51 protein-coding genes and 1 pseudogene are annotated in these 46,341 nt (G+C 70.5%); 11 read left to right on the top strand and 41 right to left on the bottom strand.

The genetic code is table 11. The annotated features are described in order from the left end of the window. The 6 genes from paaE to VM306_RS20630 all read right to left on the bottom strand — a co-directional run. Positions 1 to 1,010, bottom strand: a 1,010-nt coding sequence (paaE, locus tag VM306_RS20655) for a 1,2-phenylacetyl-CoA epoxidase subunit PaaE (RefSeq protein WP_325517458.1), incomplete at its 3' end; no start/stop codon positions are given. Between the two features lies 1 nt (position 1,011). Further along, positions 1,012 to 1,503: a 1,2-phenylacetyl-CoA epoxidase subunit PaaD gene (gene paaD, locus VM306_RS20650; protein WP_325517456.1), complete on the bottom strand. Its 492-nt coding sequence runs from the start codon at positions 1,501 to 1,503 to the stop codon at positions 1,012 to 1,014. Beyond that, positions 1,500 to 2,384 carry a 1,2-phenylacetyl-CoA epoxidase subunit PaaC gene (paaC, locus tag VM306_RS20645; protein WP_325517454.1) on the bottom strand — a complete coding sequence of 295 codons (885 nt, stop codon included), beginning with the start codon at positions 2,382 to 2,384 and terminating at the stop codon, positions 1,500 to 1,502. Before paaC ends, paaD begins: the two co-directional genes overlap by 4 nt. Beyond that, positions 2,381 to 2,665 (bottom strand): 1,2-phenylacetyl-CoA epoxidase subunit PaaB, encoded by a 285-nt coding sequence (paaB, locus tag VM306_RS20640; RefSeq protein WP_089915556.1) that lies wholly within the window; start codon positions 2,663 to 2,665, stop codon positions 2,381 to 2,383. Before paaB ends, paaC begins: the two co-directional genes overlap by 4 nt. After that, entirely contained in the window at positions 2,662 to 3,603 is a 942-nt protein-coding gene (gene paaA, locus VM306_RS20635) for a 1,2-phenylacetyl-CoA epoxidase subunit PaaA (RefSeq protein ID WP_325517451.1), read from the bottom strand. The genes paaB and paaA overlap by 4 nt, the downstream gene beginning before the upstream one ends. 10 nt (positions 3,604 to 3,613) lie before the next feature. Continuing rightward, positions 3,614 to 3,958, bottom strand: coding sequence for a DUF3592 domain-containing protein (locus VM306_RS20630; RefSeq protein WP_422655552.1), 345 nt, complete (start codon positions 3,956 to 3,958; stop codon positions 3,614 to 3,616). Positions 3,959 to 4,124: 166 nt separating this feature from the next. Here VM306_RS20630 and VM306_RS20625 point away from each other — a divergent pair, with 166 nt between their 5' ends. Next, positions 4,125 to 5,357, top strand: a complete 1,233-nt coding sequence (locus tag VM306_RS20625; RefSeq protein WP_325517447.1) for an isochorismate synthase — start codon at positions 4,125 to 4,127, stop codon at positions 5,355 to 5,357. Between the two features lie 9 nt (positions 5,358 to 5,366). Here the strand turns inward: VM306_RS20625 and VM306_RS20620 are convergent, their stop codons facing one another. Genes VM306_RS20620 through menD form a run of 3 tightly spaced genes read right to left on the bottom strand, consistent with a single transcriptional unit; the run spans position 5,367 to position 9,288 of the window. Then, entirely contained in the window at positions 5,367 to 6,116 is a 750-nt protein-coding gene (locus tag VM306_RS20620) for a 3-oxoacyl-ACP reductase family protein (RefSeq protein ID WP_325517445.1), read from the bottom strand. A 40-nt stretch (positions 6,117 to 6,156) separates the two neighbouring features. Further along, entirely contained in the window at positions 6,157 to 7,659 is a 1,503-nt protein-coding gene (locus VM306_RS20615) for a M1 family metallopeptidase (protein ID WP_325517443.1), read from the bottom strand. 54 nt (positions 7,660 to 7,713) lie between these two features. Next, positions 7,714 to 9,288 (bottom strand): 2-succinyl-5-enolpyruvyl-6-hydroxy-3-cyclohexene-1-carboxylic-acid synthase, encoded by a 1,575-nt coding sequence (gene menD / locus VM306_RS20610; RefSeq protein WP_325517441.1) that lies wholly within the window; start codon positions 9,286 to 9,288, stop codon positions 7,714 to 7,716. 73 nt (positions 9,289 to 9,361) lie between these two features. Here menD and VM306_RS20605 point away from each other — a divergent pair, with 73 nt between their 5' ends. From VM306_RS20605 to VM306_RS20590, 4 genes are all read left to right on the top strand, one after another. Next, complete coding sequence (locus VM306_RS20605; protein WP_325517439.1) at positions 9,362 to 10,264, top strand: 1,4-dihydroxy-2-naphthoyl-CoA synthase; 903 nt, start codon at positions 9,362 to 9,364, stop codon at positions 10,262 to 10,264. A gap of 26 nt (positions 10,265 to 10,290) precedes the next feature. Further along, a complete protein-coding gene (menE, locus tag VM306_RS20600; RefSeq protein WP_325517437.1) occupies positions 10,291 to 11,322 on the top strand; it encodes an o-succinylbenzoate--CoA ligase in 1,032 nt (343 codons plus the stop codon). An 88-nt stretch (positions 11,323 to 11,410) separates the two neighbouring features. After that, entirely contained in the window at positions 11,411 to 12,517 is a 1,107-nt protein-coding gene (locus VM306_RS20595) for a hypothetical protein (protein WP_325517435.1), read from the top strand. Between the two features lie 47 nt (positions 12,518 to 12,564). Then, positions 12,565 to 13,437: a 1,4-dihydroxy-2-naphthoate polyprenyltransferase gene (locus VM306_RS20590; protein ID WP_325517433.1), complete on the top strand. Its 873-nt coding sequence runs from the start codon at positions 12,565 to 12,567 to the stop codon at positions 13,435 to 13,437. Positions 13,438 to 13,440: 3 nt separating this feature from the next. Here VM306_RS20590 and VM306_RS20585 read toward each other — a convergent pair whose 3' ends face one another. From VM306_RS20585 to VM306_RS20545, 9 genes are read right to left on the bottom strand one after another with little or no spacing between them, the layout of a single operon-like run. Beyond that, positions 13,441 to 13,842 carry a hypothetical protein gene (locus tag VM306_RS20585; RefSeq protein WP_325517431.1) on the bottom strand — a complete coding sequence of 134 codons (402 nt, stop codon included), beginning with the start codon at positions 13,840 to 13,842 and terminating at the stop codon, positions 13,441 to 13,443. After that, entirely contained in the window at positions 13,842 to 14,291 is a 450-nt protein-coding gene (locus tag VM306_RS20580) for a hypothetical protein (protein ID WP_325517429.1), read from the bottom strand. Before VM306_RS20580 ends, VM306_RS20585 begins: the two co-directional genes overlap by 1 nt. Next, entirely contained in the window at positions 14,291 to 15,274 is a 984-nt protein-coding gene (locus VM306_RS20575) for a hypothetical protein (protein WP_325517427.1), read from the bottom strand. Before VM306_RS20575 ends, VM306_RS20580 begins: the two co-directional genes overlap by 1 nt. Further along, positions 15,271 to 15,690: a hypothetical protein gene (locus tag VM306_RS20570; RefSeq protein ID WP_325517425.1), complete on the bottom strand. Its 420-nt coding sequence runs from the start codon at positions 15,688 to 15,690 to the stop codon at positions 15,271 to 15,273. The genes VM306_RS20575 and VM306_RS20570 overlap by 4 nt, the downstream gene beginning before the upstream one ends. Then, on the bottom strand, positions 15,690 to 18,827 hold the full coding sequence (locus VM306_RS20565; RefSeq protein WP_325517423.1) for a hypothetical protein: 3,138 nt from the start codon (positions 18,825 to 18,827) through the stop codon (positions 15,690 to 15,692). The genes VM306_RS20570 and VM306_RS20565 overlap by 1 nt, the downstream gene beginning before the upstream one ends. Further along, positions 18,824 to 19,129: a hypothetical protein gene (locus VM306_RS20560; protein ID WP_325517421.1), complete on the bottom strand. Its 306-nt coding sequence runs from the start codon at positions 19,127 to 19,129 to the stop codon at positions 18,824 to 18,826. The genes VM306_RS20565 and VM306_RS20560 overlap by 4 nt, the downstream gene beginning before the upstream one ends. Before the next feature lie 54 nt (positions 19,130 to 19,183). Continuing rightward, positions 19,184 to 20,272, bottom strand: a complete 1,089-nt coding sequence (locus tag VM306_RS20555; protein WP_325517419.1) for a PLP-dependent cysteine synthase family protein — start codon at positions 20,270 to 20,272, stop codon at positions 19,184 to 19,186. Positions 20,273 to 20,298: 26 nt separating this feature from the next. Next, positions 20,299 to 20,568 carry a DUF4229 domain-containing protein gene (locus VM306_RS20550; protein WP_325517417.1) on the bottom strand — a complete coding sequence of 90 codons (270 nt, stop codon included), beginning with the start codon at positions 20,566 to 20,568 and terminating at the stop codon, positions 20,299 to 20,301. Positions 20,569 to 20,572: 4 nt separating this feature from the next. Continuing rightward, positions 20,573 to 21,037, bottom strand: a complete 465-nt coding sequence (locus VM306_RS20545) for an Lrp/AsnC family transcriptional regulator (protein WP_325517415.1) — start codon at positions 21,035 to 21,037, stop codon at positions 20,573 to 20,575. Between the two features lie 213 nt (positions 21,038 to 21,250). Here VM306_RS20545 and VM306_RS20540 point away from each other — a divergent pair, with 213 nt between their 5' ends. Together VM306_RS20540 and VM306_RS20535 are read left to right on the top strand one after the other, a co-directional pair. Next, the gene (locus VM306_RS20540) at positions 21,251 to 21,457 is read left to right on the top strand and encodes a BldC family transcriptional regulator (protein ID WP_030473853.1); all 207 of its coding nucleotides are present in this window, start codon (positions 21,251 to 21,253) and stop codon (positions 21,455 to 21,457) included. Between the two features lie 57 nt (positions 21,458 to 21,514). Then, positions 21,515 to 21,682, top strand: coding sequence for a hypothetical protein (locus tag VM306_RS20535; RefSeq protein ID WP_325517412.1), 168 nt, complete (start codon positions 21,515 to 21,517; stop codon positions 21,680 to 21,682). A gap of 53 nt (positions 21,683 to 21,735) precedes the next feature. Here the strand turns inward: VM306_RS20535 and VM306_RS20530 are convergent, their stop codons facing one another. The 4 genes from VM306_RS20530 to VM306_RS20515 form a co-directional block, all read right to left on the bottom strand. Next, the gene (locus VM306_RS20530) at positions 21,736 to 23,118 is read right to left on the bottom strand and encodes a MinD/ParA family ATP-binding protein (RefSeq protein WP_414672421.1); all 1,383 of its coding nucleotides are present in this window, start codon (positions 23,116 to 23,118) and stop codon (positions 21,736 to 21,738) included. A 103-nt stretch (positions 23,119 to 23,221) separates the two neighbouring features. Beyond that, on the bottom strand, positions 23,222 to 24,136 hold the full coding sequence (gene ccsB, locus VM306_RS20525) for a c-type cytochrome biogenesis protein CcsB (protein WP_325517409.1): 915 nt from the start codon (positions 24,134 to 24,136) through the stop codon (positions 23,222 to 23,224). Next, on the bottom strand, positions 24,136 to 25,611 hold the full coding sequence (gene resB / locus VM306_RS20520; protein WP_325517462.1) for a cytochrome c biogenesis protein ResB: 1,476 nt from the start codon (positions 25,609 to 25,611) through the stop codon (positions 24,136 to 24,138). Before resB ends, ccsB begins: the two co-directional genes overlap by 1 nt. A 41-nt stretch (positions 25,612 to 25,652) precedes the next feature. Continuing rightward, positions 25,653 to 26,429, bottom strand: a complete 777-nt coding sequence (locus tag VM306_RS20515) for a cytochrome c biogenesis CcdA family protein (RefSeq protein WP_325517406.1) — start codon at positions 26,427 to 26,429, stop codon at positions 25,653 to 25,655. 132 nt (positions 26,430 to 26,561) lie between these two features. Here VM306_RS20515 and VM306_RS20510 point away from each other — a divergent pair, with 132 nt between their 5' ends. Further along, a complete protein-coding gene (locus VM306_RS20510) occupies positions 26,562 to 27,572 on the top strand; it encodes a M64 family metallopeptidase (RefSeq protein ID WP_325517402.1) in 1,011 nt (336 codons plus the stop codon). Between the two features lie 29 nt (positions 27,573 to 27,601). Here the strand turns inward: VM306_RS20510 and VM306_RS20505 are convergent, their stop codons facing one another. The 18 genes from VM306_RS20505 to VM306_RS20420 form a co-directional block, all read right to left on the bottom strand. Then, positions 27,602 to 28,159 carry a TlpA disulfide reductase family protein gene (locus VM306_RS20505; RefSeq protein WP_325517398.1) on the bottom strand — a complete coding sequence of 186 codons (558 nt, stop codon included), beginning with the start codon at positions 28,157 to 28,159 and terminating at the stop codon, positions 27,602 to 27,604. Next, a complete protein-coding gene (locus VM306_RS20500) occupies positions 28,156 to 28,785 on the bottom strand; it encodes a histidine phosphatase family protein (RefSeq protein WP_325517396.1) in 630 nt (209 codons plus the stop codon). The genes VM306_RS20505 and VM306_RS20500 overlap by 4 nt, the downstream gene beginning before the upstream one ends. Further along, positions 28,782 to 30,077, bottom strand: coding sequence for a glutamate-1-semialdehyde 2,1-aminomutase (hemL, locus tag VM306_RS20495; protein WP_325517391.1), 1,296 nt, complete (start codon positions 30,075 to 30,077; stop codon positions 28,782 to 28,784). The genes VM306_RS20500 and hemL overlap by 4 nt, the downstream gene beginning before the upstream one ends. A gap of 11 nt (positions 30,078 to 30,088) precedes the next feature. Beyond that, the gene (locus VM306_RS20490) at positions 30,089 to 30,439 is read right to left on the bottom strand and encodes a hypothetical protein (RefSeq protein ID WP_325517389.1); all 351 of its coding nucleotides are present in this window, start codon (positions 30,437 to 30,439) and stop codon (positions 30,089 to 30,091) included. 5 nt (positions 30,440 to 30,444) lie between these two features. Next, positions 30,445 to 30,864 (bottom strand): hypothetical protein, encoded by a 420-nt coding sequence (locus tag VM306_RS20485; protein ID WP_325517386.1) that lies wholly within the window; start codon positions 30,862 to 30,864, stop codon positions 30,445 to 30,447. Further along, positions 30,864 to 31,478 carry a hypothetical protein gene (locus VM306_RS20480; protein ID WP_325517383.1) on the bottom strand — a complete coding sequence of 205 codons (615 nt, stop codon included), beginning with the start codon at positions 31,476 to 31,478 and terminating at the stop codon, positions 30,864 to 30,866. Before VM306_RS20480 ends, VM306_RS20485 begins: the two co-directional genes overlap by 1 nt. Next, complete coding sequence (locus VM306_RS20475; RefSeq protein WP_325517381.1) at positions 31,475 to 31,873, bottom strand: hypothetical protein; 399 nt, start codon at positions 31,871 to 31,873, stop codon at positions 31,475 to 31,477. Before VM306_RS20475 ends, VM306_RS20480 begins: the two co-directional genes overlap by 4 nt. Further along, positions 31,870 to 32,310 carry a hypothetical protein gene (locus tag VM306_RS20470; protein WP_325517379.1) on the bottom strand — a complete coding sequence of 147 codons (441 nt, stop codon included), beginning with the start codon at positions 32,308 to 32,310 and terminating at the stop codon, positions 31,870 to 31,872. Before VM306_RS20470 ends, VM306_RS20475 begins: the two co-directional genes overlap by 4 nt. A gap of 9 nt (positions 32,311 to 32,319) precedes the next feature. Further along, on the bottom strand, positions 32,320 to 32,823 hold the full coding sequence (locus tag VM306_RS20465; RefSeq protein WP_325517377.1) for a hypothetical protein: 504 nt from the start codon (positions 32,821 to 32,823) through the stop codon (positions 32,320 to 32,322). After that, entirely contained in the window at positions 32,808 to 33,782 is a 975-nt protein-coding gene (hemB, locus tag VM306_RS20460) for a porphobilinogen synthase (RefSeq protein WP_325517375.1), read from the bottom strand. The genes VM306_RS20465 and hemB overlap by 16 nt, the downstream gene beginning before the upstream one ends. Positions 33,783 to 33,858: 76 nt before the next feature. Next, on the bottom strand, positions 33,859 to 35,391 hold the full coding sequence (locus VM306_RS20455) for a bifunctional uroporphyrinogen-III C-methyltransferase/uroporphyrinogen-III synthase (protein ID WP_325517373.1): 1,533 nt from the start codon (positions 35,389 to 35,391) through the stop codon (positions 33,859 to 33,861). Positions 35,392 to 35,409: 18 nt separating this feature from the next. Then, positions 35,410 to 36,345, bottom strand: a complete 936-nt coding sequence (gene hemC, locus VM306_RS20450) for a hydroxymethylbilane synthase (RefSeq protein WP_325517371.1) — start codon at positions 36,343 to 36,345, stop codon at positions 35,410 to 35,412. After that, the gene (locus tag VM306_RS20445) at positions 36,342 to 37,658 is read right to left on the bottom strand and encodes a glutamyl-tRNA reductase (RefSeq protein WP_325517369.1); all 1,317 of its coding nucleotides are present in this window, start codon (positions 37,656 to 37,658) and stop codon (positions 36,342 to 36,344) included. Before VM306_RS20445 ends, hemC begins: the two co-directional genes overlap by 4 nt. 37 nt (positions 37,659 to 37,695) lie before the next feature. Continuing rightward, entirely contained in the window at positions 37,696 to 38,409 is a 714-nt protein-coding gene (locus tag VM306_RS20440) for a redox-sensing transcriptional repressor Rex (RefSeq protein ID WP_325517460.1), read from the bottom strand. Positions 38,410 to 38,744: 335 nt separating this feature from the next. Then, the gene (locus tag VM306_RS20435; protein ID WP_325517366.1) at positions 38,745 to 40,217 is read right to left on the bottom strand and encodes a molybdopterin-dependent oxidoreductase; all 1,473 of its coding nucleotides are present in this window, start codon (positions 40,215 to 40,217) and stop codon (positions 38,745 to 38,747) included. A gap of 143 nt (positions 40,218 to 40,360) precedes the next feature. After that, positions 40,361 to 41,257 carry an HAD-IB family hydrolase gene (locus VM306_RS20430; protein WP_325517364.1) on the bottom strand — a complete coding sequence of 299 codons (897 nt, stop codon included), beginning with the start codon at positions 41,255 to 41,257 and terminating at the stop codon, positions 40,361 to 40,363. Between the two features lie 203 nt (positions 41,258 to 41,460). Next, complete coding sequence (locus VM306_RS20425) at positions 41,461 to 42,537, bottom strand: DUF5667 domain-containing protein (RefSeq protein WP_325517362.1); 1,077 nt, start codon at positions 42,535 to 42,537, stop codon at positions 41,461 to 41,463. A gap of 54 nt (positions 42,538 to 42,591) precedes the next feature. After that, positions 42,592 to 43,164, bottom strand: coding sequence for a sigma-70 family RNA polymerase sigma factor (locus VM306_RS20420; RefSeq protein WP_325517360.1), 573 nt, complete (start codon positions 43,162 to 43,164; stop codon positions 42,592 to 42,594). Positions 43,165 to 43,379: 215 nt separating this feature from the next. Here VM306_RS20420 and VM306_RS20415 point away from each other — a divergent pair, with 215 nt between their 5' ends. Both VM306_RS20415 and VM306_RS20410 read left to right on the top strand, forming a co-directional pair. Next, the gene (locus VM306_RS20415; protein ID WP_325517358.1) at positions 43,380 to 44,852 is read left to right on the top strand and encodes an AMP-binding protein; all 1,473 of its coding nucleotides are present in this window, start codon (positions 43,380 to 43,382) and stop codon (positions 44,850 to 44,852) included. A 2-nt stretch (positions 44,853 to 44,854) separates the two neighbouring features. Further along, positions 44,855 to 45,094, top strand: a complete 240-nt coding sequence (locus VM306_RS20410) for a glutaredoxin family protein (protein ID WP_325517355.1) — start codon at positions 44,855 to 44,857, stop codon at positions 45,092 to 45,094. Between the two features lie 48 nt (positions 45,095 to 45,142). Here the strand turns inward: VM306_RS20410 and VM306_RS20405 are convergent, their stop codons facing one another. Beyond that, positions 45,143 to 45,802 (bottom strand): winged helix-turn-helix domain-containing protein, encoded by a 660-nt coding sequence (locus VM306_RS20405; RefSeq protein ID WP_325517353.1) that lies wholly within the window; start codon positions 45,800 to 45,802, stop codon positions 45,143 to 45,145. Positions 45,803 to 45,859: 57 nt separating this feature from the next. Here VM306_RS20405 and VM306_RS20400 point away from each other — a divergent pair. Then, positions 45,860 to 46,341: pseudogene (locus tag VM306_RS20400) on the top strand (isocitrate lyase/phosphoenolpyruvate mutase family protein); the annotation flags it as partial.

Raw genomic sequence — 46,341 nt, 5'->3', positions numbered from 1 at the left:
CTGGTCGGCAGCGCCTGGCACGTCAGCACGAACCCGGCCGCCACCTCCGACTCGTCGAGCGCGTAGTTGCGCCTCATCTCGACGCTGCCCTCGGTCACCAACGCGCGGCACGTGCCGCACACCCCGCCCTTGCAGGCGAAGGGCAGGTCGGCGCGCACGCGCTGGGCCGCGTCCAGGATCGGTTCGTCCGCCGGGAGCGGCAGGGTGGTCGACTTGCCGTCCAGCACGACCGTCACGGTCGCGGCGGCGTCCACCACGGCCTCTGCGCGGCGCGGTGGGGGTGGTGGGGCGTCCACGTAGAAGAGTTCGTGGTGCACGCGGTCGGAAGCGACGCCGCGATCCCGCAGCACGGCCGTGGCGTCCTGGACCATCTCGTACGGGCCGCAGAGCCACCACTCGTCGATGGCGTCGAACGGCACGACGGAGCCGAACAGGGCCGTCAGCTTCGCGGCGGTCAGGCGGCCGGTGAACAGTTCCACGTCTCGTGGTTCGCGGGACAGGACGTGGATCAGCTGGAACGTCGCCGGGTAGCGGTCCTTCAGGTCGGCCAGCTCGTCGGCGAACATCACCGTGTTGGTGCTGCGGTTGCCGTACAGCAGGGTCACCCGTGCGCCGGTGGCCAGGACGGTCGCGGCGATCGACAGGGCCGGGGTGATGCCGGAGCCCGCGACGACCAGGCCGTGGTGGGTGCCGGTGCCGGTCGGGGTGAACTTGCCCAGTGGCGGCAGGACCTCGACCACGTCACCGGGGACCAGGCGGTCTACCAGCCACGTCGAGAACTGGCCGCCGTCGACTCGGCGCACGCCGATGCGCGGTGCGGCGCCCGCCGGGGCGCAGATCGAGTACGAGCGGCGTTCGTCGCCCCGGCGCAGGGTCAGGTACTGGCCCGCGGTGAAGGCGAACTCGTCCGCCAGGTCCGCCGGCACGTCGAACGTGACGGCCACGGCGTCGTCGCAGAGGCGGTCGACGCCGGCGACCGTCAGCTTGTGGAAGGCGGCTCTGCGCGACAACTCAGATCTCCTTGACGTGCTCGAACGGTTCGGCGCAGGCGTTGCAGCGGCGCAGGGCCTTGCACGCCGTCGAGCCGAACCGGGAAATCTCGGACGTGTTCGGCGAGCCGCACTGCGGGCAGGAGACCTGGCGCGACGGCGGCACGAGGTTCAGCGGGACCGGGCCGGCGACCGAGGGGCCGATGCGGGACGGCGGCGCGATGCCCGCGGCGGCCAGCTTCGAGCGGCCTTCCGAGCTGATCCAGTCCGTCGTCCAGGCCGGCGAGAGCGACAGGCGCACCTCGACGTCGGAGAAGCCCGCGCCCAGCAGCGAACGGCGCAGGTCGGCGCCCATCTCGTCGATCGCGGGGCAGCCGGAGTAGGTCGGGGTGATGGTGACGACGACGCGACCGTCCTCAACGGAGACCTCGCGGAGCACGCCGAGGTCCGCGAGCGTGAGGACCGGGAGCTCCGGATCCCGCACGGCCGACGCGATCTCCAGTGCCGTCGTCACCAGACCGCTCCCGGCAGCGAGCGGTGCAGGTGCTGCATCTCGGCCAGCAGGTAGCCCATGGCCTCGGTGTGCACGCCGTCGCGACCGGCCATGCCCGCGACACGCGCGGCACGGGTGTCCGCGGGACGCGTGAGACCGGCGGCGCTCAGAACAGCCTCCAGCACACCGTCCACTTCGGACCGCAACGACGCCGGGTCCACCGCGACACCGGTCAGGGCGGTCTCGACCTGGTGCGTCGCGAACAGCTCGTCCACGAACGGCCACACGCGTTCCAGGCCCGCCTGCATGCGGCGGTGCGACTCGTCGGTGCCGTCGCCGAGGCGAACGGTCCACTGGGCGGCGTGGTCGCGGTGGTAGGCCAGTTCCTTCAGGCCCTTCTCCGCGATGGCCGCGAGCACCGGGTCGGCCGAGCCGCGCAAGTGCGAGAACAGAGCCAGGCGCCACGAGGAGAACACCAGCAGGCGCGCGATGGTCGTACCGAAGTCGCCGCCGGGGCCGGGACCGCAGTCGATCTCGGCCAGGTGCACGTTGCGGAACTCGCGCTCGTCGCGCAGGTACGCGAGCGAGTCCTCGTCACGGCCCAGCACCTCGCCGGCGCGCGTGAGCAGCATGCGGGCCTGGCCGAGCAGGTCGAGGGCGATGTTGGCGAGCGCGATGTCCTCTTCCAGCTCGGGAGCGCGCGAGCACCACTCCGAGAGCCGCTGCGAGAAGATCAGCGCGTCGTCGCCGAGCATCAGGCAGTAAGCGGCGAGGGCGTCCTTGTCGACGCCCGCCGGGAACTCGCGGTTGACGCCGGCGAGGGGCTCGGAGAAGCCCGTCCCGAACGCCCAGTGCGCGTCCTCGTGCCCGAGGAGCGACTCGTAAGCGTTGTCGAAGCTCATAGGTGCGGCACGTCCTCGGGGATCGCGTAGAACGTCGGGTGCCGGTAGACCTTGTCGCCGGACGGCGCGAAGAACGGGTCCTTCTCGTCCGGCGAGGAGGCCGTGATCTCGGTCGCGGGCACGACCCAGATCGACACGCCCTCGTTGCGGCGCGTGTAGACGTCACGCGCGTTGCGCAGCGCCATCTCGGCGTCCGGTGCGTGCAGCGAACCGACGTGCACGTGGTTCAGGCCGCGCTTGCCGCGCACGAACACTTCCCACAACGGCCAAGACGTGCTCACGCGGCACCTTCCTTCGCGACGGCGTGCTTGGCGGCGTGCGCCGCGGCGGCCTCACGGACCCACGAGCCGTCCTCGTGGGCCTTGCGGCGGTGCGCGACGCGCTGCTCGTTGCAGACGCCGCCACCCTTGACGACCTGCCAGAACTCGTCCCAGTCCGGCTGACCGAAGTCGTACTGCTCGCGTTCCTCGTTCCACCTGAGCTCGGGATCGGGGAACGTCACGCCGAGCGCCTCGGCCTGCGGCACGCTCATGTTCACGAACTTCTGCCGCAGCTCGTCGTTGGTGTCGCGCTTGATGCGCCACGCCATGGACTGCTCGGTGTTCGTGGACTCCGCGTCCGGCGGGCCGAACATCATCAGTGCCGGCCACCACCAGCGGTTGACCGAGTCCTGCACCATGTCGCGCTGCTGCTGGGTGCCGCGCATCATCGTCATGAGCAGCTCGTAGCCCTGACGCTGGTGGAACGACTCCTCCTTGCAGATGCGGATCATGGCGCGCGCGTACGGCCCGTAGGACGTGCGGCACAACGGCACCTGGTTGCAGATCGCGGCGCCGTCGACCAGCCAGCCGATGACACCGACGTCGGCGAACGTGAGCGTCGGGTAGTTGAAGATCGACGAGTACTTCTGGCGGCCCTCGATGAGCTTGGTCGTCAGGTCCTCGCGGTCGGCGCCGAGCGTCTCGGTCGCCGAGTACAGGTACAGGCCGTGGCCCGCCTCGTCCTGCACCTTCGCCAGCAGGATCGCCTTGCGGCGCAACGAGGGCGCGCGGCTGATCCAGTTGCCCTCCGGCTGCATGCCGATGATCTCGGAGTGCGCGTGCTGGGCGATCTGCCGGATCAGTGTCTTGCGGTAGCCGTCGGGCATCCAGTCGCGCGGCTCGATGCGCGCTTCCGCCTGCACGGTGCGCTCGAAGCGAAGCTCCAGGTCATCCGCCATGACCTCGATGTTACACCTGAGTGCCGAATCTGCGTAGAACTGTCACAACGGCGGCGATGGCGATCCAGACGGACACGAGGAAGGTTCCGACGGGCAACAGGCTCAGCGTCGCCGTCCGGCCGGCCACGCGCACCAGTTCGGGGTTCGTCTGGTCGTACTCGACCCGGACGTTGTCCCCCTCGGAGAGCCCCGACGGGTAGAGCACGCCCTGGGAGGGGATGATCACGCGCCCGTCCGGTGTGGCATAGCGCACAACGGTCCGGTTGAAGGCGACGGAGTCGACCTGGGCGACCGCCTGCCCCAGGTGCTTCTCGATGGCCACGTCGTCACGCCAGCAGGCGATGGGGAGCAGCACGCACACGAGCGTGACCACGCCTCCCGCGACGAGTAGTGCACGACAAACCGCTCGGCGGACGCGTACGCCGGGCGGCGGCTTGGTCACTGCGTCCTCCACCACAACTGAGAAGTCTAGAGCCGGGCGGGTGCCGCACTTTCAGGTCGAGGTCCATACAGTCGAGAGCGTGACCTCAGCACCCACATCGCGAGCACGGCAGCGGATCCGCGTTCGGTCGAGCCGGGACACCGCCGGCGACCTGCTCGGCCTGCTGCCGACCCCGGAGCACTCGCTCGCCTGGGTGCGCGACGGGTCGGGCCTGGTCGGCTGGGGCGAGGCGGCGCGACTGGAGGTCAGCGGCCCCGACCGCTTCGCGCAGGCCGACAAGTGGTGGCAGGAGTTCGTCTCGCACCTCGACGTCGACGACGAGCTGGGCGTGCCGGGCAGCGGCCCCGTTGCGTTCGTGTCGATGGCCTTCGCCGACTCCCCCGGCCACTCGGTGCTGATCGTGCCGGAGGTCGTGGTCGGCCGCCGCAACGGCGAGCAGTGGGTCACCACGATCGGCGCCTCGGACCCCTCCCCTTTCGTCGAGCCGCTGACGCGGCCGTCGACGGTCCGGTACGCGAACGGCCAGCTGCCGGTCACGCGGTACCGCGAGGCGGTGCGCACGGCCGTCGCCAGGATGCGGTCCGGGGAGCTGGACAAGGTCGTCCTGGCGCACGACCTGGTGGCGGTGACGGACCGCCCGCTGGACCAGCGGTTCGTGTTGCAGGGGCTGGCCCGGCGTTATCCGGAGTGCTGGGCGTACGCGGTCGACGGACTCGTCGGCGCTACGCCAGAGCTGCTGCTGCGACGCACCGGGTCGGTCGTGGACTCACGAGTGCTGGCCGGGACCACGTGGCCGCATGACGGAGTCTCCAGCGAGGACCTCGCGGCGGCGTTGATGTCCTCCGAGAAGAACCTCGAAGAGCACGACTACGCGATCCGGTCGCTGGCGGACACGTTGCGGCCCTTTTGCACGACCATGTCGGTCGAGGGGCCCTCGGTCCTGCGACTGCCGAACGTGTCGCACCTGTCCAGCGACGTGATCGGCACCCTGGAGTCCCCGGTGTCGTTACTGCGCCTCGGGTCGGCCGTGCACCCGACAGCCGCCGTGGGCGGGACGCCCCGGCTCGACGCGAACCAGCTGATCTCGCAGCTGGAGGGGATGGACCGCGGCCGGTACGCCGGGCCGGTCGGGTGGATCGACGGCAACGGGGACGGGGAGCTCGGGATCGCTCTGCGGTGCGCGCAGATCTCGGGGTCGACGGCGCGGTTGTTCGCCGGGTGCGGGCTGGTGGCCGACTCGGATCCTGACATCGAGGTGCAGGAGGCGCACGCGAAGATGCGGCCCATGCGCGAGGCCCTCGAAGGGCTGTAGACGTCCTGCTCAGCCGTGAGGCCCGCCACTGACGTACATGACCTGCCCGGTCACGTAGTCGGCATCCTCTGCCGCGAAGAACAGCACGGCGCGTGCGATGTCATGTGGCGTGCCAACGCGGCCTCGCGGAATCGACTTCCGTTGCACCTCGATGTGCTCGTCGAGCGTGCGGCCCGCACGGGCGGCGGACACCTTGGTCATCTCGGTCACCACCACGCCGGGGCCGATCGCGTTCACGGTGATGCCGAACGGCGCGAGGTCGAGCGCTGTGGCGCGGGTGAAGCCTTCCAGGCCCGCCTTGGCGGCGACGTAGTTGGCGCGGTCGTCGTCGACCAGCGCGGAGATGCTGGAGATGTTGACGATGCGGCCCCAGCCGGCGTCGCGCATGGCCGGCGCGGTGGCCTTCACCATCAGGAAGGCGCCGCGCAGGTGGGTGGCCATCACGGCGTCCCAGTCGGCCAGCGGCATGTCCAGGACCATGTTGTCCCTGGCGAAACCGGCGTTGTTGACCAGGATCCCGACCTGGCCCAGCCGGGCTGTCACCTCGTCGACGGCTCGCGTGACGGCGTCGGGATCGCTGATGTCCGCGAGCACCGCCAGAGCCGTCCCGCCTGATGCGGTGATCTGCTCGGCCACGGCGTGGGCCTGGTCGGCCCGGTCGACCACCGCGACCCGGTGTCCGAGAGCTGCCAGGGCTTGAGCTGTTCCGGCACCGATTCCGGAACCGGCGCCGGTGACGAGCGCGACACGAGTTTGCACCCGTTGATCGTGCTCGTCACCGGCCTGGTCCGCTACCGAGTTACCTGTGCGCGTCCAGCAGCTGGTGCGTCAGCGCGATCTTGGCGCGGGACTTGGGCTCGGCCTTCACCGACACCGACTTGACGGCCACGTCCGTGGCACGGCCGGGAGCCTGATCCGGCTTGCCCTTCGTGAACAGCCACGTCTGGAACAGCTGGTCGAGCTGCTGCCCCGACACCCGCTCCGACAGCGCGATGAACTCCTCGACCGTGGCGTCGGAGTACTTCTTCTCGGCGGTCCAGGTGCGCAGGATCTCGAAGAACTTCTCATCGCCCACGGCCACTCGCAGCGCGTGGACGGCCAGGGCTCCCCGGTCGTACACGGCGCCGTCGAAGACGCTGCCGGCACCGGGGTCGCCGGGCAGGACGTTCCAGAACGGGTCGTCGGCCGGGTAGAGGTCGTAGGTGAAGTCCGCGTTCTCCTGGGCCGTGCCCTCACCGATGTGCTCGGACCACAGGAACTCCATGTACGACGCGAAGCCCTCGTTCAGCCAGATGTCGCGCCAGTGGTGCACCGACACCGAGTCGCCGAACCACTGGTGGCCCAGCTCGTGCGCCACCACGTAGGTGTTGGCGCCGCGGCGGAAGAACGCCGTGTCGTAGTTCGGGCGGGTCTGGTTCTCGAGCGCGTAGCCGAGGTTCGGGGTGACCACGCCGCCCTGCGCCTCGAACGGGTACGGGCCGACGTTCTCCGACAGGAACTCGATGACCTCCGGCGTGCGCTCGACGCTGGCGCGGGCCGCGTCGGCGTTCTCGCCCAGGCGCTCGGAGTAGGCGTTGACCAGGGGCTGGCCCGACGGCGAGGTCGACTGGCGGATCTCGAACTGACCGATGGTCAGGAACGTCAGGTAGGTCGCCTGCGGCTTGGTGCTGCGCCAGTTCCAGCGGGTGTAGCCGTTGATCTGGCGCGTCGTGCCGGCGAAGGTGCCGTTCGAGATCGCCTCGACGCCGTTCGGGACGGCGACGTTGACGTCGAAGGTGGCCTTGTCGGTCGGGTGGTCGTTCGACGGGAACCACCAGGAGGCGATCTCCGGCTCACCGATGGCCAGGGCGCCGTCGGTGGTCTTGGTCCACGCCGTGAAGCCGTTGCGGTCCTTCACCGTCGACGGCGAGTCGGCGTAGGTGACGACGATCGTCAGGTCCTGGCCCTTGCGGACGCCGCCGCGCGGGGTGAGGGTCAGCTCGCCCTGGTCCGAGACGAACGAGGCCGGCACGTTGTTGATGCGCACCGACTTCACCCGGAGCAGGAAGTCCAGGTTGAACTGGGTGAGGTCCTGGGTCGCCTTCGCCAGGATCGTCGTGGTGCCCGACAGCTGGTCGCCGTTCGGGTTGTAGTTGAGCCTGATGTCGTAGTGGGAGACGTCGTATCCGCCGTTGCCGTAGGTCGGGAAGTACGGATCACCGGCGCCGGGAGCACCAGGAGACGCCGCCAGCGCCGTCCCCGCGAAGAGCGTCATCGCGGCCGCGGACGCCACCGCGGCCGTCGCCTTGGATCTGATCGACATGCGGCGGACGCTATCCACACGATCAAGTCCCGCCAACCGACTTACGTATGTTTCCTACCTGCTGAAAACGATTGACACCGTCGACTTGAGACGGTCGTGCAACGAGCGCAGGTGAGAGCGTTTTGCCTGCACTTCGACCACTTGGAGGCCCTCGGGTGACGCAAGTGCGCTACGGAACTCCTCCTCGTCGTTCACAACGGAGTGCCGAATTCGGTAGCCCGCGCACAAAGCGGTCAGATCAGTCCCGTGCGGTGTGCCGAAAATGCGCTCGAAACCGCGGTCGTACTTCGGAGCGCCTTGTTCCAGCAATGAAAAGATCCCGCCCCCGTCGTCGTTGAGCACGACGATCGTGAGGTCCGGCCGGTGGTCGGCCATCAGGCCGTTGCTGTCGTGCAGGAACGTCAGGTCGCCCATCAGCGCGTACGCCGGTCCCCCGTGGTCCAGGGCCAGCCCGATGGCCGTGGACACGCTCCCGTCGATGCCCGCCGCACCCCGGTTGGCGTGCACCGTGACGTCCGGACGCCGTTCGCCCGCGAAGTCGACGTCGCGGATCGGGTTGGACGAGCCGACGAACAGCAGCGAGCCCGCCGGCACCGCCTGCGTGAGGTCGCGGGCGACGTGCAGACCGGTCGGCCACGGCTCGGCGTCCAGCAGGTCGTCCACAGCCGCGCTCACGCTCTTCACCGCGCTCTGCCACGCCTGCGGCCACTCGCCGTCGAGCGTTGCCGGTTCGGGCAGCCAGGTCGACGCGCGGGTGGCGGTGAAGGGCACGTCCGGCCACGCGGCCTGGTCTCCGACGGCGTGCACGACCTCGGTGTCCTTGAGCAGCGTCTGCTGGCCCCTGGAGAGCGTCACGCGTCCCACGACCAGCACGGCGTCGGGCCGCAGGTGCTCCGGCAGGCCCGCGTTGAGCAGCAACGACCCGTGGCGCAGGCCACCGGGCGCGGTCGGTTCGGCGATCACCGGCCAGCCCAGCGCCGACGCCTTCAGCACCCGCTCCGGACGGTCGTCGCCGAGCAGCACGAGCGTGCGGGCGGGCAGGTCCGACGGCCGGGTCTCGACGGTGAACGCGCGGTCCGTGTCAGTCCACGGCCCGCCACGGCCCGAGGACGGCCACGCCTCGTCGGACGGCGTCAGCGGCGGCCGGAAGGGCACGTTGACGTGCGACGGGCCGTCGGTCGCGATCGCACGGCAGACCAACGCGCGCGTGGTCGGCTCGTCGGCGCCCTCCGGCATGTGCAGCGTGGGGATGCCGAGGACGTCGTACTGGTTGATCGTCTGGCTGGCGCCGGTGCGGTAGAGGTCGACCGGGCGGTCGGCGGTCAGCGCGATCAGCGGGACGCCGGTCAGCTGGGCCTCGACCACGGCGGGGTGCAGGTTCACCACGGCGGTGCCGCTCGTGCAGGTGACGACCGCGGGCGTGCCCGTCTTCGCGAGGCCGAGCGCGAGGAACCCCGCGCTGCGCTCGTCGATGCGCACGTGCACCGTGAGCAGGCCCTTCTGCTCGGCCTGGTGCAGTGCGAACGACAGCGGGGCGTTGCGCGAGCCGGGGCACAGCACGGCGTGGCGCACGCCGTTGCGGACCAGCTCGTCGACGATCAGCCGCGCCTGCTCGGTTGCCCCGTTCATCCCCCCATTGTCACCGGACCGCGCTGAGAGGGTCTTCGCTGGTCCACGGGATGGCGGCCTAGAGTCTCGACCTGTGGCAGATCAGGAGCTCTTCGACCCGTCGCTGTGGAAGCCGATCGAGGGCTTCGACTTCACCGACATCACCTACCACCGCGCGCTCGACCAGGGCACGGTCCGCATCGCGTTCAACCGGCCGGAGGTGCGCAACGCGTTCCGGCCGCACACCGTGGACGAGCTGTACCGGGCGCTCGACCACGCGCGGATGTCGTCCGACGTCGGCTGCGTGCTGCTGACCGGCAACGGCCCGAGCGCCAAGGACGGCGGCTGGGCCTTCTGCAGTGGTGGTGACCAGCGGATTCGTGGTCGCAGCGGCTACCAGTACGCCTCCGGTGAGACGGCGGAGAGCGTGGACCCGGCGCGGGCGGGGCGGCTGCACATCTTGGAGTGCCAGCGGTTGATCAGGTTCATGCCCAAGGTCGTCATCGCGGTCGTGCCGGGCTGGGCGGCCGGCGGCGGGCACAGCCTGCACGTCGTGTGCGATCTCACGATCGCCAGCGAGGAGCACGCGAAGTTCAAGCAGACCGACGCGGACGTCGGCTCGTTCGACGGCGGCTACGGGTCGGCCTACCTCGCGCGGCAGGTCGGGCAGAAGTTCGCCCGCGAGATCTTCTTCCTCGGCCGCACCTACTCCGCCCGGGAGATGCACGAGATGGGCGCCGTCAACGCCGTCGTGCCGCACGCCGAGCTGGAGACCACGGCGCTGGAGTGGGCGCGGGAGATCAACGGCAAGTCGCCGACCGCCCAGCGGATGCTGAAGTACGCGTTCAACCTGATCGACGACGGTCTGGTGGGACAGCAGATCTTCGCCGGGGAGACGACCCGTCTCGCGTACATGACCGACGAGGCCGTCGAGGGCCGCGACGCGTTCCTGGAGAAGCGCGCCCCCGACTGGTCGAACTACCCGTACTACTTCTGATCGGCCCACTCCTGATCGGCGAAGACATGCTCGACGAACTGCGCGCGGCGCTCGGCGGCGGCGAACCCCTGGTCGACGGTCCTCTGCGGGGCTGGGAGGAACGCGCCGTGCTCGGCGTGCCCACCTCGGGGTCGACGGGCGAGCCCAAGACCGTGCTGCTCGACGCCGACGCGCTGACCTCGTCGGCGCACGCCACGCACGAACGGCTTGGCGGGCCCGGCACGTGGCTGCTCGCGTTGCCCACGAACCACATCGCGGGCGTGCAGGTGCTCGTGCGGTCGATCATCGCGGGCACCAGCCCCGGCGTGCTCGACCTGTCGGACGGCTTCCGCGCCATGGGGTTCGCGCAGGCCGCACGGCCGGTGCTCACCCAGCCGGGACGCCACTACACCGCGCTCGTGCCGACGCAGCTCTCCCGGCTCGCCGTCGGCGAGGGGCCGGGCCTGGAGGCGTTGCGGCAGTTCGACGGCGTGCTGATCGGCGGGGCCGCCACCCCGCCGAAGCTCCTCGAACAGGCGCGCGCGCTCGGCGTGCAGGTCGTCACGACGTACGGCATGAGTGAGACGGCCGGTGGGTGCGTGTACGACGGCGAGCCGTTGCGGGACGTGCTGGTGCGCACCGACGACCTGATCGAGATCAGCGGACCCGTGCTGGCGCTGGGTTACCGCGGCGACGCGGAGCCGTTCGGCGAGTGGTTCCGCACGGGTGATCTCGGGCGGCTGCGCGACGGGCGGCTGGAGGTGCTGGGCCGCGCGGACGACGTGATCGTCACGGGCGGCGAGAAGGTGCCTCCGGTGCTGGTGGAACGGGCTCTGGCGACCGTGGAGGGCGTCCTGGAGGCGTGTGTCGTCGGCGTGCCCGACGACGAGTGGGGCCAGGTCGTCGCGGCGGCCGTCGTCGCACGGGGTGCGGAGCCGTCTCTCGACGAGCTGAAGGCCGTCGTGGTGGACGCCGTGGGCAGGGCCGCGACGCCGAAGCTGGTGCGGTTCGTCTCCGAGCTGCCGTTGCGGGGACCGGGAAAGGTCGACAGGGCGGCCGTCGCCGACTCCTTCGGGTGACCCTTTAGGTGAACCTTTACCGCTGAGGGCAACTCTCCCCGCGAAGCGCGCGGAATCCTGGCCGTGCGCGTTAGCGATGGGGGTTCTCATGCGCTACCTGTTACCGCTGGTCGCCGGCGCCGCGCTGGTGGCCGGACTGGCGTCTCCCGCTCAGGCGGAACCCGCCTCGAACGAGTGGACGGCCGACGTCAGCGGCCGCTCCGTCTCGTGGGGCGGGTCGCCGAAGATCGGCCTCGTCCAGCTCGGCACGCACAGACTCGCCCGTCCGGCCAACGCGGTCACGGCGGCGGTGACCGGCGACGGCGTCGTGGACGTGCGGGGCCTGCGCGCGGACGGCCAGTGGACCGAGTGGTACGAGACGTCCGCGACGCAGCCGGTGACCCTGCCGGTGACCACGTCGACCATCGAGTCGCGCGTGGTCCTGTACAGCGGCAAGGCTTCCAGCGTGACGGTGTCGGCTGTCACCGCGCCGGCCAGGTCCGACGACTTCGCCGCTGCCGCGGCGGGTCGTGCCTACCGCGTCTACGCGACGCGGGAGGGTCTCGTCGGCGGCACGACGGCGAACGGGCACGTGATCCGTTCCCGCGACCACTTCGTGGCGCTGCCGTCGCGGCGTGGCCTGGCGAACAAGAACTCCGGCAACTACAGCGTGCAGGTGTGCGCGTCGAACGGCCGTTGCGAGTGGGCGCCGGTGTGGGACGTCGGCCCGTGGAACACCAAGGACGACTACTGGAACCCGGCCGCGACGCGGGAGTCGTTCAAGGACCTGCCGCAGGGCAAGCCCGAGGCGCAGGCCGCCTACGAGGACGGCTACAACGGCGGCAAGGACGCGTCCGGCCGCAAGGTCGCGAACCCGGCTGGCATCGACCTCGCCGACGGCACGTTCTGGGACGGCCTCAAGCTGACGAACAACGGGTGGGTGACCGTGACGTACCTGTGGACCGGCTCCGGTCCTGTCGGGACGGTGCGCACCTCCGACGCCGCCGGCACCGTGAACGTCCGCAGCGGCGCGACCTCCACGGCGTCGCAGGTCGGCATCGCGGCGAACTACGCGCAGGTCCGGGTGACCTGCCAGCTCACCGGCGAGTCGGTCACGGGCACGCAGGGCACGTCGAACATCTGGTACCGCATCGCGTCCGGCAAGCACGTCGCGAAGGCCTACGTGGCGGGCGTCTCCGGAGCGGCTACCTGCTGATCCACCCGTTGGCGGGTCCTCAGGCACCATGACGGAGGATGTGGGGCATGGCCTCAGTCGTCCAGTGGGTCCAGGGGACCCGCCCGCGCACCCTGCCGAACTCGATCGCACCGGTGGTCGTGGGCGCGGCGGCGGCACACCACATCGACGAGTTCAACGCGCTCTACACGGTGCTCGCCCTGGTCGTCTCGGTCGCGTTCCAGATCGGCGTGAACTACGCCAACGACTACTCCGACGGCATCCGCGGCACCGACGACAACCGGGTGGGACCGTTCCGCCTGACCGGGTCCGGCGCCGCCGAGCCGTCGAAGGTGAGGCTGGCGGCGTTCATCTCGCTGGGCGTCGGCGCGGTGGCCGGTGTCGCGCTGGTGGCGATGTCCGGGCTGTGGTGGCTGCTCGCGTTCGGTGCCGTGTGCATCGCGGGAGCGTGGTTCTACACCGGCGGCAAGCGCCCGTACGGTTACGCGGGCCTCGGCGAGATCGCGGTGTTCCTCTTCTTCGGACCGGCCGCGGTGCTGGGCACGCTGTACGTGCAGACCGGCGAGATCACCGGCATCGGCATCGGGGCGTCGATCGCGATGGGGGCGATCTCGGCCGCGGTGCTGGTGGCGAACAACCTGCGGGACATCCCGACGGACGCCGTGTCGGGCAAGCGGACCCTGGCCGTGGTGCTGGGCGACAAGGACACCCGCAGGCTCTACCTGGCGCTGGTGGCCGTGCCGTTCCTGATCGCCCTGGGCATGACGGTGCGGGTGCCCTACGCGTTGCTGGGCTTCCTCGCGGCGCCGGTCCTGCTGCCCGCCGTGCGCCGCGTGGCCGCCGGGCGCGGCGGCCGCGAGCTGATCCCGGTGCTGCAGTTCACCGGGATCGCGATGCTCGCGTGGGCCGTGCTGGTCAGCGCCGGTCTGGTGCTGGACTGACGGTCACCAGGCGTCCTCGGTGAACTGCATCGGCTCGTCGTCGTCCGTCCGCGCGGGCCTGCGCGGGGGTGGCGGCGGGGCAGTCTCGCCCTTGATCAGCTCGTCGAGCCTCGCGCGGTCGGCGTCGAGGGCTTGACGCACCAGCGGGTCGTGGCTCGCCTCGCCCGTGAGGACCTGGCGCCAGCTCAGCCCGGCACCGCGCGCGATGCGGTCCGCGAGCCGGCGCAGCGCCGGTGAGGCCTCGCTCGACTTCGCGAACTGCATCACCCTGCGGATGTCCTCCGTGGACGGTTCCTTGCCGCGGAGGTTCTGCTGCGCGGATCGCATGGCGCGGTCCACGTCGGCAACGGTGCCGGTGAGGAAGTCCTCCGCCGCGAGGACGTCCGGTGTCCGCCAGGCCGTCATCACCACCTGTCCTCCGTGAAGATGTCCGGGTCGAGCTGGTCACCGTCGTCGTCGGGACCCCTGCGCGGCCGCTGCGCCTCCATGATCTCCTCGGCGGTCATGCCCTCCTGCAGCATCTGGAACGCCTGCTTCATCTTGGCGACGTTCTCCTGCTGCATGGCCTGCACGTCGGGGTCCTGCGCCGCCTTGCCGGAGACGACGTCCTCCCACGTGAACTCGCCCGCGTCCACCTTGCGCTTGAGCGCCTTGAGCTGCTCGGGCGCGTCCCGTTCCTGGGCGGCCCGCTCGACCTGCGCGGCGATGGCCTTGAAGTCGACCGGCGGAACCGGCGGCAGCGGCGTCTCCCTGAGGCGGTTCGCGAGGTCCTGCGCCTCCTTGAACCGGGCGTCGACCTGCGCTTCCGCCGCCCGCAGCTCCGGCGTCTTCCAGCTGTCGCTCGGGGTGGTCATCAGTTCTCCCTCCCGAAGAGACCGCGCTGGACCGGCCTCGCGTCCCCGCGGATGTCGCTCACCTCGGCGCGCTGCGCGAGGGTGCGCCACTGCCGGAAGTCCACTTCGGACAGACCCAGCTGGTGTGCGGTCTCGTGGTTCTCGCCCAGGAAGTGCAGCACCGCCTGCTCGCCCAGGACGCCGACGATCTCGAACTCCGCGCCCCGGTACGTGCAGACCGTGCGGACCAGCTGGAGGTCCTCGACGACCGCGTCCGGCACCTCGAGGAACCAGACGCCGTTCTCCTCGGTGAAGTCCTCCGGCGCGGGCTGGCCGGCCAGCGGGTGCAGCAGCACCGAGCCGGCGGTCGGGCCGAAGTCGACGTCGAAGTCCTGGCCGCGGTACCGGCCGATCAGTCCACGGCGGACGGTCGGCCGCAGCGCGACCGGCGCCTGCCAGTACCTGCCGGGCCCGAAGCCGACGTCACCCGTGGGCACCCAGCCGACCTGGCGGTTGAGGTACTTGCCGACGCTGCGGCCCCGGCCGTCCGGCTCGAACCGCCACAACTCGGTGCCCGCGGGGAGTTCGGCGAGCTCCATGACGTACTCGGGGATGGGGTTCGCGCTCGGCGTGTAGCCGGTGCCGGTGAACGGCAGCGGGTAGACGCGGGTCGTGCCCATCTTCTGCGCGCCGTCGAGCGTGGGACCGCCGAAGCTCGTGTCGAAGAGCTCGGTGGTGTGCGCGAGGAACCGCAGCAGGTACTGCGTGCCGCGGGGCCAGTCCGCGACCTTGTCCACGCCGAACGCTTCAGCGAACTGGTCCGACGTGCCCTGCGGGAAATCCTGCCCGCGCGTGACGAACCCGGCGGCGCGGTGCGGCTCGAACTTGCCCGGCACGACGACGTTGCCCAGGTAGAGCTGCGCGACGGCCGGGTGGACGATCTTCTGCAGGATCGTCTCCGGCCCGATGCCGGCGGCCTTGCGCACGGCCTGAGGGGTGCTCATCCCGGGTCCTTCTCCTTCCACCGCGCCAGGAAGTCGGTGCGGTCGACCTGCACGTCGTGGAGCTCGTCGACGTCGAGCGTGCCCGTGTAGCCGTTGTACTGGTCGCCGTCGAGCCCGTTCTGCTGCGCCCAGACGTACTCGCCGCCCGCGTACCCGGCCTCGGCCTTGCCGTCGTGCGTGGCGACGACGTTGAACGGCTGACCGCGCCAGGTGGCCGTCATCCGCTCCTCGTACCAGGCGTCGAGGTCCGTCACGGCCACCGTCTTGAGCTCACGGCCGTTGTAGGTCTCGAACCGCTCGTCGTTGGCGTAGGTCACGCCGGGGATCTTGCGGATCCAGACGTGGTGCGCGTCCTCGCTGCCCGCGAAGAACACCTCACCGCGGTACTCGGCCATCTCCTGGGAGTAGTGGGTCATCAGAGCTTCGTCCAGCCGAACTTGCGGTCGTACACGGCGTGCAGTTTCTCAGAGCCGTCCGCGTGCACCTGCCAGATCTCGGCACGATCCGGCAACGGCGTGCCACCGTCGACGCGCCACTCCGGCATGCCGCCCATCGTGGAGCCGGTGCCGGTGAACGGGTCGTAGCCGTCGTAGACCTGGGCACTGCCGCCGGCCGCCGCCATCTGCTTCTGCGACGCCTCGTAGTGCGCCTGCTCCTGCGGCGACTGGTAGTGGGACTCCGGGTACGGCCCTGGCTGGGTGAAGTCCGGCACGTCCTTCTTCGGCCCGCCGAACGGCACGTTGTGGTTGCCGGCGTTCTGGTCGGTCACCTCGTACCGCAGCTGCATCGCGGTCTGCGCGCCCTCGGGGATGGGCGTCCAGCCCTTGCCCTTGTCGTCGAGCGCGAGACCGTCCCGCAGGCCCTGCGGCGTGTTGTCGACGACCACGTCCTGACCGCGGGCGATCGAGCCGCCCATCTGGTTCTGCCAGGTCTCCTGCTTGCTGCCCGGCGCGTGCGGCTGGTCGGGCAGGTAGGTGCTGAGCGCGCCCTGGTTGAGGGCCTTGGTGACGATGTCGCCGCTGCCGACCTGGATCTGGTTGCGGACGTCGGCCACGTGCCGGGCCTCGTCGGCGCTCAGGTCGGTGGACAGCCTCTGGCTCAGCTCGACGTACCGGTCGCGGTCCGCCTGGTTCGGCAGGATCTGGTCGAGCTGGTGCTGGTAGCCCTGCCCCTGCGCCGCCATGGCCGCCGCGTCGAAGTGGCCCTTGAGGTCGGGGCCGGTGGGCGGTGGCGGGGTGGCGCCGTCGCCGTTCTCGGTGTGGGCGGGGGTGGCGTCGTCGTTGCCCGGCCTGGGGTCGGTCGTGTGGTCGGCCGGGGGTGCGTCGTGGTCGGGCTGGGGGTCGTGGGGCTGGACGTCGTGGGGCTGGGTGGCGTCGGCGCCGCTGGTGTCGGTGTCGTGCGGCTTCGTGTCGTCGCCGTGGGGCTTGGTGTCGTCGTGCGGCTTGGCGTCACCGTCGTGGGGCTTCGTGTCGGTGTCGTGGGGCTTGGTGCCGTCGGACGTGTCGCGCGGCGCGTCGTGCGGCTTGGTGTCCGTCGAGCCGTTGGGCGTCGTGTCGTGAGGGCGCGGGGTGGACTGGTCGTGCGAGGGCGCGCCACCGGAACCGCTCGGGGCCGAGTGGTCCGTGGTCGGGCTCGGGTGTCCGGGAGGCGAGGGCAGGCCGCCGCCCGCGCTCGGCGCGGGGTGACCGGGAGGCGACGGGAGGCCACCGCCTGAGCTCGGCGTCGAGTGGTCCGACGGGCTCGGGTGTCCCGGAGGCGACGGGAGGCCGCCACCCGCGTGGGAAGGCGCCGGGGGCGTTGCCGTGCCGGTGCTCGCGCTCGGGTGTCCGGGAGGGGTGGGCAGGCCCGAGCCGGAACCGCCCGGCGTCGAGTGCTCGCCCGTGCCGGACGTGTGGCCGGGAGGCGTCGGCAGGCTGCTGCCCGAACCCGGCGTCGGGTGCGTGCCCGGCGTCGGGTGCGAGCCAGGCGTGCCCGGAGTCGGGTGCGAGCCAGGCGTGCCCGGCGTGGAGTGCGAGCCAGGAGCGCCCGGAGCCGCGTGTGAGCCCGAGGTGCCCGGCGTGGAGTGCGAGCCGGGCGCACCAGGCGTCGAGTGCGAGCCGGGAGGCGTCGGCAGGCCGGAACCGGGGCGCGCGCCGCCGGTGCCCGTGCCGGAGCCCGTGTTCGCGTGGCTGGGCGGGGTCGGGAGGCCCTGGCTCTGGGTCGGAGGCGTCGGCAGGCCGGTGGCGGGCTTGGCCCCGCCGGTCTGCGAGCCCGCCGACGGGAAGGCCGGGACGCCGCCCGCGCCGGGACGGGAGCCGGAGCTCCTCGTCTGGTCGCCGCCCGCGCCACCCCCCATCGGGGCGCCCATCGGCATCGCGCCGGCCATGGGGGTCGTCTGGTGGGACGGCGGGGCGACGGCCGGGGCCGCGCCTGCCGTGTGGGTCGTGTCGAGGCGGGGCGGGGCACCGGACGGGGCGTGGCCGCCGGACGGCACGCCGCCGGAACCGGAGCCGGAGTGACCGCCGGCCGGAACGCCACCCGTCGGCATACCGCCGCCACCACCGCCGGAACCCAGCGACGGCGGTGCGGACACGCTGGGGCCTGCCGCGGCCGCGGCGTGCGTGGCGGTGGTGTCGGGGCCGCCGTGCACGGTGGGGGGTGCGGAGACCGGGGCGCCGCCGGGGGCCACGGCGGAGGCGGCCGCCGGTTTCGTGCCGTCGGCCGTGCCCGGTGGCGTGTAGACCTCGCGGACCTTCGAGCCGATGTCGTTGCCGCGGTCGGCGATCTCGGTGGCCGACTCCTTGATGGACGTCATGTCGTCGCGGATGTCGTTGACCGCGTTGCGGACGTCGCGACCGGCCTCCGCCACCTCCTGGGTGGCGTTCATGGCCTCGGCGAGGGAGTCGGCGTCCTTCAGCTTGCCGATGGCAGAGAAGACGCGGCCCACGGCGTCGAAGAGCGACTTCACGTCGGCGATGAGCTTCTGCACCGTGTCGATGATGTCCATGACACGGCGGTAGATCTGGTAGGCGTTCCAGACCATCTCGGCGGCCTTGATCCAGCCCGCCACGGGGATCCAGACGGTGGCGGCGGCCTCGAGCAGCTTGTTGACCAGGTAGTCGAGCAGGCGCGCTGCCTGCTTGCCCAGGGCCTCGGCGCCGGACGCGACCGTGTCGAAGCCCTTGGCGATCATCTGGGCGACGCCCATCTCCGCCAGGAGACCGGCCTTCCAGCCCAGCGCGATGTACTTCTCGTGGGCGCGAGCGGCGTCGCCGTCCCAGTGGCCGCGCACCTTGCCGACGGCGTCGGTCAGGTTGTACGAGACGTCGTTCATCGCGTTGCCGACCATGCGCCACGCGTCGCCGTCGGCGCGGATCTTCGACCAGTCGCCGGTGATCGGCGTGATGATCGTGGAGACCAGGCTCTCGCCCGTCACGGCCTCGAACACCCAGTTGACGGCCTGGACGCCCCAGCCCTGGTCCCGCAGGACGTCGTTCAGGGAGGCCGTGTCGACGTCGGGCTGCTTCAGCGAAGCAACCACCGGGCGCGGGTCCCGGTAGGCCGCGGCCGTCACTTCAGGATCCCGTTGAAGATCGTCATCTGAGCCCTGTCGACGTCCTCGTAGACCTTGGCCGTCGCCTCGACCGCGGACGCCGTGCCCTCGAGCTTCGACTTGCCGAAGTCGAGCGTCTCGTCGAACAGCGCGCGCACGACGTCCACGCCCGGCTGCAGCAACGTCAGCAGGCCGGTGAAGCCCGCCTTGTCGCACGCCGTCGCGTGGACGTACTTGCGGATCGTCTCGAACTCTTGTGCCTCGGTGCGCAGGTACTCGGCGTACGCGCGCAGCTCGGCCGCGTCGGTGAACAGCGACGACACAGGTCCCCCCTGCGGACTCAGGTGCTCAGGTCACGCTGTGACGCAGCACGCTCGTCACCAGTTCCCCGTGCGGTGGAAGTTGTTCAGGCGGTCGAGGCACGGAGCGAGGTCCATGCCCTGGGCCGCTACCCATGAGTCGTCGTAATAGGTGTTCGCGTAACGCTCGCCGCCGTCGCAGAGCAGGGTGACCACGCTCCCGCGGGTGCGCGACTGCCGCATCTCGGCCACGATCTGGAACGCTCCCCAGAGGTTCGTGCCGGTGGAGCCGCCCACGCGGCGCCCGAGCAGGTCCTCCACGTACCGGATCGTCGCGATGGAGGCCGCGTCCGGCACCTTGATCATCCGGTCGATCACCTCGCCGATGAACGACGGCTCCACCCGCGGCCGCCCGATCCCCTCGATGCCGGAGCCGCGCGTGGCCACCAGGCCGCGGTCGTGGTCGCGCCAGGCGTCGAAGAAGACCGAGTGTTCGGGGTCGACGACGGCGAGCCGCGTGTCGCGCTTCTGGTAGTGGATGTACCGGCCGATCGTGGCCGACGTGCCGCCCGTGCCGGCGCCCACGACCACCCACTCCGGCTCCGGTGACGGCTCCAGCCGCATCTGCTCGAAGATCGACTCGGCGATGTTGTTGTTGCCCCGCCAGTCCGTCGCGCGCTCGGCGTGCGTGAACTGGTCCATGAAGTGGCCGCCGAGCTCGGACGCCAGCCGCCGCGACTCGTCGTAGAGCGCCGACGGCTCGTCGATGAAGTGGCACCGGCCGCCCTGCCGCTCGATCAGCGCGACCTTCTCCGCCGAGGTCGAGCGGGGCATCACGGCGATGAACGGCAGCCCCAGCAGCCGGGCGAAGTACGCCTCGGACACCGCCGTGGACCCGGAGGAGGCCTCGATCACGGGCGTGCCGCCGGTGATCCAGCCGTTGCAGATCGCGTAGAGGAACAACGAGCGCGCCAGCCGGTGCTTCAACGAACCCGTGGGGTGGGTCGACTCGTCCTTCAGGTAGAGGTCGATGCCCCAGTCGGGAGGGAGCGGGTAGCGCAGCAGGTGGGTGTCGGCGCTGCGGTTCGCGTCCGCCTCGATGATCCCGACGGCCTCGCGCACCCAGTGCCTGGTCCTGCTGCAACACCGGTCAACGGAAGTACTCACGCGGGCACGATAACCGCGCCAAGCGATCAAGCCTGGGTGACGGGACCTTCGTCACCACGGAGCTCGGAGCGCAGCTTGTCGCGCTCGGCCCTGCGCTTCTCCTGCCGCTCGTTCAAGCCGACCGCGACGCGCTCCCGCAGGCCCTTGAAGACGAACAACGAGGCCGGCAACGCCACGACGACGCCGACCGCGAGCGCGGGGAGCAAAGGAACCTTGAACAGGATGAGCGCACCGGCCACCACCGCGACGAGACCGAGGCGGGCGAGGACGTAGAGCGTCACATCACGAGCGAGCACCCGTTCAGGTTACGTCGCCGTCCTCGTCCGCGGTGTTCGGGCGTCCCTCGAAGCGCGTGGAGAGCACCACGGTGGTGCGGGTCCGGGCGACGCCGGGAATGCGCCGCAGCCGTCCCAGAGATCGTTCGAGGTCGTCCACGGTGGCCACCCGGACCTTCACGATGAACGACTCGTCGCCCGCCACGCGATAACAGGACTCGACCTCGTGCAACTCCCCCAAAGCCACCGCGACCTCGTTGTCGTCCGCGATGTCGGTGGGATGGATGCCGATGAGCGCGGTGACCCCCAGGCCGACAGCGCTGGGGTCGACAACGGCGTGGTAGCCGACGATCACACCGCTGGACTCGAGCTTGCCGACCCGCTCGTGCACGGCGGAAGCGGACAACCCCACCTGCCGCCCCAGGTCGGCGTAGGTGGCACGCCCGTTGGCGCGCAGCGCGGCGATGATCTGTCGATCAAGAGCATCCACCCGCGTAAGCCTATGCCCCACGTGACACGCACGTAGCACCGGTCACACCAGGGCACCCGCGAACTCGCCGCCGTCCGCGGAGCGGCGGCCATCGAACGCTGTCCGGTTCGTACTTGTCGTCCCTTACTACCTCTTTACCAAAAAACAAGCGTTCGAGTACCCGATGGGTCAGATGCCACGATCAGACCGGAACGTCTGATCTGAGGAGGACGCGTGACTGCAGCCACCGAGCGCCTGTTGACGCCGGGAGAAGTCGCCAATCTGTTCCGGGTCGACCCGAAGACCGTGACCCGCTGGGCCACCGCCGGTCGGATCGGCTCGATTCGCACGCCTGGAGGACACCGCAGGTTCCGTGAGACCGAGGTGAAGGCGCTGCTCTCGGAGCTCACCACCGAGGCCACTGAACCCGTACGGCACTGAAACCGTAGTAATCCCTGTGCCGCGGGTAATCTCGTGGCAAAGGGAGGTGGCGACACGATGATCTACCTGCTGGCGGTGATCGGTGCGCTCACCGTGGCTGTGCTCGTGTGGCGAGCGTTCGCCCCGCAGCACTCGGAGTACACCCCAGGCCGCAAGGTGATCGCACCCGACGACGACCCGGAGTTCCTGCGCAAGCTCGACGAGAAGCGCAAGCGCGACGAGTGAACGGAAAAGGGGCCCTGATCGCAGGACCCCTTCCCGTCAGAACTTCAGACCCGCTAGGAGTGCGGGAAGTCGTCCGCGACGACAGCGGCGAGTTCGAGCAGTGCCAGGCGCGTCTCCGGCGCGAGCTGGTCCAGCGCGATCTCGGCGCCTTCTTCGAGGTGCGCGTCGAACGGCAGGCGGACCACGGCGCGGCATCGCTGCTGGAAGTGGTCGGCGAGCTTGTCGATGTCGACCTTGCCCGACTTCGGGCGCACCGAGTTGATCACGCACACGGACTTCGCGACCAGGTCGCGGTAGCCGTGCGCCTCCAGCCAGTCGAGCGTGGCCGCTGACGTCTGCGCTCCGTCGACCGAACCGGACGACACGAGCACCAGCGAGTCGGCCTCGTCCAGCACGCCCTTCATCGCGGAGTGCATGAGTCCGGTGCCGCAGTCGGTGAGCACGATGTTGTAGAAGTGCTCCAGCAGCTCCACCGTGCGCCGGTAGTCCTCCTCGCTGAACGCCTCCGACACGGACGGGTCCTGCTCGGACGCCAGCACCTCGAGGCGCGCAGGCGACTGCGAGGTGTACGCGCGCACGTCGCTGTACTTCTTGATCCGCGGGGCGTCGCGCAGCAGGTGCCGCACGGTCGCCGTGGTCTCCCTCGGGATCTTCAACGCCAGCGTGCCGCGGTCGGGGTTCGCGTCGACGGCGATGACCCTGTCACCGCGCAGCGACGAGAAGGTCGAGCCCAGCGTGGTGGTCGTCGTGGTCTTGCCGACGCCGCCCTTGAGCGACAGCATCGCGATCTTGTAGCACCCGCGCAGCGGCTGGTTGATCCGCGCGATCAGCTCACGGCGGCGCACGTCGGCAGGGCTCTCGCCCAGGTTGATGACGCCACCGGAGAGAGAGTGCAGCGACTTGCGCCAGCCGGACGTCGGCGGCCGCTTCTCCTTCTTGATCAGCTGCTGCGACGAGACCTGCTCCGCCTGCGAGCGGTACTGCTGCTGCGGGAAGTTGTTCGGGAACTGCGCACCGGCGAACTGGCCGTACTGCGCGGTGTTGTGGGGACCCGACTGACCGCCGCTCACGGAATGAGCACCTGATTGGCCGCCGCCCACCTGGTAGGCGCCCGAGCCGTCCACGGGGTACGAGCCGGACTGCGCCCCTGGGACCGGGTACGGGCCCGACGCGTTCCCCGGCACCTGGTAGGGACCGGAGGCGTTGCCGGGCACCTGGTACGGACCGGAAGCGTTGCCGGGCACCTGGTACGGACCGGAAGCACCGCTCGGCACCTGGTACGGGCCCGACTGGTTGCCCACGGGGTACGAACCGGACTGACCGCCGCTGACGTGCTGCGGGCCGGACTGCTGCGGGTCCGGGTAGGCCGCCGCCTGGGGGTCGACGTACTGCGGGCCGGAACCCTGTTCCTCACCCGGTGGTTGCTGCCAGTTCACCGCTGTGGCCCTCCCTGAGCACGACGGACCAGGACTTCCCCGACCCCCACGTTGCGACGGTACGCAACCACCAGCGGTTCCATCGACGTGGGGGCGCAACAAGTCAGAGACCGGCGTACGAATGCAACCCGGTGGTGACCAAGTTGATGAAGAACAGGTTGAAGACGTTGATCGCGAAGCCCACGACGTTGATCCACGCGGCACCGCGGCCACGCCATCCGGCCGTCGCCCGCGCGTGCAGGTACGCCGCGTAGACCACCCACGAGACGAACGCGACCGTCTCCTTCGGGTCCCAGCCCCAGAACCGGCCCCACGCCGCTTCCGCCCAGATCGCGCCGCAGATGATGCCTGCCGTGAACAGCGGGAACGCCAGCACCGTCGTCCGGTAGGACATGCGGTCGAGCACGTCGGCGGACGGCAGCTTGGGGAAGCGATCGGCCTTGCTGTCCTTGAGCAGGTAGAGGATCGACGTCACGCCGGGGATCAGCAGGATGCCGGACGAGATCGAGATGACCGACACGTGGATCACGAGCCAGTACGACCGCAGCGCCGGCTGGACGGGCGCGGACTCGGCGTAGAGGACGGTGCCGCCGAGGAACAGGAGCACGAGGATCGGCGGCAGCACGAACACGCCCAGGCGGCGGATCGGGAACTTCGCCATCAGCACGATCCACGTCACCACGGCCGCGAGGCACAGCAGCGACATGTACTCGTACATGTTGCCCCAGGGCGCGCGCCCGGCGGACAGACCGCGCATCACGAGCGACCCGAGGTGCAGCACCGCGCCGAGGACGGTCAGCGCGGCGCCCATGCGGCCGAGGCGCTCGGACCGGGACGGCTCGGGCTTCGGCTCGTCGACCAGCACGTTCGGCGCACCGGCTCCGACCAGCGCCTTCTTGCCCGGCGCGCGCGTGAAGGCCTGCTCCACCGCGTAGAGCAGGATCGCGAAGAGGTAGACGCCCAGCGCGCTTCGGTACAGCCAGTCGCTGTAGGTCGCGAGGGTCTCGTTGACCGGCATCAGGACTTCTCCTCGTTCAGCACCGCGCGGGCGAGCCGCGTGAACTCCTCGCCGTATCCTGCCTGGTCAGTGCGGGCAAGACCGCCGACCTCGACCAAAGTACGCCCGTCGTCGAGGCGGGTCGCACGCACCCACACCCTGCGGCGCTTCACGGTCAGCGAGACCCCGAGGCCGAGGATGATCAGGATGGCGAACACCAGCACGTAACCCTGTGTCGGGTCGTGCGAGACCTGCAACGACACCCAGTCGCTCACGGAGTCGAAGCGCACCTTGGTGCCGTCGTCGAGCGCGATCTCCTCGCCCAGCGCGAGGTTCTTGCGCGCGACCTTCTGCAACCTGCCCTGGTCGACCATCTTCCGGTCGATCGAGAAGATCGACTGACCACGCCCGTCGTCTACCCCGAGATCGCCGCGGTACACGTCGACGGCGACCATCGGGTCGTTCAGGGCCGGGAACTTCGAGTTCAGGATGGTGCCGTGCAGCAACGGCGTCGGCGCCAGCAGCCCGGTCACCGCGATCTGGTTCTTGCGGCGCGTCTCGGAGTCCGTGATGCCCGGCGGGTCGAACTTGGTCGCGCCCTCGGAGGCGAGGGTGGTCTGGTCGCTCGGCAGCCACTGGATGCCCTGCGTGCGCTTCTCGCCGTTGGGGAACGTCACCGTGAACGTCGGCGTGTACCCGTGGCCGAGCAGGTAGAGGCGGTCGCCGCCGGTCCGCAGCGGGTGGTTGACCCGCAGGTCGTAGGGCTTCCAGGTGTTCGAGGCGAGGTCCTCGCCCGACTGGTAGCGGATGTCGGCCTGGTAGCCGACGGGCTGGCCGTTCTCGAGGTACTCGGCGGAGAACTTGCCGATCTCGACGCAGAACGGCGTGAGGTCCGTGCCGTCGACGCGCAGGCCGGGGCGGAACGAGTCGTAGTTGAAGATGCCGCCGTTGCAGAACTGGCCGCCGTCGGCCTGCACGATGACCTGGCCCTCGTAGCTGAACATCTTGCCCAGCGCGAACGAGACCAGCAGGCCCAGCAGCGCGAAGTGGAAGACGAGGTTGCCGGTCTCGCGCAGGAACCCGCGCTCGGCGCTGACCGTGCCCTCGCCGGTGTCCGTCCGCCAGCCGCGCAGCACCTTCCCCGCGCGCTCGACGGCCTCGTCCGGCGTCACGTCCAGCTCGGCCTGCGCGTGGTGCGGCATGCGCGAGAGGTTGCGCGGCGTCAGCACCGGCTTCGCGCGCATCTGCCTGAAGTACTCCCACGTGCGGGGCAGCAGGCACCCGACGAGGGACGTGAACAGCAGCAGGTAGATCGCGGCGAACCACGGCGTGGCGTAGACCTCGAAGAACCCGAGCTTGAGCAGGACGTCGCCCCACCAGCCGTGCTCTGCGATGTACTCGTCGACCTTCGCCGCGTTCAACGACAGCTGCGGCAGCAACGCGCCGGGCATCGCCGCGAGCGCGAGCAGGAACAGCAGGGTCAGCGCGGTCCTCATCGACGTGAGGCCACGCCACGTGTTGCGCAGGAAGGCGATCACTAGAGCGGCAACTCCACGACGTCGACGAACGAGTAGCGCAGCCACCCGACGAACTCGCCCCACAGCCCGGTGACCAACGCGATCCCGACCAGGATCAGCAGCATGCCACCGAAGATTTGCACCTGCCGGGCGTGCGTGCGCAGCCACTTGGTGACGCCCAGCGCCCACCGCGCCCCGAGCGCGAGCACCACGAACGGCAACCCGAGCCCCAGGCAGTAGGCGAGCACCAGCACGGCGCCGCGCACCGTCGACGACCCGACCTCGGTGCTGCGCGCCACGGCCAGCACGCCGGCGAGCGTCGGCCCGAGGCACGGCGTCCACCCGAGCGCGAACACGGCCCCGAGCAGCGGCGCCCCGACCAGCCCTGCCTTGGGCCTGGCGTGGAAGCGGACGTCCTTCTGCAGCGCCGGGACGAGCCCGATGAACACCAGGCCCATCAGGATCGTGACGACACCACCGATGCGCTGGAACAGGTCGGCGTTGAGCAGCAACGCGTCCGTGGCGCCGAGGATCGTCATCGACGCCAGCACGAACACGACGGTGAACCCGGCCACGAACAGCAGCGACGCCCCGGCCACGCGCAACCGGCCTGCCTTCGCGGGCTCGTCGGCGTCCACCCGCGGGGCCTCCGCCCCGACCAGTCCGGCGAGGTAGGCGAGGTACCCGGGCACGAGCGGGACGACGCACGGCGAGGCGAACGAGATGAACCCGGCGAGCAGGGCGACCCCGGTGGCCAGCAGCAGCGGCCCGGAGATCGCCAGATCGGTGGGGTTCACACACCTCAGAGTAGGTAGTTGCCCAGATCACGCGACCACCGGCATCCCCTTTGCACCCGCCACAAGACTTGAGCCACAAGTGCCAACGAATTGCCGCTTGTGGGTGACATCGGCCTTGCCTAGCGTCAACACATGCATCGTTCGCGGGTGATCCTCCCGGCGCTGACCCTCACCGCTTTGGCCTTCTTCACGCAGGTGCCCGCCGGTGGCGCCGCCCCGGCGATGGAATGGCGCGAGGTCTTCCACGAGGACGGCTCGATCACCCAGACCCTCACCCCGAAGGCTCCGGCCGGGGAGTCGACCGGCTTCCTGGCCGCCTCGGCGGCCGAGGTGTCCAGGGTCTTCGGCGACCGCGACCCGGCCGACGCCTTCGACCTCGTGTTCGTCGGCGACGGCTACACGAGGGACGACCTCGCGACCTACTCCGCCAACGTGAAGAGCAAGTGGGAGGAGCTTTCGGCCGTCGAGCCGTTCGCGTCCTACAAGCAGTACTTCAACGTCTGGCAGGTCGACGTCATCTCGAACGAGTCCGGTGTGGACCACGACCCGGCCAGGGGCCTGCTCAAGGACACGGCGCTGGACATGGGTTTCTGGTGCCAGGGCCGGGACGCCACCACCGAGCGCCTGCTGTGCGTCAACGAGACCAAGGCCAAGGAGTACGCGGCCTCCGCGCCCCAGGCCGACCAGGTGATCGCCCTCGGCAACACCACGAAGTACGGCGGCGCGGGCGGGTCGGTGGCCACCGCGGCGGGCTCCAACGCCCAGGCGGGCCAGATCGCGATCCACGAGCTCGGCCACTCCATCGGCGGCCTGGCCGACGAGTACGACTACCCCTACGAGACCTACACCGGCACCGAGCCGCGCGAGCTCAACGTCACCAAGGACCCGACCGGCGCGAAGTGGGGCTCCTACCTGGGCCGGCCGTCACCGGACGGCGGTGTGGTCGCCCCGGTCGAGGGCGCCCGGTACTACAAGTTCGGCCTGTACCGGCCGACCGCCAACTCGATCATGCGGACGCTGGGCAAGGAGTTCAACTCGATCGGCCGCGACGCGATGGTCGCCGCCTTCAAGGCCAAGGTCCCGTCGCTGAACTTCGAGCCCGCCCCCGGCGCGCCGATCATCGTCAGGCCGCTCCCCCGCTGACGACGGCCAGCCTCGCGGCCGGGCCGGTCTCACTCCTTCGCCAGCTCGTCCAGCACGGGCCGCAGGTCCGATGCCAGCACCGCCTTCAGGAACACCGCCGCCACCTCGTGGTTCTTGTCCACGATGAACGTGGACGGCACGGAGTTGGCCGGAAGGCCCTTGAAGACGTTGATGAAGCTGCGCGCCGACGGGTCGTAGATGGACGGGTACGTCAGCGACCTGACCTCCATGAAGTCCCGCGGGTGGTCCTTCGAGGTCTCCTTGACGTCCAGTCCCAGCACCTGCGTCCCGGCGTCGAAGACCTTCTGCATCTCCGGCGCCTCGGTGCGGCACGGACCGCACCACGCACCCCAGATGTTGATGACGACCGGCTTGCCCGCGAAGTCGGAGAGCTTGACGGTCTTGCCGTCCTCCATCAGGGACTCGCCTTCGAGTCCCTTCAGCTCCTTGCGCTCGCCGGGGGCGTAGCGGATCTCGACCTGACCGCCGGGCGCGACGAGGGAGAAGTCGCCCGCCCCGATCTGGGCCGCGTCCTTGCCGGTGGTGCACCCGGCGAGCAGGAGCACCAGCACGAGCAACCGCTTCATGCGCCGGTCACCCTGGGGTTCGTCACGCCGACGGGTTCCGAGTAGGAGATCCGGACCAGCTGCTCGCCCTCGAAGATCAACGAGGTGAGCGAGGCCAGCGAGCACTCGCGGCGGCGCGGGTCGTGCCACATCCGCTTGCCCTCGAGGAACCGCCGCACCGTCCAGATCGGCAGCTGGTGCGACACGCAGACGGCCTCGTGCCCCTCGGCCTCGGCGCGCGCCTTCTGCACGGCGCCCAGCATCCGGTGCGCGATCTCGATGTAGGGCTCGCCCCAGGAGGGCTTGAACGGGTTGGTCAGCTTCGACCAGTGCTGCGGGGAGCGCAGGGCTCCGTCGCCGACCGCGACCTTGAGGCCCTCGAACTGGTTGTCGGCCTCGATCAGCCGCTCGTCGGTCGCCAGTTCGAGGCGGTGCGAGTCGGCGATCGGCGCGGCGGTCTGCTGCGCCCGCTCCAGCGGCGACGCGACGACGTGCACGATGTCGTGGTCGGCCAGGTGCTCGGCGACGGTCAGCGCCTGCTTCTGGCCGCGCTCGGACAGCTTGAAGCCGGGGATGCGGCCGTACAGGATGCCGGTCGGGTTGTGCACCTCACCGTGGCGGAGCAGGTGGACGACGGTGCGGGTCACTGGCGGGCCTCCTTGGCGGCACGAGCCGCGTGCGGCAGCGCGTCGGCGATCACGGCGAACTCCTCTTCACCCATTGCGGCGTTCACGAACCACGCTTCGAACGCCGACGGCGGGGCGTAGACACCCCGGTCGAGCAGAGCGTGGAAGAACGGCGGGAAGCGCCACGTCTCGCACGCCTGCGCACCCGCGTAGTCCTTCACCTCCGAAGAACCGAAGAACACGCTCACCAGGTTCCCGGCGAACTGCACGCGGTGCTCGACACCGGCCTCGGTGAGCGCCGAGGTGAACAGCGCGCCGAGCCGCGTGGCGTTGCGGTTCAGCGCGGTGTAGACGTCGTCGTCGGCCGCGCGCAACGTCGCGAGCCCGGCGGCCACGGCCACGGGGTTACCGGACAGCGTGCCCGCCTGGTAGACGGGACCGGACGGCGCGAGGCGGGCCATCACGTCCGCGCGACCGCCGAACGCCGCCGCGGGCAGGCCACCGGACATGACCTTGCCGAACGTGTAGAGGTCGCCCTTGACGCGCTCCAGGCCGTACCAGCCGCCGCGGGAGACGCGGAAGCCCGTCATGACCTCGTCCATGATCAGCAACGCGCCCTCGGCGTCGCAGACGTCGCGCAGGCCCTGGTTGAAGTCGGGCAGCGGCGCGACCGCGCCCATGTTGCCCGCCGCGGCCTCGGTGATGACGCAGGCGATCTCGCCGGGGTTCTCCGCGAACGCCGCGCGCACGGCCTCGATGTCGTTGTACGGCAGGACGATCGTGTCCGCGGCCTGCGCGCCCGTGACGCCGGGCGACGTCGGCAGGCCGAGCGTCGCGACGCCGGAGCCCGCCTGGGCCAGCAGCGCGTCGACGTGACCGTGGTAGCAGCCGGCGAACTTGATGATCTTGCGGCGCTCGGTGAAGCCGCGCGCGAGGCGGATCGCGCTCATCGTGGCCTCGGTGCCCGAGTTGACCAGGCGGACCTGGCGGACCGGCTCGACCCGGTCGATGATCTCGGCCGCGAGGTCGATCTCCCCCTCGGTGGGCGTGCCGAACGACAGACCGTTCACGGCCGCCTTCCGGACGGCCTCCACGACGGCAGGGTGGGCGTGCCCGAGGATCATCGGACCCCACGAGGACACCAGGTCGACGTACCGGTTGCCGTCCGCGTCCCACAGGTGCGGGCCTTCGCCGCGCACCATGAAGCGCGGGGTGCCGCCGACGGAGTGGAACGCCCGCACCGGAGAGTTGACCCCGCCGGGGGTCAGCGTCGACGCGCGCTCGAACAGGGCCTGGGATCGACTCGCAGTCACGTACCCCAGTCTCACATGTCGGAGCCGGCGGCTTTCTGCGGCCGGGTGCGCAGGGCCAGCAGGACCTGCCGCACCGCGTCGAGGGCGAGGACCACGGCCAGCGTGAGCGCGCCCGCCGCCGTGCCCAGCCAGTTGCCGTGCAGGCGTGTGGACGTCAGCGGCTCGCGGCCCTCGACCGGGTACTCGAGCGGCACGACACCGCGGTTCCAGCACCACACCGCGGCGATCACGAGCAGGACGATCGCGACGACCTCGCCCGCGACGACGAGCCACCGCTTCGGCTGGTGCAGGCCCCCGCCGGCGGGCGGGACCTCGTCAGGCTCGTCCACGACGGTCTCCGGCTCGGTCACAGCCTCTGTCACGTCGCTCACCCTCTCACGACCCGCCGCAACGCCGCGACCAAGGCTTCCGGATCACGCGCCCAGCCCAGCACCACCGAGCCGTCGAGGAGCCGCAGCGGCACCGCGGTCGTGCCCTTGGGCACCGACCAGCCACCGCCGAGCACCCGAGCCCCGGCCGGCGCGCCGACGTCGCGGAAGCCGCCGATCATCGCCACGGGCACCTTCTCCCGCCCGAACTGGGCCTCCTCGGCCGTGAGCGCGACGCTGCCGGTCTTCACCCTGCCGTACACCCACAACACCGCGCCGAGCGTCAGCGCGAGCCCTGCGATCGTCCAGAGCGCCACCGAGGCGGGCCCCGTGGCGAGCTCGACGAGGTACCCGGCCACGGCGAACGCCGGTCCCCACAGCAGCGGCCACCAGCTGCTGCCCGACTCCCGGTACAGCACTAGCGGACGTACCTGTTCGACGGAGGCAGGAACTGCAGCACCACGGCCGCGACCGTCAGCCCGAGCACGACGACGCTGATCGTCACGGCCGGCTGCCACACCCGTGCCGCCAGCGCGATGAACATGATCGCGATCATCGACAGGAACCCGAGCACGGCGAGGATCGTGAGCAGGATCCGCGCCCAGGCCTGCCCGTTGCGCAGCACGACCGCGAACGCGATGTAGGGCGCGGCGGCCACGAGCATCGCGAAGCCGGACACCAGCGCCATGGCCCGCACGCCGAACTCGCCTGCCTGCCGGTCCTGCTCGGTGACGATGCTGTCCTGGGTGAGGAAGTAGTCGGCGTTGGTCAGCAGCATCACCGGCAGCACCGCGACGGACAGCACGGCCGCCGCGATCCAGATCCACATCGCGGCGGTGATCGTCGGCGGCCGCGGCGGCGCCATCTCCTGCGGCAGCACGGGCGGCAGCGGCGCCATCGAGAAGCTCGCCTGCCCGACGTGGCTCACCTGGTACTGGCCGTGCTGGGGCTCCGGGCTCACGGGGTAGGCACCCGCCGGGTTCTGCCACTGGGTGGCGTCCGGGTTCGACCAGGGGTCCTGCGGTTGGGTCACTGCTCACGCACCTCCGCCACCCACTGTGCCGCAGCGCGCTGCCACGTGAAGACGATCGCGACGCAGATGAGCAGAAGCGTGACCAGGCTCGCCGCGCTGACCCCCACGACGAGCAACCACAGCATGTGTCCGATCGCCACGATCGACAACGCCGCCCGCGCCCAGTTCCTGCGCTGGAGGAACATGCGCGTGAGCCAGCCGTAGAGCGCCGCGAAGACCACACCGACGACGGTGAGCGCGATGAGGAAGTTCGTCACGTCATCGGAGGACCTGCCGCTGAGCTGCTCGATCTCACCGCGCTGGAACCACAGCCCCGCCGTGGTGAAGAGGATGAAGACGGCCGTCGCGAGCCAGAGGCCGACCGCGATGCGCACCGGCCTGGGTGCGTCGTTCACAGCGTCTCGCGTTCGGTCAGGTAGTCGGTCGACGCCCGGAGGTAGAACAGGGCGAGACCGACCATCGCCACCAGTGCTCCGACGACGCCCAACGGGCTCACGGTCAGCTGGAAGAACAGCCCGATCAGCACGGCGATCATGAGCGGAGTGCGGCTCTTCCTGGAGCCCGCCCTGGCCCTGGTCGAGAACCACACGGCGAGGCCGCCGAGCAGCAGCGAACCGGCGAGCGCCGAGATCCACGTGATGTCGACGTCCCTGGTGATCGTTTCCACCGTCCTGGCCGGATCCGTGTTCACCTTCACGTTGGCGTCGATCAGGAGCTGCCTGATCGAGAGCACGTACACCGCGGCCACCACGCTGAGCGCGGAACCGACGATCACGAGCCAGTAGCCCGCGGTGATGGTGCCGGGAGTGCCCGATTCCTTCGGAGACGTCACGCTCGAAACCTAGGTCCGCGGGGTGGCGCTGTCCACCGTGACGCGCGTCCTGAAGTGCGCGGACGCCCGGTGCATCAGCACGACCGCCGAAGCGTCCAGCGCCGTCGTCACGACCGTGACGCCCAGGTCGACCGGCGTCATCTCCACGCCGACCGACGCCGCGGCCCCGCTGCCCCACGCGACCAGCCGGAACAGTCCGAACGCGACGGAGGCGGCGCCCAGCACCGTGAGCGCCACGCGGGCCCAGTTGCGGCCGCGCGCCATCGCGTTCGCCAGGCGGGTGTACGCGACGAGGATCACGACGGCGATCAGCAGTCCGAACAGGATTCCGCCGTTCACGCCCGCGTCGACCTGGTCCTGGCCCAGCCCTGGGTTCTGCCTGCGCGCCTCCGACACGAGCGCCTCGCGGTCGAAGAGCTGCGCCACGAACCGCACCATGCCGATGCACGCGCCGGCGATCCACAACCAGCGCGCCGCATCGACCAGGCGAGGAGGAGCTACCGGTCCAGCCACCGGGCGGCTTCCACTGCCCAGTAGGTCAGCACGATGTCCGCGCCGGCGCGGCGGATGGACGTGAGCGACTCCAGGATCGAGCGCTCGCGGTCGATCCAGCCGTTGGCAGCAGCGGCTTCGATCATCGCGTACTCGCCGGAGATCTGGTACGCCGCGACGGGGACGTCCGAGACCTCGGCGACCGCGCGCAGCACGTCCAGGTACAGCAGGGCCGGCTTGACCATGACCATGTCCGCGCCCTCGGCGAGGTCCAGTTGCACCTCGCGCATCGCCTCGCGGGCGTTGGCGGGGTCCTGCTGGTAGGTCTTGCGGTCGCCCGCGAGCTGCGACTCGACGGCGTCGCGGAACGGGCCGTAGAACGCCGAGGCGTACTTGACCGCGTACGCGAGGATGCCGGTGTCGGCGAAGCCCGCGGCGTCCAGTGCGTTGCGGATGAACGCGACCTGGCCGTCCATCATGCCGCTGGGGCCGACGACGTGGGCGCCGGCGCGCGCCTGGGCCACGGCCAGCTCGCCGTAGGCCCGCAGGGTCGCGTCGTTGTCCACGGTGCCGTCGGCGGCGAGGACGCCGCAGTGGCCGTGGTCGGTGAACTCGTCGAGGCAGCAGTCCGACATCAGGACGGTGCTGTCGCCCAGTTCCGCGCGCAGGTCGCCCAGTGCGACGTTGAGGACGCCGTCCGGATCGGTGCCGGCGGAGCCGACGGCGTCGCGCTCGGCAGGGACGCCGAACAGCATGATGCCGCCCACGCCCGCCTGCACGGCCTCGACCGCGGCCTTCCGCAGCGAGTCACGGGTGTGCTGCAGGACGCCCGGCATGCTGGCGATCTCGGCGGGCGAGCCCAGGCCTTCCTTGACGAACATCGGCAGCACGAGCTGCCGGGGACGCACCTCGGTCTCGGAGACCAGGCGGCGCATGGCGGGCGTCGTGCGCAGACGCCTCGGCCGGTGGAGTGGGTACATCTTCGGACTCCCTGACGGAGAGAGTCGAAGGGGCCACTCAAAGGATCTTGAGTGGCCCCGACGGCTTCGGTGTGTTCTAGCTCCTGCGCAGGCGCTTGGTCTTGCGCGGGGGAGGCAGCGCTCCCTCGGCGCGCAACCGGGCTGCGTGGGCGGCCAGCGCGTCTACCAGCGCCGGCACGTTCGCCTCCTCTGGCTGCACGTCGACCCGGAGGCCGAACTCCCGCGCCGTCTCGGCGGTCTGCGGACCGATGCACGCGACGAGCGTGCGGGCGTGCGGCTTGCCCGCGATGCCGACCAGGTTCCGCACGGTCGACGACGAGGTGAAGCACACCGCGTCGAAACCGCCGGACTTGATCATCTCGCGGGTGTCGGCGGGCGGCGGGGCCGCACGCACGGTGCGGTACGCCGTCACGTCGTCGATCTCCCAGCCACGGTCGCGCAGGCCTGCGGCCAGCGTCTCGGTGGCGATGTCGGCCCGCGGCAGCAGCACGCGGTCGACCGGGTCGAGGATGTCGTCGTAGGGCGGGAAGTCGTTCAGCAGGCCCTCGGACGACTGCTCACCGGACGGCACGAGCTCGGGGATGATGCCGAACGAGCGCACCTTCGCGGCCGTGGCCTCGCCGACGCAGGCGATCTTCACGCCGGAGAACGCACGCGCGTCCAGGCCGAACTCGCGGAACTTCTCCCACACGGCGCGGACGGCGTTGGTCGAGGTGAAGACGACCCACTGGTAGCGGCCGTCGACCAGGCCCTTGACCGAGCGCTCCATCTGCGCGGGGCTGCGGGGCGGCTCGACCGAGATCGTCGGCACCTCGACGGCGATCGCGCCGTGCGAGTGCAGGCGGTCGGACATCGCACCGGCCTGCTCCTTGGTCCGCGGGACCAGCACGCGCCAGCCGTACAGCGCTCGCGACTCCCACCAGGAGAGCTTCGAGCGAGCGGCAGCGGCGGCACCGACCGTGACGACCAGCGGGCCGCCCATGTCACCGGCGTCGGCCGCGACGGCGGCCAGCGTGGTGTCGATGGTGCGCTGCTGGAAGCCCGTGCCCTCGGCGGTCACGGCGACCGGCGTCTGCGGCGCGAGGCCGTTCTCCACCAGGTTCGACGCGGCCTCGGCCAGGTGCGATCCGGTCGCGTGCAGGACGAGCGTGCCGGGCGAGGCGGCGAGGCCTGCCCAGTCGCTCACCGCGCGGACGTCGACCTCGGTGTGGATGCCACCGAGCGCGACACCCGCGTAGGCGGGGACCGCGGTTCCCGCGGGCACGCCGGGAACGACGTCGAACGGGATCGTCGACTTCGCGACGGCCAGCGCTTCCTTCACGACCGAGTCGAGCGTCAGCGGGTCGCCGGCGACGAGACGGACGACGGTCGCACCGTTGCGCGCCTCGTTCACCATGTCCTTGGCCACGTCGGCGGACTCGCCTACAGCGGGGCGGACCTCGACTCCCTCGGCCACGGTCGCGAGGACGTCCGCGGGGACGTCCGGGTCGGTCACCACGAGTTCAGCCCTGGTGAGCAAGTCGTGGGCCCGGACCGTGAGCAGCCCGGTGTCGCCTGGGCCGGAGCCCACGAAGGCGATGCGTCCGGGGGTCTTGCGTGCGCGGGTCATCAGGGCACTCCCCATCGATTACGCCTCTGGACCGCTGAGAACCGCGGCCCCGAGGTCGAGCAACTCGGCGGCCAGCGCCCGGCCGAGTCCCTCAGCTTCGGTCAAGTCACCGGTGGCGGACGCGCGGAGGAGATCGTTCTCCGGCGTCGCTGCGACCCCGCGCAGGGAAAGTCGGTACACGACCTTGCCCTCGTCGTCGAGGTCTTCCACCACATCGGCCAGCGCGCCGACCGGCGCGCTGCAGCCCGCCTCGAGCGCGGCCAGCATGGCGCGCTCGGCGGTCACAGCGGCCCGGCTGGCCGAATCGTCCAGAGTGGACTGGATCAGGTGCTCGGCGTCGACGTCGTCGACCCGGCACTCGACTGCCAACGCGCCCTGTGCGGGCGCGGGAAGCATCTGGATGGGCTCCAGCGTCTCGGTGATCTCGGCGACGCGGCCGAGGCGCGCGATGCCGGCACGGGCCAGCACCACGGCGTCGAGCTCACCGCTGCGGACCTTGCCGATCCGGGTGTCCACGTTGCCGCGCAACGGCACGACGTTCAGCCCGAGGCCGAGGGCCTCCAGCTGGGCGGCGCGGCGCGGGGACCCGGTGCCCACGGTCGATCCCGGCGGCAGCTCACCGAGCGTGAGGCCGTCGCGCGCCACGAGGGCGTCGCGCGGGTCCTCGCGCTGGGGCACCGCCGCGAGCACCAGACGCGGGTCCGGTGCGGTCGGGAGGTCCTTGTAGGAGTGGACGGCGATGTCGATCTCGCCGTTCGCCAGCGCGTCGCGCAGGGCCGACGTGAAGACACCGATGCCGATCTGGGCGATCGGCGCGTCGGACAGGTCGCCCGGCGTCTTGACGACGACGATCTCGACCTGGGCGCCGGCGGCCCTGAGCGCCTCGGCGACGGTCCCCGTCTGGGCGAGCGCCAGAGCGCTGCCTCGGGTACCCATCCGTAGGGTGCGGGTCACCGCGTTTCACCATCCACAGGAGCTTGCTTGGTCTGACTGACAACCCCAGGCGTCTGGGGGTCGAGCCCGAACAGTTCGCGGAGAGCCTCCGCGTAGCCGGTACCACCGGGTGAGGACGCGAGCTCCTTCACCCTGACGGTCGGCGTGTGCAGGAGCTTGTCTACAACGCGGCGTACCGTCTTGGCCAATTCACCGCGTGTCGCGGCGTCCAGTTCGGGAAGTCGCGAATCAAGACGGAGCAGTTCGGCGTCGACCACCTCGGCCGCCCGCTTGCGCAGGGCCGTGACGGTCGGCGTGACCTCGGCGGACCGCTGACCCGCGAGGAAGGCCCTGACCTCGTCGGCCACCAGCCGGGCCGCCAGGCGCGCGTCCTGGCCGGCGGGGGCGTCCGAGAGGCGCCGCTGCAGCGTTTCCAGGTCCACCACACGAACGTTCGGCAGCTCGGCCGCGGCCGGGTCGACGTCCTTGGGCAGGCCGAGGTCGCACACGACGAGCGGGCGCGACCGCTTGCTGATCATGTCCGCGCGGACGACGGTGTCGACCGAGCCGGTGCACGCGAAGACGATGTCCGCGAGGTCGATCTCGACGGGCAGCGCGCTGAGGTCGACGGCCGTCGCGGGGACGCCCTCCGCCTTCAGCGACGTGGCGAGACGCACACCGTTGGCCTGCGTCCGGTTGGCGATGACGACCTCGCCGACACCCGCCCGGCGCAGGTGCGCGGCGGCCAGGCCGCCCATGGCGCCCGCGCCGACCAGCAGCGCGCGCTTGCCGACGAGGGTGCCGAGCTCGGACTCGGCGTCACCGAGCGCCTCGGACACGACCGACGCGCCCGCGTGGTCGATCCCGGTCTCGGTGTGCACGCGCTTGCCGACGCGCAGCGCGTTCTGGGTCAGTTCGTGGACGGTCCTGCCGACGGTGCCCGCCTCGTCCGCCGCCGCGTACGCGCCGCGCAGCTGGCCGAGGATCTGGGACTCGCCGACGACCATCGAGTCGAGGCCGGCCGCGACGGAGAACAGGTGCTCGACGGCGGCGGCTGCGTAGTGCACGTAGAAGTGCTCGTACAGCGACTGCGCGTCGACCTGGGCGTGCTGCGCCAGGACCTCGACGACCTCGGACATGCCGCCGTGGAACGACTCGACGACGGCGTAGACCTCGACCCTGTTGCAGGTCGACAGGACCATCGCCTCGGAGACGCTGGGGGCGGCGAGGAGCTGGCCGAGCACCTTGGGCAGGTCCGGCTCTGCCACGGTGACGCGTTCCAGGACCGGGACGGGGGCGGTGCGGTGCGAAAGCCCGACTACGAGCACGCTCATGCAGTCACCACGTCTACCGGAGCCGTCTGGCTCACGCTCACGGGCGAATCACCATCCCGTCCACACCGAGTCCGTTGTTGCCGTCGGAGACGCTGGCAGCCTCGTCCGCACGTCGAGCGACGTGGAACGACAGGATCTGCATCTCGACCGCCAAGTCAACCTTGCGCACCTCGACGTTGTCTGGAACCTGGAGAACAACCGGTGCGAAGTTCAGAATGCACTGCACGCCCGCAGATACCAAACGGTCGCAAACCGACTGAGCGGCGGGCGGCGGCGTCGCGATGACGCCGATCGACACCTCGCGCTCGAGGCAGACGGCGGTGATGTCGTCGATGTGGTTGACGGGAATGCCCCCAACAGGGATTCCGACGAGATCGGCGTCCACGTCGAAGAGGGCGGTCACCGGGAAGCCGCGGCCGGGAAAGCCGCCGTAGTTCGCGAGAGCGTGACCAAGGTTACCGATGCCGACGACGGCGACGGAGTGGTTGCGGGTGAGCCCGAGGATGCGCTCGATGTGGCTCACGAGGACCTCGACGTCGTACCCGACGCCCCTCGTGCCGTACGAGCCGATGTAGCTCAGGTCCTTGCGGAGCTTCGCCGCGTTGACGCCCGCGGCCTGGCTGAGCTCCTCGCTCGAGACGGCCGTCACGCCCTGGTCGGCCATGCCGGACAGCACGCGGAGGTACACGGCGAGCCTGGCCACCGCGGCCTCCGGGATCGCACGGGCGCGCTCCCTGTCGGCAGGCTCCAGAGGGGTCGTGGTCGTCTCACCTTCGCCCCGCCGTGGTGCCACGCTCTCCGACCTCCGGATGTGCTTCACCGCAGGGACCCGCGGCGTTGGTGATGAACACACCGTACCGCTTGTGAACGCATGCACAAAGTCGGTGTCGAGACGCCACAGCGCTGGTCACAGGGCGTGACCAGCGGCGGAGCGCTTGTTGATCACTACGGGGTGAGCCTCGGGGGCGATCATGGACGCGGCGAAGTCACCGCGTCCCCGCCCTGCTACCGCGCCCGCGGTTCTTTCGCGTGCGAGGTCCGGTCCCGAATGGTTTCGATTGCTTTCACCCGTTGTCCACGGCGGCGTCACTGGACGGTGAAAGAAACCGAATGCCATCCCGTCGCACCGTCGGGAACCGGGTCGAGACGCGCTTGGTCCTGGGTGTAACCGCTTTTGTCCGTGGCACGGCATTCGACCGTGTGGTTGCCCGGCTTGAGATCCAGCTCGATGCGCCACATCCGCCACGTGCTGTTGCTGACGTCCGCGGCCAGCTCGGTCTCCTGCCAGGGGCCGCCGTCCGCCCTGACCTCGACCTTGGCCACGCCCTTCGGCTGCGCCCAGGCCGTGCCCGCGACCACCGTCCTGCCCTGGACCTTGCTCAGGCCCTTCGGGCGGTCGACGCGCGACATCGTCTTGATCGGCGCCCTCGTGGCCCAGCCCCGCGGGATCCAGTAGCCCTGCTCCTTCTCGAACGTGGTGACGTTGAGGTCCGTCACCCACTTGGTCGCCGAGACGTACCCGTACAGGCCGGGGACGACGAGCCTGGCCGGGAAGCCGTGCTCGGCGGGGAGGGGCTCGCCGTTCATGCCGATGGCGATCAGGCCGTTCTCCAGGACGTAGTCGAGCGGGCTGCCCGCCGTGAAGCCGTCGTCGCTCGTGCTGAAGAGCTGGTCCGCGCCCGGTTTGACGCCGGCCTCCCGCAGGACGTCGCCGATCTTGACGCCGACGAAGTTCGCCGTGGAGATGTACGGGCCGCCCACCTCGTTGGAGACGCAGGTCAGGGTGACCGTCTCCTCGACGAGGTCCCTGCCGCGGATCTCCTCGAAGGTGAGGACGGTGGGGCGTTCGACCATGCCGTGGACGCGCAGGGTCCAGTCCTCCGCCCGGATCCTCGGGACGCTCAGGGCCGTGTCGATGCGGTAGAAGTCCTTGCCGCTGGTGATGAAGCTGGGGGTGCCGTCTCTCGCGAAATCCGCTGTCGGTGGGAGTGCCGGCGCCTTGGTTTTTGGCGTCAGGTCGCCGATCGCCGCTCGTGAGCCCTCTACGTCTGTTCTGCTGCCCAGCAGCTGGCCCGCTACTCCTGCTGTGATCGCCAGACCTGCTGTCACCAGGAAGTCTCGTCTTGAGTTGTTGTCCTCCTGGGCCTCCTTGTGGAGGTAGCGGAAGGTGTAGAGGCCTGCTGCCAGGGCTGCTGCCGGGGCCAGGACCGAGAGTTGGCCGACGTCTGGTCTGGTGATCACCGCCGCTATGCCGACGAGGCCTACCGCTGCGATCACCGCTGTGCCTGGGGTTGGGGTGTTTTTGCTGGTCAAGCCCGCTGTTGCGGCGATCGCCGCCAGCACCAGGGCCATGCCCGCGAGGAGGACCGGTTTGTCGTTTGTGCCGAAGGTCGTTACTGCGAAGTCCTTCAGCCAGGACGGGGTCAGGTCTATCGCCGCGTTGCCCACCGCCAGGAACGGGGAGGCTGTCAGGCCTACGAAGGCTGCTACCAGGTGGCCTGCCGCCAGGGCGGCGGCTAGGGCTAGCAGGCCGGTGAGGGCGGCCTTGGCGGGCTTCATGGTGTCTATTCGACACCCTTCGGCGGGTGGTTCGCTTCAGACGTAAGGGGGCGGTAATCGGTTTTCAGGCGCGGGATCCCGCCAACCGGTCGAGGACCGGCCGGCACCGCACGCGAGTTGCTGGCTCGCTTGCGGCTTCGCTGCTACCTCACTCGGCGTCGGTACGCCATTGTCGCCGCTACCGCGCCTGCCACTGCTCCTGCGCCCAGGATCGAGGGGACGCCGATCCTGGCTGCTTTTCTGCCTGTTCTGAAGTCGCGGATCTCCCAGCCCTTGCGGCGGGAGATTTCTCGCAGTTGTGAGTCCGGGTTCACCGCTACCGCTGTGCCTACCACCGAGAGCATCGGGACGTCGTTCGACGAGTCCGAGTAGGCGGTGCAGCGGCGTAGGTTCAGGCCCTCTTTTGCCGCCAGGGAGCGGACTGCTTGTGCTTTGGCCTTGCCGTGGAGGAGGTCGCCCACCAGACGGCCCGTGTAGACGCCGTCTTCCGATTCCGAGACTGTGCCCAGGGCGCCTGTCAGGCCCAGGCGGCGGGCGATGATCTGTGCCAGTTCCACCGGGGTGGCGGTGACCAGCCAGACCCGCTGGCCTGCGTCCAGGTGCATTTGGGCCAGGGCTTGGGTGCCCTTCCAGATTCTGTCGGCCATCAGTTCGTCGAAGATCTCTTCGCCCAGCGAGACCAGTTCTGCGACGCTGCGGCCTGCCACGAAGGAGAGGGCCTGTTCTCTCGACGCCTTCACCGAGGCCGGGTCCTCTCGGCCGCCTACCCGGAACTTCAGCTGTTGCCAGACGAAGCCCGCCAGGTCCGAGGAGGAGAAGTACTTGCGTGCTGCCAGGCCCCGGGCGAAGTGGAAGATCGAGGCGCCCATCATCATCGTGTTGTCCACGTCGAAGAAGGCTGCCGCGGTCAGGTCGGTGGGCACCGCCAGTGAGGTTTCGAGCTCCGGCGCCATCGCGGCGGCCTGGATCGCCGCCTCGGCCGATGCCTCGCCGGCCAGCTCGGCCAGCCGGTCGCTCTCCACGTCACGCTTGCCTGCCATGTCCCAAGCCTAGCGATCAGGCCCGCCAACCTCGTGGGAAGTGGCTCAGAACTGGGTGGACGGTGTCGTGGCGCGATCATGGGGACGTGATCGTGGTTACTCGGTGTGCCTGCTTCGTCACGGAGTGGTTTAGGCCGTTCGAACTACTTCCTCGGACGTTCTCCGGGCGCCGCCGGAGCTCGCGATCATGCGCGGGGCGGTGCTCAGCCGAAGCTGATGCCGGGCAGCAGCGGCAACGAGATGCTGGGCAGCGGCAACGGCAGCGGGATCCTGATCTCCGGCTTGCCCGAGGCGGGCGGGGTGGTGCTGCCGGGCTGCGACGTGGGCGGGGCCTGGGTGCCCGGGAGGACCGACTGCGTGGGCAGGGCCGACGGTGCGGCCGACCCGGTCTGGGCCGGTTGACCGGAGGGCGTCGGCTGCACCGGGGAGGGCCGGCGGCTCGCGGACTCGGTCGGGTCCTGGACCGCCGTCGAGCACTCGTCCCTGGCGGGCAGCGGGCCTAGCGAGTCGGAGGAGCCGCTGGTCACGGACGCGCAGCCGATGCGGGCCGTCAGGTCGTGGGCTCGCTGGGCGATGCTCGCGAGCAGCCACATCGTGGTGTCGGCGTGCCGGCCCGCGTCCTCCGGCAGGCGGGGGCGCAGGGTGCCCAGCTTCTCGTACTGGCCGAGGGCCCAGTCGCGGAGTGCCGGAAGGGCCGTCCTGTCGGACGCGGTCGCGTACGTGGTGAGCTGGCGTGCGCCCTCCACGGCGTCGGTGTCCAGGTCGGTCAGGGCCGTGAGCTGGGCGGACGAGTCCGAGGCCCGGTCGGCCAAGGTCTCCATCTCGGTGACGCGGGAGGCGGCGAACTCCAGGTGCTTGAGCGCGCGGGACTCGTCGTCGAAGGTCAGGCCCAGCGAGGCGCCTTCGGTGGTGCGTTTGACGCCGTAGAGCGGGTCTCCCGGGAGCGCGTCACGGCTGAGCAGCACGCTCATGCCTCCGAGCGACATCAGCAGGCACAGGACCGCGGCCGCCGCGACTGCTAATCGTGCGCGCGCTCCCACCCGTCTTACCGACGCGAGAGCCAGTGGCTTCTCGGGCGGGGGCGCGGTGAGGATGCGCCGCTTCATGCGTTCGCGCGTCTCGGCGTCCGGACCGGCGTCCATCCGCCGGAGGAGGTCGACGATCGCGAGGTCCTCAGCGAAGTCGTCGCCGCCCACCGGCTGAGGGCCGCCTTCAACGGCACGAGCGAAGCGCTCGTGCTCTGTCTGCCGCCACCGCGGAGTTCTTCCCTTGCCGTCCATCTCAGCCCGAGTAACGAAGTTGATCTGCTTTGGGTTACGCCCCTGCGATCGCGATCACCGCAACCAGGACGGGAGGATCTGTGCGAGCCGCCTCACGGCCCGGTGTTGCAACGCCTTCACGGCACCCTCGTTGCGGTCCATGAGCTGCGCGACCTCGGACACCGACTTGCCTTCGATGAACCTCAGCACGATGCACTCGCGCTGGTCGTCGCCCAACTGGGAAACGCAGCGGAGCAGCTCCGCGTTGGTCGCCTCGGTCATGACCTCCTGCTCGGGGCCGCTCGTCTCCTCGCGGTTGTCCTGCAGCTCCGCTGTCGTGACCTCGAGCCGGTAGCGGCTCGACTTCACGTGGTCGAACACGATGTTGCGGGCGATCGTGACGAACCACGCGCCCACGTCGCGGCCCTGGTAGCTGACCGAACCGATGCTGCGCAGCGCGCGCAGGAACGTCTCGCTCGTCACGTCCTCGGCGAACGCGCGGTCGCCGCCCACCCGGAAGAGGACATAGCGGAACACCATGTCGACGTACTTGTCGTACAGCACTCCGAACGCGTCGGTGTCACCCTGCTGGGCGGCCTTGACGAGCTGCCACGGCTCGTCGGCGTCGTCGTGCTGACCCCCCGTCATGGTCCGGGTGGTCCTGATCGTGTTCGGTCGTGCCCGCGCGGTCATCGGCTCGCGGCACCTCCACAGAGTCGCCGTGGCGGCAGCATACGTGTTGTTACTCCGTAGTAGGTAGCGGACGTGGTGTGCGAGGTGGAGACGCGTGAACCGCGCCTTCATGACGCTCGTCACGCGTGGAAGACTGCTCGAAGCGTTCAGTTGTTCATGAGGGGGCCACGATGACTTCCGCTCGCAATGTCTCAGACCTGGTCCGTGCTTCGGCACGGCGGGGACCCAGCCACGTCGCCCTGGTCGACGTGGCGAGCGGAAAAAGCATCACGTGGGAAACCATCGACGGTGCGGTCGACGCTTTCGCCCGCCATTTGGCTGATTCAGGACTCCAACCGGGCGACCGGGTGGCGGTACGGCTGCCCACGAGGCCCGAGTTCGTGGTCGCGGTGTTCGGAATCCTGCGCGCGGGCGGCGTCGTGGTGCCCACGGGCCCCGGCAACCCGCCGCGCGAGCTCCAGCGGATCCTGGCCGACTCCGGCGCCCGGTTCCTGGTCGGCGACGGCGAGGGCTCCGACGCGCACGTCCTGGACGTCCCGGACGTCACCGCCACCGCGGAGCCGTTCGAGACCGTCGGCGGCGGCGAGGACCTGGCGGTGCTCGGCTACACCTCGGGCACGTCCGGCTTGCCGCGCGGAGCGATGCTCTCCCACCGGGCGTTACTCGCGAACGTCGCCCAGTGCGCCTCGCTGCGCCCCGCGCCGGTGACGGCGGGCGACAGGGTGCTGCTCGCGCTGCCGTTGTTCCACGTCTACGGCCTCGGCCCCGGCCTGCTGCAGGTGGCGGGAGCGGGCGCGACGGCGGTGCTGCTGGAGCGCTTCGAGCCGGCCACCGTGCTGGACGTCATCGAGGAGCACCGCGTCACGACGATGGTCGGCGTGCCGCCCATGTACCGGGCGCTGCTGGCGCACCCCGTCGAGGTGCTGCGCGAGAAGCTGGCCACGATCCGCCTGTTCACCTCGGGCGCCGCCCCGCTGCCCGCGGGCGTCATCGCGGAGATGCGCGGCGTGGTCGGCATCCCGGTCTTCGAGGGCTACGGCCTGACCGAGACGGGCCCCGTGCTGACGTCGACGCTGGTAGGCGGCGTGCCGAAGCCCGGTTCGGTGGGCAGGGCGCTGCCCGGCGTCGAGATCCGCCTGGTCGACACCGACGGCTCCGTGCTCGACGAGGACGAGGACGAACCGGGCACCGGCCTGGTCTCGGCCAAGGGCGACAACCTGTTCAGCGGCTACTGGCCCGACGGCGCGCACGGCCCGGACTCGTCCGGCTGGTTCCGCACGGGCGACGTCGGCTTCATCGACGCCGACGGCGACCTGCACCTGGTGGACCGCGCGGGCGACCTGATCATCGTGAACGGCTTCAACGTCTACCCGCACGAGGTGGAGCAGGTGGTCGGCGAGATGCCGGACGTCCTGGAGGCCGCGGCCGTAGGCGTGCCGGACGAGAAGACCGGCGAGTCGGTGAAGGTCGTGGTCGTCCTGAGCGACGACGCCGACGTGTCGGCGGAGGACGTGGTGGCGCACTGCGCGGCGAGGCTGGCGAAGTTCAAGGTGCCGACGTCGGTGGAGTTCGCCCCTGCCCTCCCGCACTCGCCGACCGGCAAGCTGGCCCGCGCGATCCTGCGCAAGCCGTTGGGGGCCTGACCATGGCACACCACGTGACGGTGATGAGCCGCGTCGACTGCCACGCCTGCGAGGAGGCGAAGGCCGAGGTCGAGCGGATCTGCGGCGAGATGGGCGCCACCTGGTCGGTCGAGGACGTGGACGCCGACCCGGAGCTGCGCGCCGAGTACGGCGACCAGGTGCCGGTGTTCCTGGTCGACGGCGTGGAGCACGGCTACTGGAAGGTGGAGGAGGACCGCCTGCGGGCGGCCCTCGCGCAGTAGGCCTGGCCAGGGTGGCCGCTGCACGGGTGGGCGGCTTCGGCGCAAGCGTCACGCCAGGCCGAGCTCGCGCCAGCCGCGTTCGCCGGACGGCGTCAGCACCACCGCCCGCGTCGACCCGATCCGCTTCACCCACCCGCGCTCGAAGAACACCCCGCACAGGTGCGCCCCGGCGGCCCCGGCCAGGTGCGGCACGCGTTCGGTCCAGTCCAGGCACGCCCGGCTGGTCTGGCGCTTCGACGGCGCGAACCCCAGCTCCCCCAGCCACGCCATCCCGATGTCGGTGACGGCCAGGTCGGTCGTCACCACGCCCAGCTCCAGCAGGCCCGACTTCAGCGCGATCCCCAGCTTGCCCGCCAGGTGGTCGTAGCAGGTCCGGCCGCGTGCCATCGCTTCCGACGCGGACGCCGCCCTCAACGTGCGCGGCTTGCGGTCCGGGCCGGCGAAGGCCGTCATCGTCTCCAGCAGCTCGGCGACGTGCGGGCCGGCCAGCGCGACATAACGGTGCCGTCCCTGCCTGTGCTCGACCAGCAGGCCGCCCTCGACCAGCCTCGTCAGGTGCTCGCTGGCGGTCGAAGGGGCCACTCCGGCGTGGGTGGCCAGCTCGTGCGCCGTCCACGCCCTGCCGTCGAGCAGGGCGCCGCAGAACGACGCTCGCGTCCTGTCCGCCAGCAGTGCCGCCACCTGGGCCAGTGCCTCCACGTCCGCCATTCTGCGGCCGGGACGGTTCGGCCCGCACCGAAGCGTCCTGGCCATAGCGTCGGTGCCATGACCGAGCAGCTGCTGAGTCTTCCCGTGCCGTCCGTGCCCGCCGGTGACAAGGGCGTGGCGTGGCTGCGCGCGCACGTCGTGCGTTTCAGCAACGGCGCCGAGCACGCGCGGAGGCGCGCGCTCACCACCAAGCTCATCGAGAACGTCGAGGTCACCACGCTCGACGAGCTGGCCACCGCGCTCGGTCTGCCCGGCTCGCTCCCCGACATCGCGGTCATCGCCCCCAGCTACCAGCCGCACGAACCCGCCACGGAAGAGGCCGACGCGGCGGTCGAACGGCTCGCGGGTGCGCACGACGAGGAGACCGCGGCACGGATCGGGCTGCTCGTGCAGGCCCAGGCGGCCACCCGCGCGTTCGCGGAGCGCCTCCGCACCGGGAACCCCGCCCCGCCCGTTCCGGTCACGCGCAGGGCCGCTGAGCACGGCACGATCGAGGTCGGCCTCGAAGGTCACCCGTTCGGCCACGGCCCGCACGCCTG

The organism is Lentzea sp., from assembly GCF_035525475.1.
Taxonomy (GTDB): domain Bacteria; phylum Actinomycetota; class Actinomycetes; order Mycobacteriales; family Pseudonocardiaceae; genus Lentzea.
This window is presented reverse-complemented; position numbering and strand designations above follow the sequence as displayed.

Bases quoted from the DNA above. Each gene is read 5' to 3' on its own strand.
- paaC (WP_325517454.1), bottom strand. From the start codon at position 2,384: ATGAGCTTCGACAACGCTTACGAGTCGCTCCTCGGGCACGAGGACGCG.
- paaA (WP_325517451.1), bottom strand. From the start codon at position 3,603: ATGGCGGATGACCTGGAGCTTCGCTTCGAGCGCACCGTGCAGGCGGAA.
- VM306_RS20615 (WP_325517443.1), bottom strand. From the start codon at position 7,659: ATGTCGATCAGATCCAAGGCGACGGCCGCGGTGGCGTCCGCGGCCGCG.
- menD (WP_325517441.1), bottom strand. From the start codon at position 9,288: ATGAACGGGGCAACCGAGCAGGCGCGGCTGATCGTCGACGAGCTGGTC.
- menE (WP_325517437.1), top strand. From the start codon at position 10,291: ATGCTCGACGAACTGCGCGCGGCGCTCGGCGGCGGCGAACCCCTGGTC.
- VM306_RS20595 (WP_325517435.1), top strand. From the start codon at position 11,411: ATGCGCTACCTGTTACCGCTGGTCGCCGGCGCCGCGCTGGTGGCCGGA.
- VM306_RS20590 (WP_325517433.1), top strand. From the start codon at position 12,565: ATGGCCTCAGTCGTCCAGTGGGTCCAGGGGACCCGCCCGCGCACCCTG.
- VM306_RS20585 (WP_325517431.1), bottom strand. From the start codon at position 13,842: ATGACGGCCTGGCGGACACCGGACGTCCTCGCGGCGGAGGACTTCCTC.
- VM306_RS20580 (WP_325517429.1), bottom strand. From the start codon at position 14,291: ATGACCACCCCGAGCGACAGCTGGAAGACGCCGGAGCTGCGGGCGGCG.
- VM306_RS20575 (WP_325517427.1), bottom strand. From the start codon at position 15,274: ATGAGCACCCCTCAGGCCGTGCGCAAGGCCGCCGGCATCGGGCCGGAG.
- VM306_RS20570 (WP_325517425.1), bottom strand. From the start codon at position 15,690: ATGACCCACTACTCCCAGGAGATGGCCGAGTACCGCGGTGAGGTGTTC.
- VM306_RS20535 (WP_325517412.1), top strand. From the start codon at position 21,515: ATGATCTACCTGCTGGCGGTGATCGGTGCGCTCACCGTGGCTGTGCTC.
- ccsB (WP_325517409.1), bottom strand. From the start codon at position 24,136: ATGCCGGTCAACGAGACCCTCGCGACCTACAGCGACTGGCTGTACCGA.
- resB (WP_325517462.1), bottom strand. From the start codon at position 25,611: ATGAGGACCGCGCTGACCCTGCTGTTCCTGCTCGCGCTCGCGGCGATG.
- VM306_RS20510 (WP_325517402.1), top strand. From the start codon at position 26,562: ATGCATCGTTCGCGGGTGATCCTCCCGGCGCTGACCCTCACCGCTTTG.
- VM306_RS20505 (WP_325517398.1), bottom strand. From the start codon at position 28,159: ATGAAGCGGTTGCTCGTGCTGGTGCTCCTGCTCGCCGGGTGCACCACC.
- hemB (WP_325517375.1), bottom strand. From the start codon at position 33,782: ATGTACCCACTCCACCGGCCGAGGCGTCTGCGCACGACGCCCGCCATG.
- VM306_RS20455 (WP_325517373.1), bottom strand. From the start codon at position 35,391: ATGACCCGCGCACGCAAGACCCCCGGACGCATCGCCTTCGTGGGCTCC.
- VM306_RS20445 (WP_325517369.1), bottom strand. From the start codon at position 37,658: ATGAGCGTGCTCGTAGTCGGGCTTTCGCACCGCACCGCCCCCGTCCCG.
- VM306_RS20435 (WP_325517366.1), bottom strand. From the start codon at position 40,217: ATGAAGCCCGCCAAGGCCGCCCTCACCGGCCTGCTAGCCCTAGCCGCC.
- VM306_RS20430 (WP_325517364.1), bottom strand. From the start codon at position 41,257: ATGGCAGGCAAGCGTGACGTGGAGAGCGACCGGCTGGCCGAGCTGGCC.
- VM306_RS20425 (WP_325517362.1), bottom strand. From the start codon at position 42,537: ATGGACGGCAAGGGAAGAACTCCGCGGTGGCGGCAGACAGAGCACGAG.
- VM306_RS20420 (WP_325517360.1), bottom strand. From the start codon at position 43,164: ATGACGGGGGGTCAGCACGACGACGCCGACGAGCCGTGGCAGCTCGTC.
- VM306_RS20415 (WP_325517358.1), top strand. From the start codon at position 43,380: ATGACTTCCGCTCGCAATGTCTCAGACCTGGTCCGTGCTTCGGCACGG.
- VM306_RS20410 (WP_325517355.1), top strand. From the start codon at position 44,855: ATGGCACACCACGTGACGGTGATGAGCCGCGTCGACTGCCACGCCTGC.
- VM306_RS20405 (WP_325517353.1), bottom strand. From the start codon at position 45,802: ATGGCGGACGTGGAGGCACTGGCCCAGGTGGCGGCACTGCTGGCGGAC.